This window comes from Afipia sp. GAS231 (assembly GCF_900103365.1).
In the GTDB taxonomy this organism is placed as follows: domain Bacteria; phylum Pseudomonadota; class Alphaproteobacteria; order Rhizobiales; family Xanthobacteraceae; genus Bradyrhizobium.
The window spans coordinates 5332412-5386407 of the sequence record NZ_LT629703.1 but is presented as its reverse complement, the minus strand read 5'-3'; the positions used below and the strand labels follow the sequence as shown (position 1 = coordinate 5386407).

Annotated in this window: 62 protein-coding genes, 1 pseudogene and 1 riboswitch (2 of these 64 running past the window's edge); of the genes and pseudogenes, 32 read left to right on the top strand and 31 right to left on the bottom strand. The window is 63.4% G+C overall.

Annotation, left to right across the window (positions count from 1 at the left end):
- On the top strand, positions 1-302 hold the 3' end of the coding sequence (locus tag BLS26_RS25475) for an NAD(P)-binding domain-containing protein (RefSeq protein ID WP_092518551.1). 922 nt of this gene lie to the left of the window's left edge; the window shows 302 of its 1224 coding nt (coding positions 923-1224); its start codon lies off the left edge, out of view; the stop codon is at positions 300-302.
- Positions 303-314: 12 nt separating this feature from the next.
- Here BLS26_RS25475 and BLS26_RS25470 read toward each other — a convergent pair whose 3' ends face one another.
- The gene (locus BLS26_RS25470; protein WP_092515331.1) at positions 315-3068 is read right to left on the bottom strand and encodes a PAS domain S-box protein; all 2754 of its coding nucleotides are present in this window, start codon (positions 3066-3068) and stop codon (positions 315-317) included.
- 225 nt (positions 3069-3293) lie between these two features.
- Between BLS26_RS25470 and BLS26_RS25465 the strand changes: the two genes are divergently transcribed.
- From BLS26_RS25465 to BLS26_RS25450, 4 genes are all read left to right on the top strand, one after another.
- On the top strand, positions 3294-3509 hold the full coding sequence (locus tag BLS26_RS25465; RefSeq protein WP_092518549.1) for a hypothetical protein: 216 nt from the start codon (positions 3294-3296) through the stop codon (positions 3507-3509).
- Positions 3510-3972: 463 nt separating this feature from the next.
- Complete coding sequence (uvrB, locus tag BLS26_RS25460) at positions 3973-6936, top strand: excinuclease ABC subunit UvrB (RefSeq protein WP_092515330.1); 2964 nt, start codon at positions 3973-3975, stop codon at positions 6934-6936.
- A gap of 48 nt (positions 6937-6984) precedes the next feature.
- Positions 6985-7752 carry a DpnI domain-containing protein gene (locus BLS26_RS25455; RefSeq protein WP_092515329.1) on the top strand — a complete coding sequence of 256 codons (768 nt, stop codon included), beginning with the start codon at positions 6985-6987 and terminating at the stop codon, positions 7750-7752.
- 11 nt (positions 7753-7763) lie between these two features.
- Positions 7764-8039 carry a hypothetical protein gene (locus tag BLS26_RS25450; protein WP_092515328.1) on the top strand — a complete coding sequence of 92 codons (276 nt, stop codon included), beginning with the start codon at positions 7764-7766 and terminating at the stop codon, positions 8037-8039.
- Between the two features lie 898 nt (positions 8040-8937).
- Here the strand turns inward: BLS26_RS25450 and BLS26_RS25445 are convergent.
- Positions 8938-9129, bottom strand: coding sequence for a hypothetical protein (locus BLS26_RS25445; RefSeq protein WP_092515327.1), 192 nt, complete (start codon positions 9127-9129; stop codon positions 8938-8940).
- A gap of 201 nt (positions 9130-9330) precedes the next feature.
- Positions 9331-9576: a hypothetical protein gene (locus tag BLS26_RS25440; RefSeq protein ID WP_092515326.1), complete on the bottom strand. Its 246-nt coding sequence runs from the start codon at positions 9574-9576 to the stop codon at positions 9331-9333.
- Between the two features lie 385 nt (positions 9577-9961).
- Here BLS26_RS25440 and BLS26_RS25435 point away from each other — a divergent pair, with 385 nt between their 5' ends.
- The 6 genes from BLS26_RS25435 to BLS26_RS36375 all read left to right on the top strand — a co-directional run bounded on the left by BLS26_RS25435 (position 9962) and on the right by BLS26_RS36375 (position 13621).
- On the top strand, positions 9962-10408 hold the full coding sequence (locus tag BLS26_RS25435) for a nuclear transport factor 2 family protein (protein ID WP_092515325.1): 447 nt from the start codon (positions 9962-9964) through the stop codon (positions 10406-10408).
- Between the two features lie 239 nt (positions 10409-10647).
- Positions 10648-10914 carry a hypothetical protein gene (locus BLS26_RS25430; RefSeq protein WP_092515324.1) on the top strand — a complete coding sequence of 89 codons (267 nt, stop codon included), beginning with the start codon at positions 10648-10650 and terminating at the stop codon, positions 10912-10914.
- Positions 10915-11112: 198 nt separating this feature from the next.
- On the top strand, positions 11113-11547 hold the full coding sequence (locus BLS26_RS25425; protein WP_092515323.1) for a nuclear transport factor 2 family protein: 435 nt from the start codon (positions 11113-11115) through the stop codon (positions 11545-11547).
- Positions 11548-11755: 208 nt separating this feature from the next.
- Entirely contained in the window at positions 11756-12667 is a 912-nt protein-coding gene (locus BLS26_RS25420) for a hypothetical protein (RefSeq protein ID WP_092515322.1), read from the top strand.
- Positions 12668-12840: 173 nt separating this feature from the next.
- On the top strand, positions 12841-13260 hold the full coding sequence (locus BLS26_RS25415; RefSeq protein WP_092515321.1) for a hypothetical protein: 420 nt from the start codon (positions 12841-12843) through the stop codon (positions 13258-13260).
- Between the two features lie 223 nt (positions 13261-13483).
- Positions 13484-13621 carry a hypothetical protein gene (locus BLS26_RS36375; protein WP_172804691.1) on the top strand — a complete coding sequence of 46 codons (138 nt, stop codon included), beginning with the start codon at positions 13484-13486 and terminating at the stop codon, positions 13619-13621.
- A 67-nt stretch (positions 13622-13688) separates the two neighbouring features.
- On the opposite strand, the gene BLS26_RS36370 is transcribed toward BLS26_RS36375, so the two are convergent.
- The 3 genes from BLS26_RS36370 to BLS26_RS25405 all read right to left on the bottom strand — a co-directional run bounded on the left by BLS26_RS36370 (position 13689) and on the right by BLS26_RS25405 (position 14941).
- Positions 13689-13832, bottom strand: a complete 144-nt coding sequence (locus BLS26_RS36370; RefSeq protein WP_172804690.1) for a hypothetical protein — start codon at positions 13830-13832, stop codon at positions 13689-13691.
- A 162-nt stretch (positions 13833-13994) separates the two neighbouring features.
- Positions 13995-14474, bottom strand: a complete 480-nt coding sequence (locus tag BLS26_RS25410; RefSeq protein WP_092515320.1) for a MaoC family dehydratase — start codon at positions 14472-14474, stop codon at positions 13995-13997.
- Positions 14475-14479: 5 nt separating this feature from the next.
- The gene (locus BLS26_RS25405) at positions 14480-14941 is read right to left on the bottom strand and encodes a MaoC family dehydratase (protein ID WP_092515319.1); all 462 of its coding nucleotides are present in this window, start codon (positions 14939-14941) and stop codon (positions 14480-14482) included.
- 203 nt (positions 14942-15144) lie between these two features.
- On the opposite strand from BLS26_RS25405, the gene BLS26_RS25400 reads away from it, so the two are divergent.
- The gene (locus BLS26_RS25400; protein ID WP_092515318.1) at positions 15145-15438 is read left to right on the top strand and encodes a DUF4282 domain-containing protein; all 294 of its coding nucleotides are present in this window, start codon (positions 15145-15147) and stop codon (positions 15436-15438) included.
- Positions 15439-15549: 111 nt separating this feature from the next.
- On the opposite strand, the gene ychF is transcribed toward BLS26_RS25400, so the two are convergent.
- From ychF to BLS26_RS25375, 5 genes are all read right to left on the bottom strand, one after another.
- Positions 15550-16647 (bottom strand): redox-regulated ATPase YchF, encoded by a 1098-nt coding sequence (ychF, locus tag BLS26_RS25395; protein ID WP_092515317.1) that lies wholly within the window; start codon positions 16645-16647, stop codon positions 15550-15552.
- 39 nt (positions 16648-16686) lie between these two features.
- A complete protein-coding gene (pth, locus tag BLS26_RS25390) occupies positions 16687-17292 on the bottom strand; it encodes an aminoacyl-tRNA hydrolase (RefSeq protein WP_092515316.1) in 606 nt (201 codons plus the stop codon).
- A gap of 20 nt (positions 17293-17312) precedes the next feature.
- Positions 17313-18074, bottom strand: coding sequence for a 50S ribosomal protein L25/general stress protein Ctc (locus BLS26_RS25385; RefSeq protein WP_092515315.1), 762 nt, complete (start codon positions 18072-18074; stop codon positions 17313-17315).
- A gap of 211 nt (positions 18075-18285) precedes the next feature.
- Positions 18286-18891, bottom strand: coding sequence for a YdeI family protein (locus tag BLS26_RS25380; RefSeq protein ID WP_092515314.1), 606 nt, complete (start codon positions 18889-18891; stop codon positions 18286-18288).
- Positions 18892-18908: 17 nt separating this feature from the next.
- Positions 18909-19160, bottom strand: coding sequence for an accessory factor UbiK family protein (locus tag BLS26_RS25375; RefSeq protein ID WP_092515313.1), 252 nt, complete (start codon positions 19158-19160; stop codon positions 18909-18911).
- A gap of 225 nt (positions 19161-19385) precedes the next feature.
- Here BLS26_RS25375 and BLS26_RS25370 point away from each other — a divergent pair, with 225 nt between their 5' ends.
- From BLS26_RS25370 to BLS26_RS25345, 6 genes are all read left to right on the top strand, one after another.
- A complete protein-coding gene (locus BLS26_RS25370) occupies positions 19386-20120 on the top strand; it encodes a dienelactone hydrolase family protein (RefSeq protein ID WP_092515312.1) in 735 nt (244 codons plus the stop codon).
- A gap of 13 nt (positions 20121-20133) precedes the next feature.
- Positions 20134-20964 (top strand): prolipoprotein diacylglyceryl transferase, encoded by an 831-nt coding sequence (lgt, locus tag BLS26_RS25365; protein WP_092515311.1) that lies wholly within the window; start codon positions 20134-20136, stop codon positions 20962-20964.
- 20 nt (positions 20965-20984) lie between these two features.
- Positions 20985-22109 carry a class I SAM-dependent methyltransferase gene (locus BLS26_RS25360; protein ID WP_092515310.1) on the top strand — a complete coding sequence of 375 codons (1125 nt, stop codon included), beginning with the start codon at positions 20985-20987 and terminating at the stop codon, positions 22107-22109.
- Positions 22106-22873 carry a peptidoglycan editing factor PgeF gene (pgeF, locus tag BLS26_RS25355; protein WP_092515309.1) on the top strand — a complete coding sequence of 256 codons (768 nt, stop codon included), beginning with the start codon at positions 22106-22108 and terminating at the stop codon, positions 22871-22873. The genes BLS26_RS25360 and pgeF overlap by 4 nt, the downstream gene beginning before the upstream one ends.
- Positions 22874-23001: 128 nt before the next feature.
- Positions 23002-23628 carry a hypothetical protein gene (locus tag BLS26_RS25350; RefSeq protein WP_092515308.1) on the top strand — a complete coding sequence of 209 codons (627 nt, stop codon included), beginning with the start codon at positions 23002-23004 and terminating at the stop codon, positions 23626-23628.
- 172 nt (positions 23629-23800) lie between these two features.
- Positions 23801-24754, top strand: a complete 954-nt coding sequence (locus BLS26_RS25345) for a ribose-phosphate pyrophosphokinase (protein ID WP_172804689.1) — start codon at positions 23801-23803, stop codon at positions 24752-24754.
- A 1189-nt stretch (positions 24755-25943) separates the two neighbouring features.
- Here the strand turns inward: BLS26_RS25345 and BLS26_RS25340 are convergent.
- Entirely contained in the window at positions 25944-26132 is a 189-nt protein-coding gene (locus tag BLS26_RS25340; RefSeq protein ID WP_157676587.1) for a hypothetical protein, read from the bottom strand.
- A gap of 48 nt (positions 26133-26180) precedes the next feature.
- The gene (locus tag BLS26_RS36365; protein ID WP_172804688.1) at positions 26181-26336 is read right to left on the bottom strand and encodes a hypothetical protein; all 156 of its coding nucleotides are present in this window, start codon (positions 26334-26336) and stop codon (positions 26181-26183) included.
- Positions 26337-26710: 374 nt separating this feature from the next.
- Between BLS26_RS36365 and BLS26_RS25330 the strand changes: the two genes are divergently transcribed.
- Together BLS26_RS25330 and BLS26_RS25325 are read left to right on the top strand one after the other, a co-directional pair.
- Positions 26711-27202: a ferritin-like domain-containing protein gene (locus BLS26_RS25330; RefSeq protein ID WP_092515305.1), complete on the top strand. Its 492-nt coding sequence runs from the start codon at positions 26711-26713 to the stop codon at positions 27200-27202.
- A gap of 3 nt (positions 27203-27205) precedes the next feature.
- A pseudogene (locus BLS26_RS25325) lies at positions 27206-27352 on the top strand (DUF4142 domain-containing protein); the annotation flags it as partial.
- Between the two features lie 50 nt (positions 27353-27402).
- On the opposite strand, the gene BLS26_RS25320 reads toward BLS26_RS25325, so the two are convergent.
- Positions 27403-27951: a phosphatase PAP2 family protein gene (locus tag BLS26_RS25320; RefSeq protein ID WP_092515303.1), complete on the bottom strand. Its 549-nt coding sequence runs from the start codon at positions 27949-27951 to the stop codon at positions 27403-27405.
- Positions 27952-28045: 94 nt separating this feature from the next.
- Here BLS26_RS25320 and BLS26_RS25315 point away from each other — a divergent pair, with 94 nt between their 5' ends.
- Both BLS26_RS25315 and BLS26_RS25310 read left to right on the top strand, forming a co-directional pair.
- Positions 28046-28363 carry a DUF3147 family protein gene (locus BLS26_RS25315; RefSeq protein WP_244542033.1) on the top strand — a complete coding sequence of 106 codons (318 nt, stop codon included), beginning with the start codon at positions 28046-28048 and terminating at the stop codon, positions 28361-28363.
- Positions 28364-28367: 4 nt separating this feature from the next.
- Positions 28368-28784 (top strand): DUF3147 family protein, encoded by a 417-nt coding sequence (locus tag BLS26_RS25310; protein ID WP_092515301.1) that lies wholly within the window; start codon positions 28368-28370, stop codon positions 28782-28784.
- A gap of 32 nt (positions 28785-28816) precedes the next feature.
- On the opposite strand, the gene BLS26_RS25305 is transcribed toward BLS26_RS25310, so the two are convergent.
- The 10 genes from BLS26_RS25305 to BLS26_RS25260 all read right to left on the bottom strand — a co-directional run bounded on the left by BLS26_RS25305 (position 28817) and on the right by BLS26_RS25260 (position 39469).
- Entirely contained in the window at positions 28817-29626 is an 810-nt protein-coding gene (locus tag BLS26_RS25305) for an SDR family NAD(P)-dependent oxidoreductase (protein ID WP_092515300.1), read from the bottom strand.
- A gap of 66 nt (positions 29627-29692) precedes the next feature.
- On the bottom strand, positions 29693-30151 hold the full coding sequence (locus tag BLS26_RS25300) for a carbon monoxide dehydrogenase subunit G (RefSeq protein WP_092515299.1): 459 nt from the start codon (positions 30149-30151) through the stop codon (positions 29693-29695).
- Positions 30152-30160: 9 nt separating this feature from the next.
- On the bottom strand, positions 30161-30997 hold the full coding sequence (locus BLS26_RS25295; RefSeq protein WP_092515298.1) for an XdhC family protein: 837 nt from the start codon (positions 30995-30997) through the stop codon (positions 30161-30163).
- 217 nt (positions 30998-31214) lie between these two features.
- Positions 31215-32429, bottom strand: a complete 1215-nt coding sequence (locus BLS26_RS25290; RefSeq protein WP_092515297.1) for a VWA domain-containing protein — start codon at positions 32427-32429, stop codon at positions 31215-31217.
- Positions 32426-33298 carry a MoxR family ATPase gene (locus BLS26_RS25285; RefSeq protein WP_092515296.1) on the bottom strand — a complete coding sequence of 291 codons (873 nt, stop codon included), beginning with the start codon at positions 33296-33298 and terminating at the stop codon, positions 32426-32428. The genes BLS26_RS25290 and BLS26_RS25285 overlap by 4 nt, the downstream gene beginning before the upstream one ends.
- 126 nt (positions 33299-33424) lie before the next feature.
- Complete coding sequence (locus BLS26_RS25280) at positions 33425-35845, bottom strand: aerobic carbon-monoxide dehydrogenase large subunit (RefSeq protein WP_092515295.1); 2421 nt, start codon at positions 35843-35845, stop codon at positions 33425-33427.
- A complete protein-coding gene (locus BLS26_RS25275; RefSeq protein WP_092515294.1) occupies positions 35842-36342 on the bottom strand; it encodes a (2Fe-2S)-binding protein in 501 nt (166 codons plus the stop codon). The genes BLS26_RS25280 and BLS26_RS25275 overlap by 4 nt, the downstream gene beginning before the upstream one ends.
- Before the next feature lie 10 nt (positions 36343-36352).
- A complete protein-coding gene (locus tag BLS26_RS25270; protein ID WP_092515293.1) occupies positions 36353-37216 on the bottom strand; it encodes a xanthine dehydrogenase family protein subunit M in 864 nt (287 codons plus the stop codon).
- A gap of 287 nt (positions 37217-37503) precedes the next feature.
- Positions 37504-38709 (bottom strand): MHYT domain-containing protein, encoded by a 1206-nt coding sequence (locus tag BLS26_RS25265; RefSeq protein WP_092515292.1) that lies wholly within the window; start codon positions 38707-38709, stop codon positions 37504-37506.
- A 178-nt stretch (positions 38710-38887) separates the two neighbouring features.
- Positions 38888-39469 (bottom strand): 6,7-dimethyl-8-ribityllumazine synthase, encoded by a 582-nt coding sequence (locus BLS26_RS25260; RefSeq protein WP_092515291.1) that lies wholly within the window; start codon positions 39467-39469, stop codon positions 38888-38890.
- A 77-nt stretch (positions 39470-39546) separates the two neighbouring features.
- Positions 39547-39714: riboswitch (FMN riboswitch) on the bottom strand.
- A 173-nt stretch (positions 39715-39887) separates the two neighbouring features.
- Between BLS26_RS25260 and BLS26_RS25255 the strand changes: the two genes are divergently transcribed.
- The 3 genes from BLS26_RS25255 to proC all read left to right on the top strand — a co-directional run bounded on the left by BLS26_RS25255 (position 39888) and on the right by proC (position 42711).
- The gene (locus BLS26_RS25255; RefSeq protein WP_092515290.1) at positions 39888-40865 is read left to right on the top strand and encodes a tripartite tricarboxylate transporter substrate binding protein; all 978 of its coding nucleotides are present in this window, start codon (positions 39888-39890) and stop codon (positions 40863-40865) included.
- A gap of 343 nt (positions 40866-41208) precedes the next feature.
- Positions 41209-41709: a YbjN domain-containing protein gene (locus tag BLS26_RS25250; protein WP_092515289.1), complete on the top strand. Its 501-nt coding sequence runs from the start codon at positions 41209-41211 to the stop codon at positions 41707-41709.
- A gap of 222 nt (positions 41710-41931) precedes the next feature.
- Positions 41932-42711, top strand: coding sequence for a pyrroline-5-carboxylate reductase (proC, locus tag BLS26_RS25245; RefSeq protein ID WP_371361022.1), 780 nt, complete (start codon positions 41932-41934; stop codon positions 42709-42711).
- A 109-nt stretch (positions 42712-42820) separates the two neighbouring features.
- Here the strand turns inward: proC and BLS26_RS25240 are convergent, their stop codons facing one another.
- The 4 genes from BLS26_RS25240 to BLS26_RS25225 form a co-directional block, all read right to left on the bottom strand.
- Entirely contained in the window at positions 42821-43216 is a 396-nt protein-coding gene (locus BLS26_RS25240) for a thioesterase family protein (protein ID WP_092515288.1), read from the bottom strand.
- Positions 43217-43322: 106 nt separating this feature from the next.
- On the bottom strand, positions 43323-43526 hold the full coding sequence (locus BLS26_RS25235) for a tautomerase family protein (protein WP_025590867.1): 204 nt from the start codon (positions 43524-43526) through the stop codon (positions 43323-43325).
- A 124-nt stretch (positions 43527-43650) separates the two neighbouring features.
- Positions 43651-45165: a histidine--tRNA ligase gene (gene hisS, locus BLS26_RS25230; protein ID WP_092515287.1), complete on the bottom strand. Its 1515-nt coding sequence runs from the start codon at positions 45163-45165 to the stop codon at positions 43651-43653.
- A 164-nt stretch (positions 45166-45329) separates the two neighbouring features.
- On the bottom strand, positions 45330-46409 hold the full coding sequence (locus BLS26_RS25225; RefSeq protein ID WP_092518546.1) for a branched-chain amino acid aminotransferase: 1080 nt from the start codon (positions 46407-46409) through the stop codon (positions 45330-45332).
- Between the two features lie 456 nt (positions 46410-46865).
- Between BLS26_RS25225 and BLS26_RS25220 the strand changes: the two genes are divergently transcribed.
- The 3 genes from BLS26_RS25220 to BLS26_RS25210 are packed head-to-tail and all read left to right on the top strand — an operon-like array spanning position 46866 to position 49559.
- Entirely contained in the window at positions 46866-47411 is a 546-nt protein-coding gene (locus tag BLS26_RS25220; protein ID WP_092515286.1) for a MarR family winged helix-turn-helix transcriptional regulator, read from the top strand.
- Between the two features lie 12 nt (positions 47412-47423).
- The gene (locus tag BLS26_RS25215) at positions 47424-48155 is read left to right on the top strand and encodes a response regulator (protein WP_172804686.1); all 732 of its coding nucleotides are present in this window, start codon (positions 47424-47426) and stop codon (positions 48153-48155) included.
- Positions 48156-48173: 18 nt separating this feature from the next.
- A complete protein-coding gene (locus tag BLS26_RS25210; protein WP_092515285.1) occupies positions 48174-49559 on the top strand; it encodes an ATP-binding protein in 1386 nt (461 codons plus the stop codon).
- A gap of 15 nt (positions 49560-49574) precedes the next feature.
- Here BLS26_RS25210 and BLS26_RS25205 read toward each other — a convergent pair whose 3' ends face one another.
- The 3 genes from BLS26_RS25205 to BLS26_RS25195 form a co-directional block, all read right to left on the bottom strand.
- Positions 49575-50087 carry a DUF3617 family protein gene (locus tag BLS26_RS25205; protein ID WP_092515284.1) on the bottom strand — a complete coding sequence of 171 codons (513 nt, stop codon included), beginning with the start codon at positions 50085-50087 and terminating at the stop codon, positions 49575-49577.
- Between the two features lie 71 nt (positions 50088-50158).
- Positions 50159-50704 carry a DUF3617 family protein gene (locus BLS26_RS25200; RefSeq protein WP_092515283.1) on the bottom strand — a complete coding sequence of 182 codons (546 nt, stop codon included), beginning with the start codon at positions 50702-50704 and terminating at the stop codon, positions 50159-50161.
- 72 nt (positions 50705-50776) lie between these two features.
- Entirely contained in the window at positions 50777-51076 is a 300-nt protein-coding gene (locus BLS26_RS25195) for a hypothetical protein (RefSeq protein WP_092515282.1), read from the bottom strand.
- Between the two features lie 167 nt (positions 51077-51243).
- On the opposite strand from BLS26_RS25195, the gene BLS26_RS25190 reads away from it, so the two are divergent.
- The 4 genes from BLS26_RS25190 to BLS26_RS25175 all read left to right on the top strand — a co-directional run.
- Positions 51244-51720, top strand: a complete 477-nt coding sequence (locus BLS26_RS25190; RefSeq protein WP_092515281.1) for a hypothetical protein — start codon at positions 51244-51246, stop codon at positions 51718-51720.
- Between the two features lie 220 nt (positions 51721-51940).
- Positions 51941-52576 (top strand): ribonuclease T, encoded by a 636-nt coding sequence (locus BLS26_RS25185; protein ID WP_371361019.1) that lies wholly within the window; start codon positions 51941-51943, stop codon positions 52574-52576.
- A 150-nt stretch (positions 52577-52726) separates the two neighbouring features.
- A complete protein-coding gene (locus BLS26_RS25180) occupies positions 52727-53587 on the top strand; it encodes a 23S rRNA (adenine(2030)-N(6))-methyltransferase RlmJ (RefSeq protein ID WP_092515279.1) in 861 nt (286 codons plus the stop codon).
- A gap of 251 nt (positions 53588-53838) precedes the next feature.
- A protein-coding gene (locus BLS26_RS25175) for a cold-shock protein (protein ID WP_074823868.1) crosses the window boundary here: on the top strand, positions 53839-53996 show its 5' portion. Its footprint extends 58 nt past the window's final position; 158 of the gene's 216 nt are visible here — the first part of the coding sequence; its start codon is at positions 53839-53841; the stop codon falls past the right edge of the window.

The window sequence follows — 53996 nt, the reverse complement described above, 5'->3', positions numbered from 1 at the left end:
CCGAGGCACGGACAAAGCTGCCGGACCCGCCTTGCGTCACCGACCCCTTGCAGCGCCTCGATCTCGGCGCATCAGGCATCGGCGCGGTGATCTGGGCCACCGGTTACGGCCTCGATTTCGGCTGGATCGATATTCCGGTGAAGGATGCGAACGGCGAACCGGTGCACCGCAACGGCATCACCGACGTGCCCGGACTGTATTTCCTCGGCCTGCCCTGGTTGTCGAAGATGAACTCCTCGTTTCTCTCGGGCGTCGGCGACGATGCCGCCGTGCTCGCCGATCATATCGCCGCGCGGCGCTGAAGGACCCGAGTTTCAGGCCGGCGCGGAATGGCTGTCGGCGAGGATTCCGGCATCCGTCAAGGCGGTGCGCACCATCCGCGCCAGGTCCAGCTTGCGATACGGTTTGGCCAGCAGCAGCACCCCGGAATCCAGCCGGCCATGGTGGATGATGGCATTTTCGGTGTAGCCCGACGTAAACAGCACTTTCAGGCCCGGGCGGCGCCGCGCCATTTCGGCGGCGAGCTGCCGGCCGTTCAAACGGCCGGGCATGATGACGTCGGTGAACAGAAGATCGAAGGCGGCGCCGCCATCGGCGATATCAAGCGCTTCGACGCCGTTTGCCGCCGACAGCGTCTTGTAGCCGAGGCTCTGCAGTTGGGTATCGACATAGCTGCGCACCAGCGGATCGTCCTCGACGATCAGGATGGTCTCGTGACCGCCTTCCAGCTCCGCGCTCAGCGGCGCCGCCGCAAGCTGTTCCGGCGAGCCGCCCGCCTGCGGCAGATAGAGTCTGAACGTCGTGCCGAAGCCTTCCTCGCTGTAGACCTTGATGTGGCCGTCGGATTGCTTGACGAAGCCGTAGACCATGCTCAGTCCGAGTCCGGTTCCTCGTCCGACCTCCTTGGTCGAAAAGAACGGATCGAACACCCGGTCGCGGATCGATTCCGGGATGCCGACGCCGGTATCGCTCACCGCGATCATCACGTAATTGCCGGCGCGGACGTCGCTGTGGGCGGCGGCATAGCTTTCGTCGAGGATGACGTTCCGGGTTTCCAGCGTCAGCTTGCCGCCGTCGGGCATGGCGTCGCGGGCGTTGATCGCCAGATTGAGCAGCGCGGAACTGAGCTGGCCCGGATCGACCAGCGCCGGCCAGACCGAATCCGCCAGCATCGATTCGATTTCGACGTGCTCGCCCAATGTCGGACGCATCAGTTTCGCCGACTCGACGATCAGGCGGTTGACGTCGGTGTCGCGCGGCTGCAGCGGCTGCTTGCGCGCGAAGGCGAGCAGATGCGCGGTGAGTTCGGCGCCGCGATCGGCCGCCTCGCCGATCAGCCGGGTGATGGCCGCGAGATCGGGCCGGTCGGAAACCTCCGCCGCCAGAATCTCGATGGTGCCGGTGATGACCGTCAGCACATTGTTGAAGTCGTGCGCGACGCCGCCGGTCAACTGGCCGACGGCCTCCATCTTCTGCGCCTGCCGCAACTGCTCGTCCGCGGCGATCTTTTGCGTCATATCCCTGATGAAGGCGTTGACGACGTAGCCGCCGCGGCGGCGAAGCGCCTTCAGCGACACCTCGATCTTGAACGGATGGCCATCCTTGCGGATCGCATCGATCTCGAAACGTTCGCCGGCCGCCGCACTCGCTTCGCTGCGCAGCAGTTGTTCCCGCATCCGCCTGCGGTGCGATTGAAGCGCTTCCGGCAACACCAGGCTGATCAGTTGCTTGCCCAGCGCTTCCTGCTGCGACCATCCGAAGATGGCTTCGGCTGCCGGATTCCATTCCAGAATGTTACCGGCCTCGTCGGTCTGGACGAAGGCGTCGAGCGCATTGGCGACGACGTCGCGCGCCATCTGCTCGCTCTCGAGCAGGGATGCGGTCTTGGCGCGCGACTCGGCGGCCATGTCCGCGAACGCCGTGGCCAGCACGCCGATCTCGTGGCCGCCTCCGGCCGGCAGTGCGACAGTTTCGCCGCGGGAAAATCCCTCGACCACTTTGGTCATCTGCACCAGCGGCCGCGTCAGCGAGCGGGCGACGACGATGGCCAGGAGGAATGCGCAAAGCGCCGCAACAAGACCGACGATCAGGGTGGAATCGCGTGCCGCGATCGTGGTCGCCATCAGCTCGGCATAGGGCAGCGTCTCGATCACGGCAATGCGCGGACCCTCCGCCAGCCGCAGGCTCACCACCCCTGCCCCGAAGCGATGGCCGGTCCGGTCCAGCACGACGCCGGACGCCGTACCGCCCGCGGCAAGCAGTTCGGTCAGCTCCGGAAAATCGTCCTGGACGCGCCTCGGCTTGGCAAATTCGAAACCGAATTCGCGATCCGGATCGGGATGCAGCAGATAGTCGCCGTGATCATTGACGACGTAACGTCGGCGACCGTCGGCCGCGGCGTTGCGAATGCGCGCGAACGCCGGCCGCATATCGACATTGATGATGACGATGCCGAATGGCCGTCCATCGGGCGCGTGCAGCGCCGTGGCGACGCGGAGCACCGGGACATGCGGCGTTTCGATGACGCCGTTTTCCTGGTTGAGCTCGACCGGTGAGACATAGACCTCGCCTGCCGGCAAGCGAATGGTTTCTGCGAAGGCGGGGCGATCGCCCTTGCGCTGCAATTCGCCGTCCGGAACGGTGCGCGGCGAACCGCCGGGACCGGAACGGTCGGCCCGCACCAGTTCACGCCCGCCGTCCTCGACCCCGATGTAGCGGAACTCATGGTAGTTCGGCTTGGAAACCAGCTCGGCCTCGAAACGCCGTCCGAGACGCCTCCGCAGCTCCGTCTCGGAGGCGGCCGCCGCCGGATCGGTGCTCCGGTTGAGATGCGCGTTCATGATGTCGATGGCGGCAACCGCGGAGCGAAAGCCGATCACATCGGCGCGGGCGCCACGAACCGAGGCGGCAAGCTCGCTGCCGAGCAGTTCGGCATGTGTCTGCAGCCGGTCCAGCGCCCTCGGCAGGGCAACCGCGGCGATATTGCGATAGGACAGCACCCCGACCGCCGTCGTCGCCAGCAGCACCAGCGCGACCATCGCGATCGTCAAACGCGTCGACAACCTCATGGATTGCCCTCTGGCGTGCCGAATCCGCCGTTCGCACACACCGCGGTCGATGTCAGCCGCAACATAAGACTCGGTCAACCCCAAATCGGGCGAACTCGGCCGATTTCCGGCGCGGTCGCGCCCAGCCACCGCCGGAAATAGTGCTGACGATGTGAACTCGTTCACACCGGCTTTTGCCGCGCCGTGCTGTTCTATCTGCGAGCAAAAGTTCGGGGGAGAATCGCCATGATCTATGGCGGCTTTGAAATTCAGTCGTTCGAGGCGGGGAGAGGTCTATGGCACGCCAGGATTCAACGGGCAGATCTGGAGCCGGTCGTGATCGATGGCCTGTCGTTTCCGACGCTCGAAGTCGGCTTCGCCTGGTCGGATCCGGAAGCGGCGATCGCGGATGCGATAGCCCATATCGACCGGTTCAAGCCGCGGTTCGCGACGGCCTTCTAGCACGTCCGACGACGCAGGCATCCCAAGCTGCGGTACAGCCTTCCAGACTGACCAACTGCCCGGATTGCCAGGCTGACCTTGCAGTACTGCGCATTATCCCCGGCCGCGCCGGCGCCGAATACTGGACCATGCGCTGCACCCGATGCGGCGGGATTCATCTCGACATCGTCGCGGCCAGCGCGGTGACGCAGGGTTCGGACGACCTGCGAGCTTAGGGTCTTCGGATTCCGTGTCTTTGAGCGATTCCGTCATGCGCGGCCTTGTGCCGGGCATCCACGTCTTTACGGCCCCACAGCAAGCAAAGACGTGGATGGCCGGGACAAGCCCGGCCATGACGGAGTGAACGATTCGAGTTCCCCCTTGCCGTACTGACAGCTGCTGACAGCCAAAACACGTCAGCAGCCTTCCCTCCCCACACCCCTTTGCCCTTTTCTCGTCGCCTGACTCGCCCCATATTCGGGCTATGGCGAAGATATCAGGCACTCCCAAAAAACCCGCGAAAACCCCGAAATCCAAAGCGCCAAATTCTAAGGCGTCTCGGCCCGACGTGCAGCCGATCGGGCCGGCGCTGGCGGAATTGCTCAATCCCGCGCTGAACCGCGGCGATGCCGGCATGGGCTCGGGCACTGGGCTGCAGCCGCCGCCGGACAATTCCTGGGACCGCCGCGCCGGCGGTGAGGCTGCCGCGCATCGCGCGCGGGCCTCGACGCGCGCGACCGGCGACGATGTTGCCAAGCGCGACGCGCAAGGTTTCGACGAAGCGCCGCAAAGCGAATTCAAGTCTCCCAACTACGGCACCTCGGCAACGATCCCGACCCTCGACCCCGAACTGGCGCGGCAGCTCGGCCTGCCGACCGCCGAGGACGATGACGAGGCGCTGGCACGGCCGCCGCGCAGCAAGATGGAAGCGTTCGGCGTCAAGGCCACGGCCGACGCGCTGGAAAACCTGATCCGCGACGGCCGCCCCGAGTTCAAAGGCGACGACGGCCAGGTGCGAATCTGGACGCCGCATCGGCCGCCGCGCCCGGAGAAATCCGAAGGCGGCGTGCCCTTTGTGATCAAATCCGAATACGAGCCGAAGGGCGACCAGCCGACCGCGATCAAGGAACTGGTCGAAGGCATCGAGCGTAACGACCGCACGCAAGTTTTGCTCGGCGTCACCGGCAGCGGCAAGACCTACACCATGGCCAAGGTGATCGAAGCGACGCAGCGCCCAGCCATCATTCTGGCGCCGAACAAGACGCTGGCGGCGCAGCTCTATGGCGAGTTCAAGAGTTTCTTCCCCGACAACGCCGTCGAGTATTTTGTCAGCTATTACGACTACTACCAGCCCGAGGCCTATGTGCCGCGGACCGACACCTATATCGAGAAGGATTCGTCGATCAACGAGCAGATCGACCGCATGCGCCACTCGGCGACGCGTGCTCTGCTGGAGCGCGACGACGTCATCATTGTCGCCTCGGTGTCGTGCATCTACGGTATCGGCTCGGTCGAGACCTATACCGCGATGACGTTCGCGCTGAAGAAGGGCGAGCGCATCGACCAGCGCCAACTGATCGCCGACCTCGTCGCGCTGCAGTACAAGCGGACCCAGGCCGATTTCACCCGCGGCACGTTTCGCGTCCGCGGCGACGTCATCGACATTTTTCCGGCGCATTATGAAGACCGCGCCTGGCGCGTGAACCTGTTCGGCGACACCGTGGAGAATATCGAGGAGTTCGATCCGCTCACCGGCCACCGCCAGGACGATCTCGAATTCATCAAGATCTACGCCAATTCGCACTATGTGACGCCGCGCCCGACGCTGGTGCAGGCGATCAAGTCGATCAAGGGCGAGTTGAAACTGCGGCTCGACGAACTCAACAACCACGGCCGCCTCTTGGAAGCGCAGCGGCTGGAGCAGCGCACCACCTTCGATCTCGAAATGATGGAAGCCACGGGAAGCTGCGCCGGCATCGAAAACTATTCGCGCTACCTCACGGGACGCCGACCCGGCGAACCGCCGCCGACGCTGTTCGAATATGTCCCCGACAACGCGCTGGTCTTCGCCGACGAAAGCCACGTTACGGTCCCCCAAATTGGCGGCATGTTCAAAGGCGATTTTCGTCGCAAGGCGACTCTCGCTGAATATGGCTTCCGGCTGCCCTCCTGCATGGACAACCGTCCGCTGCGCTTTGAAGAGTGGGACATGATGCGCCCGCAATCGGTCGCGGTCTCCGCCACACCCAGCGGCTGGGAGCTGAACGAGAGCGGCGGCGTATTCGTCGAGCAGGTGATCCGCCCCACCGGCCTGATCGATCCGCCCGTCAACATTCGCCCCGCGCGCACCCAGGTCGACGATCTCGTCGGCGAAGTCCGCGCCACCGCGCAGGCCGGCTACCGCTCGCTGATCACGGTGCTGACCAAACGAATGGCGGAAGACCTGACCGAATACCTGCATGAGCAGGGCATTCGCGTCCGCTACATGCACTCTGATATCGACACCATCGAGCGCATCGAGATCATCAGGGATCTCCGCCTCGGCGCGTTCGACGCGCTGGTCGGCATCAACCTGCTGCGCGAGGGCCTCGACATTCCCGAATGCGCGCTGGTCGCGATCCTCGACGCCGACAAGGAAGGTTTTCTGCGCAGCGAGACCTCGCTGATCCAGACCATCGGCCGCGCCGCGCGCAACGTCGACGGCAAGGTGATCCTCTATGCCGACCAGATGACCGGCTCGATGGAACGCGCCATCGCCGAAACCGACCGCCGCCGCGAGAAGCAGGTCGAATACAACACCGCGCATAACATCACGCCGGAGAGCATCAAGAAGTCGATCGGCGACATCATGAACTCCGTCTACGAGCGCGACCACGTGCTGGTCGAGATCGGCGACGGCGGCATGGCCGACGACGTCATCTCCATCGGCCACAATTTCGAGGCGGTGCTGGGCGATCTCGAAACCCGAATGCGCGAAGCCGCCGCCGATTTGAACTTCGAGGAAGCCGCCCGCCTGCGCGACGAGGTCAAACGCCTGCGTGCGACCGAGCTCGCCGTGGTCGACGACCCCACCGCCAAACAGCGCGTGGTGCAGAACAAGGCCGGCGCCTATGCCGGGACGAAGAAGTACGGCGACGCGGCCAACCTGCCCGCCAGCGCGATGAAGAAGAAGGGTGGAATGCGCGGCGCTGCTTCTTCCCCCTCGCCCCGATCCACGGGCGGTGCCGGCGGCGCCTCCAAAGTCCACAAACCCCATCTCGACGAAATGCACGGCCCAGAGTCCCTGCCCTTCCGCCCCGACGGCGCCAAGCCGCGCAAGCCGGAGATCGCCGGCGGCAGCAAAATCTTCCAGCCCACCGACTCGCGGCAATCCGGCCCAGAGTTCGGCCCGACGCCACGCTCCAGCGGCGGCGCGCCGGGGCATCGCGGTGGGTGGAAGAAGAGGTAGCGAAGCGCAGAACTGGCAATTTTGGCGAGTTTGGTTACGCTGGGCGCTATGAAACTTGCCTTTGAGGAATCCCAATCCGCCTACACCAGCGGTTCGCAGAAGGCCAAGGCATGGACCGAGGCATGGGTCGGCGCCTGGGCCTACTGCCCGCACTGCGGCAACGCGAAGATTTCTGCGTTTCCCAACAACAGCCCGCTAGCCGATTTCTTCTGTACATCCTGCAACGAGGAATTCGAACTCAAAAGCCAGAAGGGCAAATTCGGAACGCGCGTCGTCGATGGTGCCTTCAAGACCAAGTGCGAACGTCTGGCCGCCAGCAATAATCCAAACCTTCTCCTGATGAACTACGATCTCAAATCGCTTGCGGTCGTCAACCTGCTCATCGTGCCGAAGCATTTTTTCGTCCGGGGGATCATCGAGGAGCGAAAGCCGCTGGCTGCTACCGCGCGTCGCGCCGGCTGGATTGGGTCCAATATCCTCCTCAGCCGGGTCCCGGAATCGGGCAAAATTCATATCGTTCAGAACAGTGTGGTTCGCGCCAAGGACGCCGTGCTGGCGGAATGGCAGAAGACGCTCTTCCTGAGAGACGAGTCTCCGGAGACGCGGGGCTGGTTGCTCGACGTCATGAAATGCGTGGAGTCGCTCGGGAAGCGCGACTTCACGCTCGACGAGGTCTATGCCTTCGAACGTCACCTCGGTGAGCTCTACCCGGGCAACCAGAACGTCAAACCGAAGATACGCCAGCAGCTTCAATATTTGCGCGACCGGGGATTTATCGATTTCATTTCGCGCGGCAATTATCGTCTACGCCACTAGGGAGGTCGGGCATGGCCTGGTTTCTGAACTTCTATCGATGCGCACGCTGCAGGCGGCGCTGGACAGACGAATGGTCCTGCATGTGCGACGATACTTGTCCGAGTTGCGGCGCACGGGACATGACGCCCTTTGACAGTCATAATCTGACGGACATCGTTGAACAGGATGGCAACGAATTTATCGCAATCCGCTCGCCCAACTCAGCGGAACACGATCCCAACTATCGCGAACTTGGTCGTTTTCCTACACACGAAGCGGCGGTCGAGTATCTGACCGAGCGAGATTGATGTTTCTGTTGTCATTCCGGGATGGTCCGCAGGACCAGACCCGGAAGTTCGAGATTCCGGGTTCGATGCTGCGCATCGCCCCGGAATGACGAGGCCGAATCACCGCAAACTTAGCCCATCACCCCCAACCCCTTGTGTTGCCCGACGGGCAAATCACGCTTGGTCTCGGTCGAGTCCTCCGCGCGAAAATATTCCGCTTCGCGATTCCCCCAAATCAAGCGTAGAAATCCGCCATCCTGTCCCACACGAGGGGCGTATCCGGATCGTCAGAAACGCGGGGCGGGATGCGGTGGACGCGGCAGCGTCGGCGTGAACGGGAATTGCAGGGCGGGCTTTGCCTGTGAGCGATGACCACATGCAGACGAACGGCGCCATAACCTGGCGGAGCCTTTCGGCGAAGACAGGTTGCTGCGTACGGCAAAACCGTGTGGGCCCGGCATCCGTTGCTGATGTCAAGCTGCCGGAGGTTGTCGAACCCGACCGGGTTTCGATCGGCCTTAATCCGTCAGCGACGGTGACAAAAAGGAATTCGTCGCCGGGGCGAGCGCGGCATAAGCCGTCAAACCATTGCGCAGGGAAAGTCGGAGTGCCTCCGCTGAACCTGTATGCTCATGTGCAGCATTTTTTGATGCACATCGCACATGAGACCGCGGGTACAGCGTGTACCCGGCTTTCCCTGCGCCCCTCCATTTTCGAGGGACGAGATTTTCAGCCATAGCTCGGGCGCATCGCGCCGCGAGGATATTGGCGCATTTGCTTCATCGTCATTGCGAGCGCAGCGAAGCAATCCATCTTGCCGCGAAAAGAAAGAATGGATTGCTTCGCTTCGCTCGCAATGACGGAACGGGCTGTTTGAAATGTGAATCGGAAAAGCGTTTTCTGTCGGACGCTGCCGCCCTCACCCGGAGCGGCGGTGGCTGGTGTTCTGCACGAGATTGCCGTGCGCGGCCTGCTCGCGAATGTTGTGCTTCTCGTCGTCGCGATGGCCCTTGGTGGTGTCGAGGGGAACGTCGGGCGCGCTGCCCGGGCCCTTGTGGCTCTGGTTGTCATGGGGAACGGGCGTGAGGGCTGATGTCGCCGGTTTCGTCATGCGGTTCTCCGTTGTTCACGGAGAAGGACAACGCGGATGGCGGGCGGCTGGTTCCGCCGGGAGCCATCGGCCGTCATTGCGAGGAGCGAAGCGACGACGCAATCCATCTTTCTTGCTGCGGCAAGATGGATTGCTTCCGCGCTCCCTCTTTGAGCTTCAGCGGACAAGTCGCTTCGCTCGCAATGACGCGGACAGAGGCTCTTACAGCTTCTCCTGCCCCGCCGGCGCCTGGGTCTGGCGATGCTGGTCCTGCTGGCGGCCTTGCTCGTTGGCGCGATGGCGCCCATAGGCGCAGCCGGCGACGGCGCCGAGCACGCCGTGGTGTCCGGCATAGTGACCGGCGACGCCGCCGACCACGGCGCCCTTCAGGCAGCCCTTGGCATCCGCCGGCGAAGCGGCAACGATCGCGAGTGCGGCGATGGCGAAAATGGCGGCGGGGGTTTTCATGATGCGATGTCTCCGGGATGGATGTCGCATCGATAACGGCAGTTGCGGAATGAAGTTCCCTGCAGTTGCCTGTGATTGCCCGTGATTGCCCGTGATTGCCCGCAACGCTCAACTCGTGATACGCGGGCTTGACCCGCATATCCATCCGCTTCGCAATGATTCAGTCGAAGGCGATGGATTGCCGGGTCAAGCCCGGCAATGACGAAAGCAACCGGCCGAGCCGGCCAAGACGTTATCAAAAAAGTACTCCTAACCGCCGTTAACCGTTCTTGAGCCAGCAGTGACGGTGCGATGATTACCTTTGCGGAATAATCGCCGTGCTATTGCGCGGGCCCTGAAACCGGCCGCAAGAGCCGGGCCCACTACCGGCGGAGAAAAAAAGCGGATGACCGCGGAGCTCAACCGTCAGCGCGTGCTGAACCACCTCCATATATTCTATTCCGGCGATATCGAAGGCGCGCTGGCACGCTGCACCGACGACATCGCGTTCACCGCCAACGCGCCGGTCGACCTGCTGCCGCATATGGGCCATCGCCAGGGCAAGGCCGCGATGCGCGAGATGTGGACCGCCGTGCACCGCCGCTATACCGACATGCGCTGTGAGGTGCCGATCATCGTCGCCGAGGGCGACAAGGTCGCCGCGCATCTTCGCGTGTTCTTCCGCAAGCGCAGCAACCGGCGGGTGGTGCAGTTCGACATCGCCACGTTCTTCACGCTGCGCGACGGACTGATCGCCGAGATCCGCGAGGTCATCGACACGTTTGATCTCGTCGAGCAGGTGCTGGAGCGCGACGTCAGCGCGGTGCTGACCGGGAAGCCGGAAGAGATTTAGCTCCGCCGTCGTTCCGGGATGGTCCGAAGGACCAGACCTCAGATGCGCGATTGCGCATCGGGGAAGTTCGAGATTCCCCGATGCGCAATTGCGCATCTGAGGTTCTCGCTTCGCGAGCCCCGGAATGACGATGACGGTTCGGCGCGCGACAGAGCACCTCACATATTCTCCCCTCCGCATTGAACCTCTCCGCCCCCTCCGTGACACACCACAAGGCTGTTTCCGGACAAGAAGAACATATGAAGATCGCGTTGCTGGCTCTGTTGGGTTTGGCGCTGGGCGCCCTGGGGGGCGCGGCGCTCGGTATCGGGGCGGGTCTCGCCTGGGTTGAAATCTTTAAAACCACGAGTTTTGAAGGCTATAGCGGGATGCTGGTGTTCTTCACCTTCATGCCGCTCGGCGCCGCCATCGGCGGAATCGGGGGCGCTTTGCTGTTCGGCGTGATCGCCATCCGCGATGCCGAAATCGCCATCGAGCGTGAGCCGGTGGCCCGCCGGGACCGTTAAACAAGCGCTTAACGCCGCTAAATCACGCGTAAATGACTGAAATCGCCGCATTTGTGCAATGCAGAAACGTCAATTGTACTTTAACAAAGAACACCTATTGTTAGTACACTAACGAATTAGGCCAACCCGCCCGGCGTCGATGAAGACGCTCATTTGGGCGCGTCGCTGTTTTTGAAATCCAGTTCAGGGACCACCCAAATGACAGAGCACAGTCTCTGGCGTTTTTCGCGCGCGTTGCATCGCGCGATCAATGAACGCCAGCCCGCCGACCTCGAAGCCCTGCTCGACGACGACGTCGACTGGGCGATCTATGGGCCGATCGACATGTTTCCATTCTTCGGATCACGTCGCGGCAAAGCGGCCGTGATCGAGGTGATCAGGCAGATCGCCGAGAACGTCCGCGTCCATCGCTTCGACCGCGAATCGATCATGCTGGGGGTGGATTCCGCCTCCTCGATGATGCGCTATTCGCTGACAGCGCTGGATTCCAACAAGCCGATCAGCCTGCGGATCGCGCATTTCGCGCAGTTCAGGGCCGGCAAGCTGACCAATTTCCGCGTTCTGGTCGACACGTTTGATCTCGTCGAGCAGACCATCGGCTACCCGATCCACCTGCCGCGCATGGCGGTCTAGGGAATCTCGCCTTCGACTTGCCCGGGTCACCGCTGCCTGCCTTGTGCACGCGGCGTGGACCTGTCGGCGACGCCGGACATCCACGTCTCGTCTTTTCCAGCCCCAAGACAGACGTGGATGGCCTGGCTATTCGCCCGTCACGCGGCCTCGCCATAATTTCGCAACAGAGCGAACGCATTCTTGGCGAGACTTGGAATGCAGGCGGGCAATGAATCCCACGACAATATATCGCCGAACGAGGCTGCTGACGCTGGTGGCCGGCTTCAGCGTGTTTTCAGTGCTGGCGGCAGCGGCGCAGACGCCGCCGGCCGAGAAAGATGCGGAAATGCCCGCGGCGGAAGAGGCTGCTGCCGCTCCCGATGTCAACGACACCGACATCCTGAAGGACATCGACGTCAGCAAGCTCGACTGGAGCCAGCTCAATGTCGACGCCTCGACCTTGACCGGGCCGGCCCTGAAGGGCCGCGCCGCGCCGAAGGGCGCGAACGCAGACGCCACCTGGTCGAATAACGCCAAGCCGAACGGCGCTGCGGCGGTGTCGGTCAAGCAATCCGTCACGCCGTTCTGGGACGCGCGCGTCGGCGCCGACATGACGGTCGCGCGCCAGGGCACGCTGACGACGTCCGAAGCGCTGTCGGAAAAGCTTTCCAATGGCGGCAACCTGCAGCAATCCTCCGGCACCGCCTGGGCCGCCATTACCGCTCCCGGCGTGGCCTCGATCTGGGACAAGACCGCGGTGGAAGCCCGCGTCGATCCCGGCCAGGAGCAGTCCAAGCTCGGCACCTCCCTGAGCAAATCGGTGCCGCTCAGCGAGCAATATTCGCTGACATTGAAGAACGACTACAATGTGATCCAGCAGGGCATCGTGCCGGTGCCCGGCATCGTCAGCCGCCCGGCCCGCTCCTACGAAACCGACCAGTCGGCAAAGCTGAGCGTCACCGACACCGGCACCAGCTTTGTGGCGGGACAGACGCTGTCCAGCAACGACGACAAGTGGCTGCGCAAGGTCGGCGCCGAGCAGAAGCTGTTCGACGGCGTCACCATTTCGGGCTCGGTCGGCGAGACCTCGACGGGCGCCATCAACAAGAGCCTCAGCGCCGGCTTCAAGCGCAGCTGGTAGGCGCAGTTCTTCCTGCTGAATCGCTTCCTTTTCCGGCCATCTCCCAGGAATGATCCAGCATTGCCGCATATTGGCCCAGATGCGGTCAAAATCGGCAGTCCAGATGGCCCCGTACCACTTCGTCGTGCGGGGGACGTCCGCGCTCGCTTAGATGCGAAACAGAGGAATAGCCGATGAACGCTACCATTCGTTCCGAAGAGATTGAGCCAAACACGGAAGTCGACAGCAATCTCGCCGCCGTATCCGAGGTCGAGGCCGGCATTCGGGATTTCGTCCGTAACGACATTGCCTATCTGCGCCGTCCGCCGGCGACGGCAGCGGAAACCGTGCCGCTCGATGCAACCGCCGAGGCCACCGTCAACAGTGTCAACTCGCTGATCCAGCGCGTCGCCGGAACCTCGCTGGCGGAAATCGAGAAGCTGATTTCGGAACTCGAAAGCCTGCGCGACCTGCTGCATGCCGAAGGCCAGCGCGTCCAGCGCGAGATCTCGGGCTACGCACAGCTCAGCCAGGCCGCGATGAAGTCGACGCGCATGATCGCCGACAACGTCACGCAGTGGAAGCGCGCCGCCGACGGTTTGCGCAACAGCTAAACGCCGCGTCGTCAAGACTTGACCTGCCGCCGCCTCCTGCTAATGGAGCGCGGCGGTTTCGTTTGCAGCGTATTCCAGTGATGTGGACACAGGTTCACATCAACAAGCGCGCCAAACAAAAGACTAGAGCCAAATCGATTTGAACTTGCCGGCTGTGAACTGCGACCAACAGCAGGCGCCCTCGCCTCGGATGGGGATGGGCTGGAATTTTGGGGATATATTGATGGAAAGCGTCCGGCCGGACAACGCAGATCCGATTCCGTTGCAGCATTCACAGCACAACATGGCCAGCATCATGGTCCGGTTCGTCGGACTGCTGCTGATATTCGTGGTGGTGATGGGATTGCTCTGGAGCCGCTGATGGCCCGGCGGAATTTTCGCCGAACCCAAGCCTGCGAATCCACGCCTGTGGTTGGCGAATTCTCGGACTATTCGCTGGCGACCGTGGTGCTCTCGAGCGAATAGCCGCCGTCGGCATAGGTTTTCACCACCGTGGCGGCGGTCAGCATCACCGCAACGGTGATGGTTGCGAAGATAAAGCCGACGAATTTCAGGCCGCTGCGATCTGCCATGGTCATCCCCCCGATGCTTTCCCTGGGACCGATATGGCAGAGATAAAGTTCACAATGCGTTAGCGAATAAACCGTTCCACGGATTCATCAATACCAATCGATTAACGGCGCATTCGGTAACCATGTTGGCGCCATACAAGCCGACATACCCGGCAAATATTTTCAACCCTGATTCCTTCGCGGCACGAAGGCGGTCGCCAGGAATGAGTAGACCAACTCGCCGCGCTGGTTGGTGCCGGTATTGCGGGCCTGCAGGATGCCCCATTCCGGCCGCTTCTCCGATGTGCGCTTGGATTCGATGACGCTGCTGAAGCTGATCGTGTCGCCGGCCAATACCGGCTTGATCCAGCGCAGCTCGCGAAAACCCGGCGACGGCCCCCAGACCGCGATCTGCTCGCCGCGCGCGGCCGCCTCCCTGATCATGCGTTGACCGTCGGCCACCATCAGCTTCATGCACACCGAACCGACGTGCCAGCCTGACGCGGCCAACCCGCCGAACAGGGATTTGCGGCCCGCCTCCTCGTCGAGGTGAAAGGCCTGCGGATCGAATTGCGCGGCGAATTTCTTGATCAGTTCGGCCGTGAAGGTGAACGAGCCGATCTCGCGCCGCGCTCCGATCTCCATGTCCTCAAAGAAACGCATCGGGCCTACTCCGCCGCCGCGTCGGTGCGACGGCGCACCATGATCGGCGACACCATCTCGCACAGCGTCACCCCGGCCGCGTTGCGGACCACACTCTTGAACGTCACGATGCCGGTATCCGGCCGGCTGCGCGAAATCCTGGCTTCCTCGACCTCGACGTCGGCCGTCAGGTCGTCGCCGGGCCGCAGCGGCGCCAGCCAGCGCATCTCGTTGACGCCGGGCGAGCCCATCGATGCGGTGCGGCCGATGAAGCCGTCGAACATCATCCGCATCAAGAGCGAGCAAAGGTGCCAGCCCGAGCCGGACAGGCCCTTCAGCATCGAGGCCTTCGCTGCCTCTTCGTCCAGATGCATCGGCTGCGGGTCGTATTCGGCGGCGAAAGCCAAAATCTCCTCGCGCGTGACATGGCGCGGGCCATAGGTGCCGAAATGGCCGGGCTTGAAATCTTCGAAGGTGAGCGTTGTCATGACTGGAGGTTTTGGGCCGCGAATTCGGATTGAGGATTTATGGCGGAGAAGCCCGATTGTGGCCGTTATTTGCAGCAATCTCAACCCGTCCACTTGCATGGCTCGTTCGCTGGCTTGCTCAAGGCCCTGTTCGGGGCTAGGCCCTGTGCTGCAACGAACCAGGCTGGACACGAATCATTTTTGCATCGCCGGGAGAACCACCGATGTTCGATTTTCAGGATCTGTTTCAGTGGGACCGCTTCATCACGCCCACGATCATCAAGACGTTCTACTGGCTGGTGATCGGCTTGATCATCCTGTTCGGCATCTCCGGGATCTTTTCAGGCCTGGCCGCGATGGCGATCAGTCCGTTCGGCGGATTCATCCTGCTGTTGTCCTCGATCGCCGGCGTCGTCGTCGGCATCGTGTTCTCGCGCATCGTCGCGGAATTCATCCTGATCGTGTTCCGCATCAACGAGCATCTCGGCGCGATCCGGGATCAGGGGCAGATGCGGTAAGCCCAAGTTCGTCATGGCCGGGCTTGACCCGGCCATCCACGTCTTCCTTGCCGCAAGACGTGGATGCCCGGCACAAGGCCGGGCATGACGGACAGAGTGAACGAAATTACCCTAGGTATTAAATCTAAAATGCATCACGTCGCCGTCGGCGACGACGTATTCCTTGCCTTCCAGCCGCAACTTGCCGCCGTCGCGGGCGCCGGCTTCGCCGCCGAGCGCGATATAGTCGGCATAGGCGATGGTTTCGGCGCGGATAAAGCCCTTTTCGAAATCGGTATGGATCACACCGGCCGCCGCCGGGCCCTTGGTGCCGCGGTGGATGGTCCAGGCGCGCGCTTCTTTCGGGCCAACAGTGAAATAGGTGATGAGGTCGAGCAACTGGTAGCCGGCGCGGATCAAGCGGTCGAGGCCGGCTTCTTCGAGGCCGAGCGTCTCGAGGAAATCAGCGCGTTCCTCGCGTGACAGGGTCGCGATTTCGGATTCGATCTTGGCCGAGATCACCACCGCCACCGCCCCCTCTTTTTTGGCGTGTTCGAATACCTGCTTCGAAAAATTGTTGCCGTCCTTGGCCGAACCTTCCTCGACGTTGCAGACGTAGAGCACCGGCTTGGACGTCAGCAGGCCGAGCATGCCGAAGGCGCGCTCTTCTTCCGGCTTGCGTTCGAGAAACCGCGCCGGCTTGCCTTCGCGCAGCAGCACCAGCGCGCGGTTGACGAGATCGAGCTGTTCCTTGGCGTCCTTGTCGTTGCCCTTGGCCTTCTTGGCGAGGTTGTCGACCCGCTTCTCGAGGCTGTCGAGATCGGCCAGCATCAGCTCGGTTTCGATGGTCTCGATATCGGCCAAGGGCGCAATCTTGCCTTCGACATGGGTGATGTCGGAATCCTCGAAGCAACGCACCACATGCGCGACCGCATCGACCTCGCGGATGGTGGCGAGGAACTGGTTGCCGAGGCCTTCGCCCTTGGAGGCGCCGCGCACCAGGCCTGCGATATCGACGAAGGTCAGCCGCGTCGGGATGATCTGGGCCGACTTGGCGATATCAGATAGCTTGTCGAGCCTGACATCCGGCACCGCGACTTCGCCGACATTCGGCTCGATGGTGCAGAACGGATAATTCGCCGCCTGCGCGGCAGCCGTCTCGGTCAGCGCGTTGAACAGCGTCGACTTGCCGACATTGGGCAGTCCGACGATACCGCATTTGAATCCCATAATGTGTCCTGAAGTCGGTTGCGGGCGATCGGCGGCGCGTTACGCGGCGCCGTCATCGCCCTTCTCGAAAAATCCTCTGGCCTGCAGCGCCAGATGCACCTTGTTCTGAAACGTCGAGTCGCGGCCGGTGGTCAGCAACGCGGCAGCATCGGCGACCGCCTCGCACAGCGCCTCGACCCAGGGCCGATCGCTCTTGGCGAAATCCGACAGCACGTGGCTGTGCACCAGTTCCTTGACGCCGGGATGACCGATCCCGAGCCGCACCCGGCGATACTCGTTGCCGATATGTGAGGAGATCGAGCGCAGCCCGTTGTGGCCGGCAATGCCGCCGCCGATCTTGACGCGCACTTTCGCCGGCGGCAGTTCGAGTTCGTCCTGAAACACGGTGATGTCGCCCGCGGAGAGCTTGAAGAAGTTCGCGGCTTCCTGAACCGCGTTGCCGGATTCATTCATGAAGGTGGTCGGCTTGAGCAGCACGACCTTCTCGCCGTCGAGCGTGCCGTCGGACGTCTCGCCGTGAAAACGGCGGCGCCATGGTCCGAAACCATGACGCCGCGCAATTTCATCGACGGCCATGAACCCGATGTTGTGGCGGTTGTTTGCGTACTTGCCGCCGGGATTACCGAGACCAACAAACAGGCGCATGACGCGGCATCCCGCGTCGCTTACTTCTTCTTGTCGCCGCCAGGCGCCTTGGCAGCAGCCGCGGGCGCCTTCGCACCAGCCGCAGGGGCCTTCGCACCCGCTGCCGGAGCAGCACCCGCTGCGGGCGCAGCCGCAGCACCGGCCGCCGGAGCAGCACCAGCCGCCGGAGCAGCACCACCTGCCGCGGCAGCCGCAGCCGCCTTGATTTCTTCGGCGTAACCGGACGGCGGCACGATGGTCACCAGCGTCGCGTCTTCACGCGACAGCGACTTGACGCCGGTCGGCAGCTTGATGTCGGACAAATGCAGCGAGTGGCTGATTTCCAGCGTGCTGGCATCGGCCTCGATGTACTGCGGAATGTTGTCGACCGAGCATTCCACGTCGATGGTGTGGGTGACGACGTTGACGGTGCCGCCGCGCTTGACGCCCGGCGAAGCTTCGCCGTTCACGACGTGCAGGGGAATGCTGACGCGGATGGTCGCGCCTTCACCGAGCCGCATGAAATCGACATGGATCGGGAAATCGCGCACCGGATCGAGATGGAAGTCGCGCGGAATCACGCGATGCTTCTTGCCCTCGAGATCGATGTCGTAAATCGTGGTGAGGAACCGGCCGGCCAGAATGCGCTGGCGCAATTCGGCATCGTCGACCGAGATCGGCGTGGGGGGCTGGTTGTTACCATAGATCACTCCGGGCACTCTCCCGGCGCGACGCTCTGCCCGGGCGGCCCCCTTGCCGCTCTTCGGACGCGCGGTCGCCTTCAATTCCTTGACGGTCGCCATTGTCGTAAGTCCTTGTTTTCTAAAAAGTTAAAGGCCGCATCGCGGCCCATGGGCGTCCTACAGCAAGCCTCCAGGGGTGCGGGGGCTGCGGACGTGGCGGGCTTTTAGCCTCAAAGGGGCAAAATGACAAGGAAATGAAGGGATTTTTCTGCCTCCCTTCCCCCTGAATCCGGGGTGCCAAACGGGACCTCGAGCCGCCGAATCCGGTCGGCTAGGCCGGTTTTCGGGCCTTCAATGGATGGATCGTCTTACCCTCGGCCAGCATCGCGACGAACTTTTCGATCCGTGCCGTCCGGGTCTCCGGCTTTTTGGCGCTGTGGACCCGGTAAAGGATCGCGTAACGGTTGGCGCCGTCGAGCGTTTCGAAGAAGCTTTTTGCTCCCTTGTCCTTCGAAAGCGCGGCGCGGAGATCGTCGGGCACCTCGGCCGTGCTCTGCGGCGCATAGGCGGCGTCCCAGCGGCCGTCCTTTTTCGCGCGGTCAATCTCTCGCAATCCCGCAGGGCGCATTCGCTTCAGTTTGACGAGTTCAAGTGCCCGCGCGCGGTTCTTTTCGGACCACTTGCTGGCGGATTGACGGGGCGTGAAGCGGATCAGCCAGAACTCGCCGTCGAAGGCGTCAAGTTGGCCATCGATCCAGCCATGGCACAGCGCCGTATCGACCGCTTCCTGTCTCGAAACGCTGGCAATTCCAGACGATTTCTTGGCCAGCTTGAGCCACGACCCCTTGGAATCCGCAGGCTGCGACGCCAGCCATACTTCCCAGGCCTGTTGCGATTTGAACGCAATGACCGGCAGATCGCGCTTGGCTTTTGCCATCTGGGGGCCCGCAGCCGTCACCCGCCGAGCTTGGCTTCCAGGGCCGCGATACGGGCCTTCAGCGCCTCGTTTTCCTCACGCGCCAGGCGCGCCATGTCCTTGACCACGTCGAACTCCTCGCGCTTGACGAGGTCGAGGTCACGCAGGATGCGCTCGGCCTGGTTGCGGACCACGGCATCGACCTCGCGCTTGACGCCCTGGGCAGCGCCGGCAGCGTCGTTCATCAAGCGGCCAATCTCATCGAAAAACCGATTGCTGGTCTGGGTCATCTGGAACGCTCCGGTCGCTGCACGTTTTCGCTGGGCAATACTTCAGCCAAGATACTTTCTGACAAGACAATGGTGATGCCAAGGCAAAGGTCAAGGTGGCGGCAAAGGTCAAGGTTGCGGTTCAAGGCCGATGTGATGGCCGTTTGCCTTGTCATGCTGCGGTTTCCTTGCAATCGTATTTAGCGCCCAATCAGAAACCAGAATCATAACAGGCAAGAAACGCCCATGATCGACCAGCAAATCGACATTGCGACCAAGGATGGCAAGACCACCACGTTCATCACCCACCCCGAACGCGGCGGGCCGTTTCCGGTCGTCATTTTCTACATGGACGCACCGGCGATCCGCGAGGAGCTGCGCGACATGGCGCGGCGTCTCGGCACGGCGGGCTATTACGTGATGCTGCCAAACATGTACTACCGCGCCGGCGTCATGGAGCTCGGGCCGATCAACCCCGATCCGGAATCGCCCGAGCGCAAGAAGATGTTCGAACTGATGCACTCGCTCACCATTCCGCTCGTCATGGACGACACCAAGGCCCTGCTCGCTTTTGCCGAAACCCAGCAGGCCGCGAACACCAGGATTATCGGCACCGTCGGCTACTGCATGAGCGGGCGTTATGCGGTCAACGCAGCGACCCACTTCCCCGACCGCGTCAAGGCGGCGGCGTCGATCTACGGCGTGCAACTGGCGACCGACCAGCCCGACAGTCCGCATCTTGCCGCCGGCAAGACCAAGGCCGAGCTCTATTTCGGCTGCGCCGAAACCGACGTCTATGCGCCGCCGGAGATCATCGCGAAGGTGCAGGAAGGCATGAAGGGCACCAAGAACGAGGTCGAGCTCTATCCCGGCACCCATCACGGATTCGCGTTCCCGAAGCGCCCGATCTACGACCGCGACGCCGCCGAGCGGCATTGGGAGCGGCTGCTGGCGCTCTATCGCCGCAACCTCCACGCCTAGACGTCGACGCACGATGCCGTTCCTCACCATCGCCTTTCCCGTCTTCAATCCGATCGCGCTGCAGATCGGGCCGATCGCAATCCGCTGGTACGCGCTGGCCTATATCTGCGGCATCGTGCTCGGCTGGATCTACGCGCGCTCACTGGTGAAGAAGGAGAGGCTGTGGGGCGGGCCGGCGCCGATCACGCTGCTGCAGCTCGACGATTTCATCCTGTGGGTGACGATCGGCATCATCGTCGGCGGCCGCACCGGTTACGTGCTGTTCTACAATCCGGCTTTCTTCGTGCAGCACCCGGCCGAGATTTTGCAATTGTGGAACGGCGGCATGTCATTCCATGGCGGCTTCCTCGGCTGCGTTGCCGCGGTGATGCTGTTTGCGCGCAACAACGGAATCTCGATCCTGTCGCTCGGCGACATCACCACCGCGGTCGGCCCGATCGGGCTGTTCCTCGGACGGCTCGCCAACTTCATCAACAGCGAGCTGTGGGGCCGGCCGGCGGACGACAGCGTACCCTGGGCAATGGTATTCCCGAACGGCGGCCCGCTGCCGCGCCACCCCAGCCAGCTCTATGAAGCGGGGCTCGAAGGCATCCTGCTGTTCACGATTCTGGCGGTCATGATTCGGATGGGCGCCCTCAAACGGCCCGGCCTGATCCTCGGCAGCTTCATCGCGATCTACGCTTTTGCCCGCATTACGGGCGAATTCTTCCGCGAGCCCGACCCCCAGCTCGGATTTTTGTGGGGCGGCCTGACTATGGGTATGCTGTTGTCGGTGCCAATGATCATTGCCGGAGCCATCCTGATTGTGATGGCATGGCGCCGAAAGACGCCGGAACATATTTAGAATTCAATTTAAGGCAGGCCGTGACAGAATTTTCGCCGCTGCAGTCGGACATCAAGCAGTTGATCAAATCGTCGGGACCGATGCCGGTCTGGCGATACATGGAACTGTGCCTGCTGCATCCCGAGCACGGCTATTACGTGTCGCGCGATCCGCTCGGCCGCGAGGGCGATTTCACCACCGCGCCCGAGGTGAGCCAGATGTTCGGCGAACTGCTCGGGCTGTGGGCGGCGTCGGTCTGGAAGGCGATCGGTTCGCCGCCGATGCTGCGGCTGATCGAGCTCGGCCCCGGCCGCGGCACCATGATGGCGGATGCGTTGCGCGCGCTTCGGGTGCTGCCGCCGCTGTACCAGGCGCTCAGCGTTCATCTGGTCGAGATCAATCCGGTGCTGCGCGAAAAGCAGCGGGCGACATTGTCGGGCGTTCGCAATATCTCCTGGCATGACAGCATCGACGAGGTGCCCGAGGGCCCGGCGGTGATCCTCGCCAACGAATATTTCGACGTGCTGCCGATCCATCAGGCGATCAGGCGTGAGACCGGCTGGCACGAACGCGTGGTCAACCTCGACGCCAACGGCAGGCTGGTATTCGGCGCCAGCGCCGAGCCGATCCCGCGCTTCGAGGTGTTGCTGCCGCCGCTGGTGCGCGCCGCACCGGTCGGCGCCGTGTTCGAATGGCGGCCCGATTCCGAGATCATGAAGATCGCGACACGGGTTCGCGACCAGGACGGCGCGGCGCTGATCATCGATTACGGCCATATGCGTAGCGACGCCGGCGACACCTTCCAGGCCATCGCCCGTCACAGTTTTGCCGATCCGCTGAAGAATCCCGGACAGGCCGACGTCACCGCCCATGTCGATTTCCAGGCGCTGACGCGGGCGGCGGAAGACCTCGGCGCGAAGGTCCACGGCCCGGCGACGCAGGGCGATTTCCTCAAGCGGCTCGGCATCGAGACCCGCGCCGTCACCCTGATGGGCAAGACCACGCCGGAGGTGTCCGCCGACATTTCCAGCGCGCTGAAGCGGCTCACCGACAGTGGCCGCGGCGGCATGGGCTCGATGTTCAAGGTGATGGCCGTCACCGAGCCACATCTGACCTCGGTCGCAGGCCTCAGCGACGACGGGGCGCCCGGGGCCGACACGCCATGACCTTCGGCTCGTCCTTGCTCGCGGCCATTCCCGGCCTGCGCCACGCCTTCTTCAGCCGCGAGGGTGGGGTCTCCGGCGGAGTCTACCATGGTCTCAACGGCGGCCTCGGTTCGAACGACGATCCGGCCCATGTCATCGAAAATCGCCGCCGGATGGCCGAGCAGATGGGGGTCGCCCCGGAACACTTTCTCAGCGTGCACCAGGTCCATTCGCCGGACGCCGTGGTCGCGACCGGCCCGTGGCCAGGCGAGACGCGGCCGCGCGCCGACGCCATCGTCACCCGCACCGAAGGAATCGCGATCGGCGTCACCACGGCCGATTGCGGACCGATATTGTTTGCCGACCCTGCGGCGCGGGTGATCGGCGCCGCCCATGCCGGCTGGAAGGGCGCGCTGACCGGTGTGCTGGAATCCACCATCGACGCGATGGAAAAACTCGGCGCCGACCGCAGCGCGACGGTCGCGGCGATCGGGCCGCTGATCCGCCAGCACTCCTATGAAGTCGGCAGCGAATTCGTCGAACGCTTCCTGGATGCCGACGCCGAACACGGCGCGTTCTTCATTCCTTCCGAACGATCCGGCCATTCGATGTTCGATCTCGCCGGCTTCATCCGGATGCGGCTGGAAAACGCCGGCGTGCTGATGATCGACGACATCGGCGTCGACACCTATTCCGACGAGCGCTTCTACAGCTACCGCCGCTCGGTCCACCGCAAGGAGCCGGACTATGGCCGGCTGGTCCATGCGATCGTGCTGGAACCGTGATCGGCCAGATCTTGTTTGCGGAAGTGCTTCAACTTTCACGAAAATTTTCAAATCCCAATATCGGCCGCACTTCGTTGCGGTTTCGTTGCCCTAGACCTTAATGGATTTTAACGATATCGCAGGGGACGATGAGGGACGTCATCACAGCCCTGTGCCTGCGAATTCCGCGCGCGATGATCGCCGCGGTGCTGCTGGTCGTGTCCTCCGCGCTCGGCGGCTGCGCCGGCGGGGGTGCCGCCAGCGGCTCGTTCGCAATGGCGCCCGGTCCCGGCAGCGGCCCCACCGTGGCCTTCGAATCGATCGACGGCCCGCCGCCGCAAGTGTTCGACCGCATGGTCGGCGTTCTCGACTCCGAGTCGAAGCTTCGCAACCTCTCGATCGTCTCGCGCGAGGGCGGCGCGTCCTACCGCGTGCGCAGCTATCTCTCGGCGCAGGTGGTTCGCGGCAAGGCCGTGATCGCCTGGGTCTGGGACGTCTATGACAACAACCAGCAGCGCGCGTTGCGGCTCTCCGGCGAGGAGCCGGCCGGCAAGGCCGGACGCGACGCCTGGGCGGCGGCCGACGACCTGCTGTTGCGGAAAATCGCGCAAGCCGGCCTGAGCGGGCTGAGCAACATGATCAGCGGCACGCCTGACGCGACGCCGGCGCCCGCCCCTGCCCCGGGCCGCCGCGGGCCGGCGGTCGCGAGCACGGAGCCGGCGGCACCCGCGGAGGGTGCATTTGGCGTCGCGGCGCTGAGCTATACCGGCCAGTAATAATACCCCCGAATTGTCCCGTAACGGCCTATTTTTGCCCGGGAAAACCGGGGCAATGGGTTGCCAGCCGAGCCGCCTGCCTGATATCTCCTCGCTCGTCGAAACGCGCCGGTTCCGAGGAATTCTCGATATGCTGAACGTCGTATCCAGCAAGGCGCGAGGAGAAGCGTCAATGTCGGCCAAGAACGGCTCGATCAAGCTGGTCGCCGGCAACTCCAATCCGGCGCTCGCCCAGGAAATCGCCAACGGGCTCGGCCTGTCCCTGACCAAGGCGGTCGTCCGCCGGTTTGCGGACATGGAAATTTTCGTCGAGATCCAGGAAAACGTCCGCGGCTCCGACGTCTTCATCATCCAGTCGACGTCGTTCCCGGCCAACGACCACCTGATGGAACTCCTGATCATCACCGACGCGCTGCGCCGGGCTTCCGCGCGCCGCATCACCGCTGTCATCCCCTACTTCGGCTACGCCAGGCAGGACCGCAAGGTCGGCTCGCGCGCGCCGATTTCGGCCAAGCTGGTCGCCAACCTGATCACGCATGCCGGCGTCGACCGCGTCATGACGCTCGACCTGCATGCCAACCAAATCCAGGGCTTTTTCGATATTCCGGTCGACAATCTTTTCGCCTCGCCGGTCATGGTGCGCGATATCAAGGAACGCTTCGACCTCGCCAATGTCATGGTGGTATCGCCTGACGTCGGCGGCGTGGTCCGCGCACGCGGCCTCGCCAAGCGCATCAACACCCCGCTCGCCATCATCGACAAGCGCCGCGAACGCGCCGGCGAATCCGAAGTGATGAACGTGATCGGCGAGGTCGCGGGCTATACCTGCATCCTGGTCGACGACATCGTCGATTCCGGCGGCACGCTGGTGAACGCGGCCGACGCGCTGATCAACAACGGCGCCAAGGAAGTCTACGCCTACATCTCGCACGGCGTGCTGTCCGGCGGCGCTGCGGCCCGCATCGCCTCTTCCAAGATGAAAGAGCTCGTCATCACCGACTCGATCTTGCCGACGGAAGCGGTCAACAAGGCCGCCAACATCCGCACGCTGCCGATCGCGCCCCTGATCGGCGAAGCCATCAGCCGCACCGCGTCGGAAGAGTCGGTGTCGAGCCTGTTCGACTGAGGTTCTGGTTGTCATCCCCCGCGGAGGCGGGGGATCCAGTACGCCGCGGCTTATCGATTCCATCATCAAATTCTCTGGAATACTGGATCACCCGCCTTCGCGGGTGATGACTGCTGTGGGAATGCTCGGCCTCTCCCCGTCATTGCGAGCCAACGGGTCGCGCGAATGCGCGCCCGATGACAGGCTCCGCGAAGCAATCCAGCCTTACTTTGTGCCGCAAGCTGGATTGCCGCGTCGCTTCGCTCCCTTGCACAAACGCTTTGCGTTTGTTGCAGGCAATGACGTTGATAGGTCTGAATACGACTTCGCGATCTCGCGGCATGTTCTGCCCGAAGTTTTGCTCGTAACCTCGCCCTCTCCAATAAGAGGGCGCAGGGAAGACCGGGTGCGCGCCGCACCCGCGGTCTTGCGTGCGATAGTTGCAACAGAATGGTGCACGCAAGCATACAGGTTTGGCGGAGGCATCCGGCCTTCCCTGCGCAATGGCTTTACGGCTTATACGAGATCGTCCTGGTGACCCTGCTTTTCGTGACACCATCGCCCTCGGGCAGCGTTGGCCGCCCTCGAACTTGACGCCTGCATCGGGGCGTCGAACCCAAACGACTTCGCCGTACGCAAAAGCCGCGCTCGTCAGTCGCAGCCCCGCGTCCACCGCATCCCACCGCACGTCGTGACGATCGCGATCGCCCCTCTTGTTGCCGCGAGACGGGCGAAGTTAAACGACTGATTTGCCCGACGGCGCCACAACTTTATTTTTATGCGAAGGGCTGGACTGACTTTTTCTGATTTGCCCGTCGGGTTACTTTGTCGCAGGCATTGCCGCCATTTTGTCATTGCGAGGCGACCCGACTCGTGCACCGAGGGCGCCGCGCTTTTGCCGGCGCTTTACGGAATCGCCTCGACGACCAACGGCGCTTTGGACTTCACCCGCCCGGTTCAATTGCCGCGCGCCGTTCTAACTGGTGGCGAGGATCTGACCGACGCCACCCGTCCTTCCCGCAAATGAACTCAAGTACGAGGCCGCGCTCGCCGAGACCGTATAACCACGAATTGACATCTTAACTTTCGATTAACCATCCGGCCGCAGTATCAGTGCGGAATTGCGACAGAACCGGACGCCGGGCCGGCAGTCGCAAGGAAAAGCCGACGGCGTCACGCCCGTCGGCTTTTTCTCGGATACCGCGTCTGGCTAGCGCCGCACCGCCATCGCGCCAAGAATGAAGGCTACCGCAAGGGCCTGAAGCGGCGCCTCCCGCGTTCTCGCACGCAGCGCGTCGAGCAGCTTGTCGAGGGGCCGCGCCCCCGGGATCAATTCGCCTTCCAATTCCCTGTAGTTTTGATCAGCGGCCTCCCGGATTTTCACTTCCTCGGTCGACAAGGGCTGCCCAACTCGAGCATCTGTCATTTCATTCTCCTCCAGCGTTGCTCAGTGCGTGTTGGTTTCCTGCCATTTGTCCGGGTCCGACTTCTTCGTGCCGGAGCGCTGTTCCTTTTCCGGATTACCCTTCCAAGGCTCGTTTGTCTGTGAGTGAGAGCCACCGCTCTGCCGTCGGGAATCGTCTTTCGTCGCTTCCTTGCTCATGTTGCACCTCCAAGATGAGCAAAAGCGATCACGATCAAATGGTTCCTCGGCAGAAACGGGGGCAGAGAAAGATACGGCCCCAGCTTCGGGGGAGGAGCCAGGGCCGTCACGGGGTGCGGCAGGTCGGCTGCCGCAACGGTCAACCGCCACCGGTCATTGCAGGTTCCCGCGAATGTGAAAATTTTGGGCTCGAATCCTCGGACGAGGGCCACGACGGGCTGATGACCATGTACCGGCTTCGCTATACCGAGCAGATCGACCTCACTACGGCCGACACACTTCCCGAAATCTGGGAAGACCTCACCGCATAGGAACGAATGCATTCAATAACCGTTGATCGGCCGCAACATCAACTCCCGCGAAGGATTCCTGCGATGACCGAAGCCAACCTCAACGACCTGTTCCTCGATACCCTGAAAGACATCTACTACGCTGAAAAGCAGATCCTCAAGGCGCTGCCGAAAATGGCGAAGGCGGCTCAGTCCGACAAGCTGCGGTCCGCTTTCGAAAAGCACCACGACGAGACCGAAGGCCAGATCGAGCGGTTGGAACAGATCTTCGAGCTGTTGGGCAAGGCGGCGCGCGGCAAGAAATGCGATGCGATCGAAGGCATTCTCGATGAAGGTAAGGAAGTCATGGAAGAATATGCCGGCACCCCGGCACTGGACGCCGGCCTGCTGGCAGCCGCGCAAGCCGTCGAACATTACGAAATCTCGCGTTATGGCACGCTGAAGGCCTGGGCTGGAAAACTGAACATGCCGCAAGCAGCCAAGCTGCTCGACCAGACCTTGGCCGAGGAGAGGAAAACGGACGATACCCTGACGAAGATCGCGGAAACCGCGGTCAACTACGAAGCCGCCGCTTGAAGGAGCATCGAACATGATGCGGTGTCGCTGTTCGAACGCTACGCCAAGGGCGGCAACAACAACGCCCTGAAGGATTGGGCCGGCAAAACGCTGCCAGCGCTCCAGCATCATCTCGAAATGGCCGAGGCGCTCGACAAGAACCGCAAGTAACGAGAACCGAATGTAATAGAGCCGCTCCCGCTGACGCGCGGGAGCGGTTTCTACTTTTTGCCGAAGCCCGTGAACTTTCGCAGCGACCGTTCGAGCAGGACTCCGATCGCAAGACCGCATGCGACGTCGCTGGTCCAATGGGCGAGCATCACGATGCGTGTAAGCAGCAGTCCACCGCTCAGGCCCCACACGGCGAGATGCTGCCGGCGCGGCAATTCGCTGGCGGCCGACGCGATGGCGCCGACGTGAATGGCGTGACCTGAAGGAAAAGCGTCCAGCGGCTTGCCGGAGATTGGAATGCCGTGCAGATGGCCGAGCACGGTCAGCCGGTCGGGTCGCCGCTGATCGAAGATGCCCTTCAGGAGATGCGGCAACGCGGTCGCGGCCAGGGTGGTCAGCAGGACGTGATTGGCGGCCTCGCGTTGACGCGGCTGCATGCGCGCGTAAAGCCACCAGAGCCCGGCGGCGGCGCACAGGACGTGCTCGTCGGCTCCCCAGGTTAGCGCTTCTGATACTCGCTCGGTTTGCCGGTCGGTGTGACGCGCGACCGCATGCGCAATCTTTACGTCCGCCGAGGTTGGCCGGATGGTCACAGGCATAGATCAGGAACGCCGCATCCGAACGCCGGTTCCCGGCACCGGGCGGAGGAACCCAGGACCGAGAGTTCGTTTAACTGGACATCTATTGCGCTTCATGGCCGGCGGGCTGGCGGTTTCGATCTTTGCGCTGCTGGGCGATGTGTTGCGGCCCAAGAGCTTTGCCGGGCTGTTCGGCGCAGCGCCATCGGTCGCCCTGGCAACGCTCGCCCTCGCCTTTTCCGAGCATGGCTTCGGCTATGTGGCGACGGAAGCCCGATCCATGGCGATCGGCGCCATTGCGTTTGCGCTGTTCAGCGTGACGACGTGCCAGCTTCTGATGCGCCTGCAATCGCGTGCATGGGCGGCCAGCTCGACAGCCATTCTCGTCTGGCTTGGAGCCTCGTTCGGCCTCCTGCACCTGATCGCCGGGTAGGCCCATGATCGGTTTCAAATGGTCGGCGCTGAAGGAAAGCCGCTGGTACGAATTCGTCGCCCGCTTCGCGTTGGGCGGCTTGGCCACGTGTTTCGCGGGTGTTGTGGCGAACGCGTACGGTCCCGATGTCGGCGGACTGTTTCTGGCATTCCCGGCGGTGTTCTGCGCCGGCGCCACCATGATCGAAACCCATGAACGCCGGCGAAAGCGTGAGAAGGGCATGCAAGGCGAGCGCCGCGGCCGCGAGGCAGCCGCGCTGGACGCCGCCGGCGCCGCATGGGGAAGCGCTGGGCTGCTGGTTTTTGCCCTTGTCGTATCGATCCGCCCTATCGGCATGTCATTCGGGATCACGATCGCCACGGCCTCGGTGGGCTGGGCCGTCGTCGCGATCCTGATGTGGCGGCTCCGAAAGGCATTTTGAAACGCCGCCCACAAGCGGGCGCCGCCGGCGTCTCATTCGAATCCCGGTCGCGGCACCAGGTTCATCAGCATTCGCACAAAGCCGCCGTCGACGGTGATCTCGTCGCCGCTGACATAGGACGCGCGGTCGCTGGCGAGGAACAGGATGGCGTTAGCCATGTCCTGCGGCATGCCGATCCGCCGCATCGGCACCACAGCCTTGCGCCGCTCGGTAACCCCCGGCGTATCGTAGAACGACTGGCTCATCGGCGTGATGACGAGGCCGGGGCTGACGACGTTGCTGCGGATGCCGTGCGGGCCCCATTCGTTGGCCAGTTGCTGCGACAGCATGATCACGCCGGCCTTGCTGACGCTGTAGGCGCCGCTGTGGCCCTGCGCATTGCTGCCGGCGATCGACGACACATGAACCAGACTGCCACGGCCCTGCGCGCGCATCTGCCGGCCGAAAATCTGCGCGCAGAGGAAATAGCCGGTCAGGTTGACCGCAAGCACCGCGTTCCACTCAGCCAGAGACAGAGTATCGAGCCCGCCGGGACGCAGCACCGCGGCGGTGTTGACCAGCACGTGGCACGGCCCCAGCGCTTTCTCGATCTGCTCCGCCGCTGATATGACGCTGTCGGCGCTCGACGTGTCGCAGGGCGACACGACATGGTCGCGGCCCAGTTTGAGCAGTTCGGTGTGCGTGACCTCGAGGCCGCGTTCGTCGCGATCGATCGCGGCGACCCTGGCACCTGCCTGAGCAAAGCTCAGCGCTGTGGCGCGACCGATGCCGCCACCGCCGCCCGTCACCACGCAGACGCGGCCGGACAGGCCGAGCCAATCTGAAGAGTCTTGCCCGGCCATCACGTTTCTCCCTGTTTGTTTTGCGGCCAGCATAGCCGAAACCCAAACCGGGGCAATTGCGGCAGATCAGGCGGCCGGGACCGTGCCTCCGACCACCTCGCCGAACGAGGCAAAGAACTGCCCGGCGAGTTTCTTCGCGGTGGAATCGATCAGCCGCGAACCCAGTTGCGCGAGCTTGCCGCCGATCTGGGCGTCGACGTCGTAATGCAGCACGGTGGTGTCGGGACCGTCGGACTCCAGACGCACGGTGGCGCCGCCCTTGGCGAAGCCGGCGACGCCACCGGAACCCTCGCCCGAAATGCGATAGCTGTTGGGCGGATCGAGATCGGACAAGGTCACCTTGCCGCCGAAGGTCGCCTTCACCGGGCCAACCCTGAACACGACGGTCGCCGTCATCTCGGTTGGCGACGACATGTCGAGCGCCTCGCAGCCGGGAATGCACTGTTTGAGGATCGCGGGATCGTTGAGCGCGGCCCAGACCTTTTCCTTCGAGGCCGGGATGCGCTGGCTGTCACTCATCTGCATGATCTGTCTTCAACTCCCTTGAGAAACATTGGCGGCACGCTGGCCTCTGCGCCGTTCGACGGTGATTTCGGCCAGGATCGACATCGCGATCTCTTCCGGCGTGATGGCGCCGAGATCGAGCCCGGCCGGGGCCTTGACGCGGTCGAGCGCTTGCGGCGACACCCCGGCAGCGACCAGCTTTTCGCGCAGCGCCGTCATCTTGCGACGGCTGCCGACGAAGGCGTGATAGGCGGCGTCGGTCGCAACCGCCGCGCGCAACGCGGCTTCGTCGCCCTTGCCTTGCGTCGAGACCACGATGAAGCGCTTGGCGTGATGCAGTTCGCCGAGCGCAAAGCCGTCGATCAATGTATCGGCATCGGGCACCACAGACAGATCATTCGCGGGCGCCGCCAGCGTGACGTGATAGCCGAGTTGCCGCGCCTGCGCCGCCAGCGACATCGCCACGGGGCTGGCGCCAAACACCACCAGCGACGGATGCGGCAGCACCGGCTCGACAAAGATATCCATGGTTCCCTTGCTCGGACACATGTTGCTGGCAAAGCGGATGCCATCGCGGTTCTCGCCGGGCTTGACGCCGAGTTCGGCCAGCATATCGTCCGGCTGCACCGAAACCATGCGCGGCTCGCCGTCGGCCAGTGCCTCGCGCGCCGCCTTCAACACCGCGCCGCGCGCGCAGCCGCCGCCGATCCACCCCGCCACGATCGTCCCATCGGGCCGGATGATCGCCTTGGCGCCGGCCTTTGCCGCCGTCACCGACACCGTGCGGACAACCGTGGCCAGCACGAACGCCTGCTCGGCCGCTTTCATCTGCGCCACCAGGTCCATCACTTCGACATGCGCGGTCATGGGCTTGCTCCCTTCACCTCTCCCGCTTGCGGGGGTCGAGACGAGCGAAGCTCGCTCTTAGGTCGACGCGCGCGGCAGCGCAATTGCGCGCCCGAGCGCGGCGGGTGGGGGAAACTCTCTCCACACGAACAGTGGGACTCGCGGCGGCCCCCCCACCCCAACCCTCCCCCGCAAGCGGGAGAGGGGGTGCGCTGCCGTCGCTGTTGCAGGTTCGCCATCAGAGTTTCGCCAGATACGGTTCGAGCGCGGTCAGGCTCTTCAGCGTGTTGGCCGGCGCGTAGAGATCGACATGCGGCAGCGCCGCCTTGATGCCCGCGGCCTCCGGTGCGTAGCCCTCCCATGCCATCATCGGATTGAGCCAGACGATGCGACGGCAGCGGCGGCCGAGCGCCGCCATCTCGCGGCCGAGCAGCGCCGCATCGCCGGTCTCGTAACCGTCGGAAACGATCATCACCACGGTGCGCGAATGGATCACGCGCGCGGCGTGCCAGCGGTTGAAGGTCTGCAGGCTCTCGCCGATTTTGGTGCCGCCGCCGGCGCCCTGCGCCATGATCGACAGGCGATCCAGCGCGCGCGCGGCATCCTTTTCCTTCATGGCGTCGGAGACATGCGCGAGCCTTGTGTGGAACAGGAACGCCTCGGCCTCGCGAAACTCGTCCAGCACGCCGTGGATAAAACGCAGGAACACGCCGGTATACATGCTCATCGAACCTGACGCGTCGAGCAGCATGACGAGCCGCAGCGGCTTCTCCTTGCGCTGGCGTTTGACCAGCACGATCGGCACGCCGCCATGGCTGATATTGCTATGAATGGTCCGGCGCAGATCGAGCCGGGTGCCGCGCCGCCGCGCCAGATCGCGCCGCGTCAGCCGCGTGCGCATGGTTTGCGCGAGGCGAGCGGCGGCAGCATGCGCCTCTTCGATCTGCGCGGGGTCGGCCATCTTGCGGAAATCGATTTCGGCGAGCTGATCGGCCCACGAGGCGCCCTCCATGCGGCCTTCGCCGGATCGGTCAACATCGTCGGCGCCGTCAGCCGACGGAATCTGATCCATCGCGGTGTCGCCGCCGGCGCTCGGCTCCGGCCGGGTGTTCGGCAAACTCTTCAGCGACGGATTGTTGGCTGATTTCGCCGAGCCTGTGGTCGTCGAGCGGGAGCGAATCCGCTTGCCGAGCCAGAAGGCATCAAAGATGCCGTCGAACTTTTCCCAGTCGGATTTGCGTGCCGAGAACAGATGCTTGAATGCCGAGCGCAACAGGCCTGGCTTGGCGACGTACCCCGCGGTCATCAGCGAGGCCGCGTCCTGGCCTTCGGCCAGACCGACGGCAAAGCCGCTGTCGCGTAGCGTCTTCAGAAACGCCGCGAGTTTCGCCGAGACCAGGCGCGAGACCTCGTTGACTTCATGGATGTCGGGTGTGGTGCCGCAGCAGCTCATGCGACCTTCCCCAGCAACCGTTCGGTGACTTCACGGCCCATCCGCGCTCTGTCCTCGTGGGTCTTGAGCAGGCACATCAGCGTTTCATGCACGGTCTCGGGCGCATCGTGCAGGTCGCGGACGTCGAGCCCGACCAAAGCCGCCGCCCAGTCCAGCGTCTCGGCGACACCCGGCACCTTGCGCAGCTCTTCTTTCCTGATGCTTTCGACCATGCGCGCGATCTGCAGCGACAGCGACGCGCCGGCGCCTTCGATCCGCGTCATGATGATGCGCGCCTCGCGGTCGGTGTCGGGATAATCGACATAGTGATAGAGGCAGCGGCGGCGCAGCGCGTCGGAGAGTTCGCGGGTGCCGTTCGAGGTCAGCACCACATGCGGGATCGTGGTTGCCTTGATGGTGCCGAGTTCGGGGATCGAGACCTGGAAGTCGGACAGCAGTTCGAGCAGAAACGCCTCGAATTCGTCGTCGGCGCGGTCGATCTCGTCGATCAAGAGCACCGGCGGCTGGTCGCGGCGGATCGCGGCCAATAGCGGCCGCTCCAGCAGGTATTTTTCGGAGAAGATCTGGTCCTCGACCGCGTCGGGGTTGTCGCCGCGATGGGCCTGGATCGACAGCAGTTGGCGCTGGTAATTCCATTCGTACAGCGCCGCCGATTGATCCAGCCCCTCATAGCATTGCAGGCGGATCAGTTCGGTCGCGTGCACGGATGCCAGTGCCTTGGCGACTTCGGTCTTGCCGACACCCGCCTCGCCTTCCAGCAGCAGTGGACGCCGGAGCAGTTGCATCAGCGAGATCGCGGTCGCGAGCTCGCCGTCGGCGATATAGCCGGCAGTGGCGAGGGCTTGCGCGATTTCGTCGCGGGTTTTCATTTAATGCCTCTTACTTTCGTCATTGCGAGGAGCGTAGCGACGAAGCAATCCAGTTTCTCTTGCTTTGTAAGAAAGCTGGATTGCTTCGCTTCGCTCGCAATGACGGTTCAGGCACCTTCCTTCGCATCACGCAAACACTCCTAGATTCTTCGCCGCCTTCCAGTTGCGCCAGAAGTCATGCGGCATCTGGATATGGGTACTGCCCAGGAACGAAAACGCGTCATTGACCGCATTGGAGAACGCCGGCACGCCGCCGACATTCGGGCTTTCGCCGACGCCCTTGGCGCCGATCGGATGGTGCGGCGACGGGGTGACGGTGAAGTCGGTTTCCCAATGCGGGGTCTCGACCGCGGTCGGCATGAAGAAGTCCATGAACGATCCGGTCACGACGTTGCCTTCGTCGTCGTAGCGGATCTCCTGGCCCATCGCGATCGCGAAGGCTTCGGTCAGTCCGCCATGCACCTGGCCTTCGATGATCATCGGGTTGATCCGGGTGCCGCAATCGTCGAGCGCGTAAAAGCGCCTGACCTTGTAGACCCCGGTATCGACGTCGATGTTCATGACGCAGATATAGGCGCCAAAGGGATAGGTCATGTTGGGCGGATCGTAATAGCTCACCGCTTCAAGGCCGGGCTCCATGCCGGGGGGTACCGAGTTGTAGGCCGCCCAGCAGATGTCCTTCATCGACATCGACTTCTCCGGCAGGCCCTTGACGCGAAAACCGTCGATATCCCACTCAAGATCACCCTCGTGGACTTCGAGCTTGTAGGCCGCGATCATCTGCGCCTTGGCCTTGATTTTTCGCGCGGCCATGGCGATCGCAGCACCCGCCACCGGCGTCGAGCGCGATCCGTAGGTGCCGAGTCCGTAAGGCGCGGTGTCGGTATTGCCTTCCTCGACCATGATGTCGTCGGCGGGAATGCCGATTTCGGTGGCGATGATTTGCGCCCAGGTGGTCTCGTGACCCTGGCCCTGGCTCTTGGTGCCGACGCGGGCGATGCCCGCCCCGGTCGGGTGCATGCGGATCTCACAGGAGTCGAACATCGCAATGCCGAGGATGTCGCAATTCTTCGAGGGGCCGGCGCCGACGATCTCGGTGAAGAACGACACGCCGAGCCCCATGATCTCGCGGGTCTCGCCGCGCTTGAACGCCGCGCGCTGTTCCGCCTGCTCCTTGCGCAGGCCGGCATAGTCGACCGCCTGCATCATCTTGCGCATGGCGGTGTGGTAATCGCCGGAATCGTATTCCCACCCCAGGGCCGAGTGATACGGAAACTGCTCCGGCTTGATGAAATTCTTCAGCCGCAGCTCGGCCGGATCCATTCCCAGTTTCTGCGCCAGGATATCCATGCCGCGCTCGATGCAATACGCGGCCTCGGTGACGCGGAACGAACAGCGATAGGCGACGCCGCCCGGCGCCTTGTTGGTGTAGATGCCGTCGACCGACAGATGCGCGGTCGGGAAATCATACGAACCGGTGACGATGTTGAAGAAGCCGGCCGGCCATTTCGACGGATCGGCGCAGGCGTCGAACGCACCGTGATCGGCCAGCACATGGACGCGCAGGCCGGTGACCTTGCCTTCCCTGGTCGACGCGATTTCAGTCGTCATGTGGTAGTCGCGCGCGAACGAGGTCGCGGTCAGGTTCTCGATGCGGTCCTCGACCCATTTCACCGGCTTGCCGGTCACGATGGAAGCGACCGCCGCGCAGATATAGCCGGGATAGGCGCCGACCTTGTTGCCGAAACCGCCGCCGATATCGGGGGCGATGACGTGGATCTTGTGTTCGGGAATTTTTGCGATCAGCGCCACCACGGTGCGGATCACATGCGGCGCCTGAAACGTGCCCCAGATCGTCAGCTCACCCTTGATCTTGTCGAACGAGCAGACGCACTGGCAGGTCTCCAGCGGCGACGGATGGGTGCGATGATAGGAGATCATCTCCTTGATCGTCACCTCGGCCTTGCGGAACGCGGCATCGGTGAGATCCTTGTCGCCGACGGTCCATTCGAAGATGTGGTTGTGATGCTTGCGCGGCCCGTGCGCGCCGGTCATCTTGCCGGCGAGATCCTCGCGCAGCACCGGCGCATCCGCATCCATCGCCTTGAACGGATCGATCAGCGGGGTGAGCTGCTCATATTCGACCACCACCTTGTTGATGCCGTCGTCGGCGGCATAGCGATCGGTGGCGACCACGAAGGCGACTTCCTGATTCTGGAACAGCACCTTGCCGTCGGCCAGCACCATCTGGACGTCGCCGGCCAAGGTCGGCATCCAGGCGAGGTTGACGGTCTTCAGCGTCTCGGCGGTGATGACCGCGAGCACGCCCGGCACCTTCAGCGCCTCTTCCGAATTGATCGATTTGACGCGCGCATGGGCATGCGGCGAGCGGACGAAATCGCCGTGCAGCATGCCCGGCAGCTTGACGTCGTCGACGTAATTGCCCTTGCCCTGGGTGAAGCGGATGTCCTCGACCCGCTTGCGCTTGCAGCCCATGCCTTCGAGCTTGGCTTCGCGTTGTTCCCGCGTGGGAGTCATGTCGTTCATTCCGCAGCCTCCTGGAATTCAACGCCATTGATCTTGGCGGCGGCGTACTGGATCGCCTTGACGATGTTCTGGTAGCCGGTACAGCGGCAGATATTGCCCGATATGCCCATCCGGATTTCGGCTTCGGTCGGTGACGGATTTTCCTTCAGCAGCCGTTGCGCGCGCAAAATCATGCCGGGCGTGCAGAAGCCGCATTGCAGGCCGTGCATCATGCGGAAACCTTCCTGCAGCGCCGACAGCGACCCGTCGGCGTTGGCAACGCCTTCGATGGTCATGATGTCGGAGCCTTGCGCCTGTACTGCGAACATGGTGCAGGATTTCACCGACATGCCGTCGATATCGATCGTGCAGGCGCCGCAATGGGTGGTTTCGCAGCCGATATGGGTGCCGGTCAAAGCGAGATTTTCGCGGATGAAATGCACCAGCAGCGTGCGCGGTTCGACGAGGCCTTCGACCTCGGCGCCGTTCACCTTCATGGTGACGTGAGTCTTTGCCATCGTTCCCCCCTTACCTGGCGCCGGCAGCGGCGCGCGACAGCGCCCGCATCACCATGATGCCGCCGACATGTTTGCGGTATTCGACCGGGCCGCGCGCATCCGCGGCCGGCGACATGATCGCGACCGCCGCAGCCGCCGCCTTTTTCAAGGTGGCCGGATCGAGGCTGGTGCCGATCACAGCTTTCGCGGCATCGGCGGCCAGCAGCGGCGTCTCGGAGAGGTTGGTGAGGCCGATCGCGCAGGTGGCGACCTTGCCGCCCGCCATCGTGAGCACGACGGCTGCGGCCGCGGTGGCGTAATCGCCGACCTTGCGCTTGAGTTTCTCGTAGGCGTAGCCGTGACCGGCGGCGGGGACCGGAATGGAAATCGAGGTCAGGAGTTCGCCGGGCTCGAGCGACGTGAAATAGGCGCCCTGGTAGAATTCGCTGGCCGCGACATTGCGGGCGCCGGACGCGCCTTCGAGGCGGTAGCTCGCGCCGAGCGTCATCATCAGCGCCGGCATGTCGTTGCCGGGATCGCCATTGGCGACGTTGCCGCCGATGGTGCCGCGGTAGCGCACCTGCGGATCGGCGATCAGGACGGCGGTTTCGTGCAGGATCGGCAACGACTTTCCGATCTCGTCGGATGCCAGCAATTCGTGCTGGGTGGTCATGGCGCCGATCACGATGGTGTTGCCGCTGCGAGAGATGCCCTTGAGCCCGGCCACACCATGCAGGTCGACCAGATGCTCTGGTGTCGCGAGCCTGAGCTTCATCATCGGCACCAGGCTGTGGCCGCCGGCCAGCGGCCGGGCCTCGTCGCCCAGGGTCGAGAGCAGTTTGACCGCGTCGGCGACCGTCGCCGGGCGGTGATAATTGAATGGTCCTGGGATCATTCGTCTCCTCCATTCGTCCGTTGCTGGCCCTTACGGGGCGGATGGACGTTGGAGCGGAGGCTCACTCTCGGCGTTTTGAGCCGCAAGCCGAGGGGCACAAGTTCGGGGAATTCGCACGAGATGCGGAGTTTCGCGCACGAATTGCGTCAGACTAGGCGACCTAATGGGTTCGTCATCCTGAGGTGCGAGCGCAAGCGAGCCTCGATGGATGAAACAGTCGGGCTGTCGTCCTTCGAGACGCCGCTTCGCAGCTCCTCAGGATGACGGTCGTAGACTGGAAGCCGGTTTTACGCGTGCCGCCGGGCCAAACCCAGCCTTGCCTTGACCTCGGCGATCTTGGCGCGGCTGACCGGGACCCGGTGCGGCGACGGGCCGTCGAGTTCCACGATCGCGCCGTCGCCTTCCTTGCGCACCAGCGTGACATGCGGGATCGCGACGATGTGGCTGCGGTGCACCCGGACGAACAGGCCGGGGTCGAGTTGGGCTTCGGCCTCCGAGATCGACCACGGGCACATCCGCTCCCGGGTGCCGTCATGCACCTTGGTGTAATGAGCGTCGGCTCGCACGCTGCGGACATCGGCAGAGTCGATGAAATGGGTGCCGTCGGCGCCTTCGACCGGCAGCCGTGGCGCCGGCGCCGCGCGCGGCGGCTGGCCGATGCCGCCGAGCGGCGTCGGCCGCAGTCGCGGACTGGTGGGAACAGCATTGGCATCCGTCGGCGGGATTTCCGCGACAAGACCGACCGCCTGCGGCGTTGCGGCGGCCGTCATCGCAACCTTGTTGCGCGGATCCGGCACCAGCGACAGCAGAAAGCCGGCGGCAATGACGAAACAGAGCAGCGCCACCACCAGCGACAGCATCTGCGACGATGCCGCCAATCCCTCGATATGGTGGTGCATCCCTTCCGATGGCGGAACCAGATGCATGCCGTCCATTGCCGTGTAGTGCATGCCGGACACCGCGACGCCGAACGCAACCGCGCTCAGCGCCAGTTGCACACCACCCTGCCGCGCAAGGAACGCGCGCAGGCCGCCATAGGCGGCGGCAATCGCGATCACCACCGACAGCACCACCATGGCGGTGTCGTGCGTCATGGCGAAATCGCCGGATAATCCGTGCATGCCGACATAGTGCATGCTGGCGATCCCGACCCCGAGCAACACCGCCGAGGACACGACGCGGGAAACCGGGGGATCACCGACGCTGACAAAGAACAGGGAAATGCCGACGACGAGCGCGCAGATCAGGAACGAGACGATGGTCGGCAGCACCAGATAGACGGTGCCCGGCGGCAAGGGCGCTGCTAGCATGCCGACGAAGTGCATGGTCCAGATGCCGATGGCGAGAAAGAACGCGGCGCCGGCCAACAGCAGGCGATGACTGGCGTCCGGCGTCCCGCGGATGCGCGCGGTGAGGCCGAAGCCGGTGTAACCACCCAGAATCGCGATCGCCACCGAGAGCGCGACGAGATAGGGATCGTGTCCTTCGAACATGATCGTCTCGGCCGCCCGTCATCACGGGCCGGCCTCCTCCCGCGCCGACTTTACAGGTGCGGCATCGGAAATGACAATCAGTCGATTGCCGTCTCTTATTAATAGATCGTGTTTTCCCGGCACGAACGGACGCCTGCCCCGCTATCGCGGTGCGGGGCAGGCTCTCGTTTGAAAACGCTTACACTATCCCCGCCGCGACCTGGCCCTTCAGCCGCTCCAGGCTGTGCAGCGTGTTGGCGCAGGCTTCCGCGACTTCGATGCCCTTGATGACGAAATGTTTGCGGAAGAAGTCGTGATGCACTGCGCTCTCGTGGAACTGCTGCGGCGTCAGCACCGCCGAGAACACCGGCACTTCGGTCTTCAACTGCACATCCATCAGCGCCTTGATCACGGTGTCGGCGACGAATTCGTGGCGATAGATCCCGCCGTCGACCACCAGGCCGGCCGCGACGATCGCGGTGTAGCGCCGGGTCTTGGCGAGCAGTTGCGCATGCAGCGGGATTTCGAACGAGCCGGGCACCTCGAACAGATCGACCTGTGCGCGCGAGATATGGCGCGCCTCGATCTCCTCGAGGAAGGCGATGCGGCATTCCTCGACCACGTCGCGGTGCCAGGACGCCTGCACGAAGGCGACCCGCTGCGGCTTGACGAAACGCGGATGGCTGGGCGCCAGCGGACGCACCGGCGTATCCGGCGGGTGGCCGATTTCAGAAGTTTCGGTTTGGGATTTGACTTCAGGCTCTTGCAACATCTGATTCATGGCTTTCCTCTTTCAGGACCAGAATCAGGGCACACGGAACGACTTTGACCCACGCGCAAACGCGCGAAGGCCGCCGCAACCGTTCTCTTTCATCCGGACTATAACCGTCGGCTTCGGAGTCACACCGAATCTGCTGACCCTCCTTCGCGCCCCAAGAAAGTCTGGACGAGAAGAAGGCGCTCGCGGGCTTGGGCTACGTCACCCTTACCGCCGGTGGGGATTTTCACCCCGCCCTGAGAACATCGGCCGCCCGGAATGGACGACCTAAAGCCAAATATGACGAAACGCCGAGACAGGGGCAAGCACCTTTGGCATCGGGAATTGGCATGTCCCCATGCCCCCGGAACAGGGCAGGTCCACGCCTTTACTCAGGTCGCGGCAACTGGGATAGCCTTGTCGTCAACAGGGGCGCAACAGCATGAAACTTCTCCGCCGCAATTTCCTTAAACTCGCAGCAACCGCCGCCATCACGCCGGCCCTGCCGCGGCTTGCCTTTGCGCTCGATTATCCGACCCGGCCGACGCGCATCATCGCCGGCTTTGCCGCAGGCGGCGGCGTCGACATCACCGCGCGCCTGATCGGCCAGTGGCTCGCCGACCATCTCGGCCAGCCCTTCGTGGTGGAAAACCGGACCGGCGCCGGCGGCAACATCGGAACCGAAGCGGTCGTCAATTCGGCCGCCGACGGCTACACGCTGCTGCTCGCCACGGTGCCGAACGCGGTCAACGCCTCGCTCTACGACAATCTCAAATTCAATTTCGTGCGCGACATCGCACCCGTCGCGGCCGTCATCCGCGTGCCCATGGTGGTGCTGGTGCACCCCTCGGTGCCGGCGCAGACGATTCCGGAATTCATCGCCTACGCGAAAGCCAATCCGGGCAAGATCAACATGGCCTCGGCCGGCAGCGGCAGCGCGCCGCATATGGCCGGCGAGCTGTTCAAGATGATGACCGGCGTCGACATGGTGCACGTGCCCTATCGCGGCCAGGGCCCGGCGATGACGGACCTGCTCGGCGGCCAGGTGCAGATCCTGTTTGCGGCAGCCCCCGGAACCGCCGAATACGTCAGAACAAACAAGCTGCGCGCGCTCGCGGTGACGACAGCCGCGCGTATGCCCGACCTGCCGGAGGTGCCAAGCGTCGGCGATTTCGTGGCGGGCTATGAAGCCAGCCAGTGGTACGGCTTCGCCGCACCGAAAAACACGCCGGCCGAGATCGTCGACAAGCTCAACAAGGAAATCAATGTCGCGATGGCCGATCCCGGCATGAAGGCCAAGCTCGCCGCGATCGGCGGCGAGACCATGCCGGGCTCGCCGGCCGAGTTCGGCAAGTTGATCGCGGACGAAACCGAGAAGTGGGGCAAGGTGGTCCGCACCGCCGGCATCAAGCCGGAATAGGATTCGCAAGCAGCACGCGTTTACAAAAAATTAACCATTAGGGCAGCACGCTGGCGCATCGACGCGTCGCCGGCGGGCCCGATTCACGCTTCCGTGAATCCGATTCCGGTTTGTTCCAAAAGTTAACGTGTATGACGGTCATGAGCTGTGGACGACGGCGCTTTGGCCTGTGGACGGACTCTTGGGTGAGTTGCGCGGATTCCGCAAATCACATCACTTGAGCCCGGCAGCCCCCGGCACGATCAAGGCGATCAGGGGACTGCAGCCGGCCGCGACGTAGCAGTTCAGCGCGTGCCGTTTCCCGTTGCGTATCAAAAGACTTCAAGAACAAGGTCGAGACGGAATGTCCCTCCTCGAAGGCACTATCGATTCCCGGATCAATCCGCTCGCGGTGGTCGAGGATATCGCCGCCGATAACAACTGGGCGTTCGAGCGCTCCGGCGAAGACGAAGTCACGATCGTCTCCAAGGGAAGCTGGACCGACTACCAGCTCTCCTTCACCTGGATGCCCGAGATCGAAGCGCTGCATCTGGCCTGCGCCTTCGACATGAAGATTCCCGCCGCACGGCGCGGCGAGGTGCAGCGGCTGATCGCCGCGATCAACGAGCAACTATGGGTCGGCCATTTCGACATCTGGAACCACACCGGCATGATCATGCACCGGCAGGCGCTGGTGCTGCCGGGCGGGCTGACCGCCTCGGCCGCGCAATGCGAGGCCATGCTGGTCGGCGCCATCCATGGCTGCGAGCGCTATTACCCCGCGTTCCAGTTCGTGGTCTGGGCCGGCAAGACCGCCGCGGAAGCGATGAGCGCGGCGATGTTCGATACCGAGGGCGAGGCGTAACTGTCGTCCCGGCCAAGCGAAGCGCGAGCCGGGACCCATACGCCGTGACCTCTGGGCCCAAGCAAACTGCTTGTGGCCTCTGTCCCGCTTTACTAGAACCACCTGTGGTTATGGGTCCCTGCTTTCGCAGGGACGACAGCGGTATATGTGGTGACGGCTTTGAATACGACCAACGCTTTGAAAAACGTCCACGGCACCATCGCCCTTGCCGGCGCCGGCAAGATGGGCGGCGCGATGCTGAGCGGGTGGCTGGCGCAGGGGCTCGACGCCAAACGCGTCGTGGTGATCGAGCCGCATCCGTCCCCTGAGATCACAGCGCTCGTCGCAAAAGGCATCCGCCTCAATCCACAGGCCAAGGAAGCCGGCGAGGTCGATACGCTGGTGGTCGCGGTGAAGCCACAATCGTTCCGCGAAGCCGGCGCTGCGTTGAAGGCTTTCGTCGGCCCGTCGACCTTGGTGGTCTCGATCATGGCGGGCACCACGATCGCCGTGCTTGAATCAGTCATGTTTGAAGCAGGCTCGGGCGGCAGCGTGGTCCGCGCCATGCCGAACACGCCGGCGGCGATCGGCCGCGGCATCACGGTCGCGGTGGCGGCGAAAAAAGTCAGCCCCGCGCAGCGCGCGGTCGCGGACGCGCTGCTGCGCGCCACCGGCTCGGTCGAATGGGTCGACAAGGAAAGCCTGATGGATGCGGTCACCGCGGTGTCCGGCTCGGGACCGGCCTACGTGTTCCTGCTCGCCGAAGAACTCGCCCGCGCCGGCGTCGCGGCCGGCCTGCCAGCAGAGCTGGCAACGAAACTGGCGCGCGAAACCGTCGCCGGCTCCGGTGAGCTGCTGCATCGCTCGGAGCTGACGTCGACCACCCTGCGCCAGAACGTCACCTCCCCTGGAGGCACCACCGCCGCCGCGCTCGAAGTCTTGATGGGTACCGGCGGCATGCAGACGCTGCTGACGCGCGCGGTCGCCGCGGCGACGCAAAGATCGAAGGATCTGGCGAAGTAGCTCCGATCCTCATCCTGAGGAGCATCGCAAAGCGATGCGTCTCGAAGGATGGATATCGCCCGTGGCCCATCCTTCGAGACGCGCTTCGCGCTCCTCAGGATGAGGACTGTCACTTCGGCTGCAACCGCCTGGTAAAAGTCTCAACATTGACAAGCCCACGGGCATGGCGGCCGTCGCCGATCTTGCGCTCGCCCTCGAAGGCTTCGACCTCGAAGCGGATCACGCGGCGTTCCACCGCAAAGACTTTGGCCGTCACCCGCACCGTCGAGCCGACCAGCGACGCGCCGAGATGGCGGATATCGACCTCGGTGCCAACGGTGACCCAGCCCGGCTGCAGATGGCCGCGGATCGCATCGCCCGACGCCAGCTCCATTTCCAGGATCATCATCGGTGTCGCGTAGACCATCGGCATGCCGGGCACGAAATGCCCGACCGTGCGCTCCGTCGGCACGACGAGAAAACGCTCGGCGCTCATGCCGATCTTGATGACGTCGCGTGCGTCCATGGGGATTCCGATGATCAGCCGTCGTTCCGGGGCGTCGCAAAGCGACGAACCCGGAACCTCGAGATTCCGGGTTCGCGCTGCGCGCGCCCCGGAATGACGGAGAAAACTACTTCTTCGCGGCTGCCGCGCGCTCGACGAAGGTCTTGCCGCCCTTCATCTTGTGGGCCAGCGGCGCTTCGTTGATCTGGATCACGACCGCATCGGCATCGACGCCGAGGTTCTTGACCAGTGCCTGGGTGATGTCGCGCATCATGCCGGCCTTCTGTTCGTCGGTGCGGCCGGCGGCCATGCTCACGGTAATCTCAGGCATTTTGGTCTCCTCGTTGTTTTTCTTTTCGCAATAGTCGGGTTTATCCCGGCCATCCACGATCTCGTCCATCAAACAAGACGTGGATGCCCGGCACAAGGCCGGGCATGACGGCTTGAATGAATAGCTATCCCCACTTCACGTCATGGCGGGCTAGGACTTTTCGGACCTCATCGACCAGATCGGCCTCATCGACCATGTACTGGGCCTCGGTCTGCTTTTTCAGATATTCCTCGCGGTCCTTGATCTCGGTGAGCCCTGCCCCGAGGATCAGATCCTTGATCTGGACCTTGCCGTTGGCCTTCTCGTCGCTGCCCTGAATGATCGCGCAAGGGCTGTTGCGCCGGTCGGCATATTTCATCTGCTGGCCGAGGCTGTGCTTGGGATTGCCGAGATAAAGCTCGGCGCGAATGCCGGCGTTGCGCAGCTTCGCCACCATCTGCTGATAGCCCGCGATCTCGCCGCCGAACACGGTGACCACGACCGGCCCGAACGCCGGCTTGGTGTCGAGCTTGCCGAGCATCGTCAGCGCGGCCTGCAGCCGCGACACGCCGATCGAAAATCCCGTCGCCGGCACTGGCTCGCCGCGAAAGCGCGAGACCAGGCCATCGTAACGCCCGCCGCCGCCGACCGAACCGAAGCGCACGGGGCGGCCTTTTTCGTCTTTGGTCTCTAACGTGAGTTCGACCTCGTAGACCGGGCCGGTGTAATACTCGAGACCGCGGACGACGGAGGGATCGATGCTGATGCGATCCGCGCCATAGCCGGATGCGGTGACCAGTTTGGCGATCTCTTCGAGTTCGCTCACGCCAGCCTGGCCGACTTCGCTCTTGCTGAGATATGTATCAGCCGCAGCAATCGCCTGTTTCCAGTCGTCGCGTTTTGCGGTGACGGCCAGAACGACATCGGCTTCCGCCGCGCTCAAGTTCGCGCCCTTGGTGAAGTCGCCCTTGCCCTCTTCGCCACCGTCCCAACGACCGGGACCGAGCAGTTTGCGAACTTCATCGGCGGAAAATTTGTCGAGCTTGTCGATCGCGCGCAGCACGGTCAGCCGACGCCCGGCATTGTCCTCGCCGCCAAGGCCAATCGCCTCCAGCACGCCATCGAGCACCTTGCGGTTGTTCACCTTCACGACATAGCTGCCGCGGGGGATGCCGAGCGCTTCCATCGTGTCGGCGGCCATCATGCACATCTCGGCATCGGCAGCCGCCGTTGGCGCACCTACCGAGTCGGCATCGAACTGCATGAACTGGCGAAAACGTCCGGGGCCGGGCTTCTCGTTGCGATAGACGTAGCCGACGCGGTAGCTGCGGTAGGGTTTCGGGAGCGAATCGAAATTCTCGGCGACATAGCGCGCCAGCGGCGCGGTCAGGTCGTAGCGCAGCGAGATCCACTGCTCGTCATCGTCCTGGAACGAAAACACGCCCTCGTTCGGCCGGTCCTGGTCAGGCAAGAATTTTCCGAGCGCGTCGGTGTATTCCATCGCCGGCGTCTCGACCGGCTCGAAGCCGTAGCGCTCATAGACGTCGCGGATTTTCTCGACCATCTGGCGCGTGGCCGCGATCGCGGCCGGGCCACGATCTTCCAGCCCGCGCGGCAGCCGAGCGCGTAGTTTCTGCGGTTTTTTGGGTTTTTCAGCCATGCGGGCGTTTACCAGCCGACGCGGAAGGCGGCAACTGTGCTGACTTCGCTCCCTCTCCCGCTCTTGCGGGGGAGGGCTGGGGTGGGGGCGACGCGGGCGACAGTGCGTGTGGCTGGCACCCCCACCCCGCCCCTCCCCCGCAAGCGGGAGAGGGAGAAGAAAAATCAAAAAACCTTCTTGATCCAGTTGTGCGGGTCGTTGGTCCGGCCGTACTGGATGTCGACCAGTTTCTTGCGCATGCCCATGGCGATCGGACCGGCGACGCCGCCGCTGATCTGGAAGTCACCACTGCCCGAACAGACCTTGCCGATCGGCGAGATCACGGCCGCGGTGCCGCAGGCAAAGGCTTCCTTGAGCTTGCCGCTGGCGGCGTCCGCGCGCCACTGCTCGATCGAGTAGAGCTCCTCGCGGACGCGCATGCCGGCATCCTTGGCAAGCGCGATGATGGAATCGCGGGTGATGCCGGGCAGGATGGTGCCGAGCGGCGGCGTCAAGAGCGAGCCGTCGTCGAACACGAAGAACACGTTCATGCCGCCGAGTTCCTCGACATAGCGGCGCTCGACCGCATCGAGGAACACGACTTGGTCGCAGCCGTGATCGATCGCCTCGGCCTGCGCCCGCAGGCTGGCGGCGTAGTTGCCGCCGCATTTGACGGCGCCGGTGCCGCCGATCGCGGCGCGGGTGTAGTTCTCCGACACCCAGATCGACACCGGCGCGGGTCCGCCCTTGAAATAGGAGCCGACCGGCGAGGCAATGACGGCAAAGATGTATTCCGCCGAAGGCTTGACGCCGAGGAAGATCTCGCTCGCGACCATGAACGGCCGCAGATAGAGACTGCCCTCGCCGCCAGGGATCCAGGCACGGTCGATCCGCACGAGCTGCTCGACCGCCTCGATGAACACGGACTCCGGCACCTGCGCCATCGCCATGCGATCGGCCGAATTGTGGAAGCGTTTGGCATTGGCGTCGGGGCGGAACAGGTTCACGCCGCCGTCGTCGCGCTTGTAGGCCTTGAGGCCTTCGAAAATTTCCTGCGCATAGTGCAGCACCGCGGCCGCCGGATCGAGCGGGAAATTGGCGCGGGATTCGACCCGCGCGCCATGCCAGCCCTTGGCCTGGTTGTAGCGGACGATCGACATGTGATCGGTGAAAACCCGGCCGAAGCCGGGGTCCACCAGCTTGGCCGCGCGGTCCTTCTCGGAGGTCGGGGTCGCCGTCGGCTGGATGTCGAATGTCACGCTCATGGCCTTGCTTCCTGCTGCCGGTGCGATCTCTGGCGCCGGCCTTTCCTTGAGGGCCTGCTGGGCCGACTTGTTGAACGACATGGGCTCTCTCCCGGATTGGCGCGGATCGCGCGCCTGGCGTCTTGGCGCCGTTGAAGGTGCCTGGACCTCACCTGCACCGGCAGTTCTAACCCTCAAGAGCCAAGACCTTTTCGAGCCGTGACCTTTAAGGGCCTTGCCACCGGTGTCCATCGCCATCATGTCCATTGAGGACATGCTTTTGCGGAATGCCGAAGTCCAGTATGTTTGCCGAAATGCCGCTCGACAATCGCACGGTAGTCAAATTCGCGGCCGTTGCCGCCATTGCTGGCTTTTTCCGGCTGCTTGAAACGTCGCCAAGGTCGAAACAAGATCGAAACGACTTAAAGTTTCGCCGTGGCTGGCAGTTTTGTAACATTGAACCCAAGATATGTCAACATGACTGACATAAATTTCTCAAGGCCATCCGGCGAGCCCGATTCGAAGGGCACCGAGGGCGTGTCCCCCACCCCACGGACGGGCGAATTGCGCTGGGACATCATCGAATTGTTGTTCTTTGCCTATCGCGACTTCGTCGGCGACGCCGACCACGAGCTCGAGGCTTTCGGCTTCGGCCGCGCCCATCACCGGGTGATGCATTTTGTCCACCGTTATCCCGGCCTCAAGGTCGCCGATCTCCTGGATGTCCTGCGCATCACCAAGCAATCGCTCGGACGTGTCCTGAAACAACTGCTGGACGAGGGCTACATCATCCAGAAGACCGGCAACAACGATCGCCGGCAGCGCCTGCTTTACGCCACACCAAAGGGCGAGGCATTGGTCGCAAAACTGGCCGGCCTGCAGACCGACCGCATCACCCGCGCGCTCGGCGCGGTCGATCCATCGGGCATCGCGGCCATCAGCCAGTTCCTGCGCGCGATGATCGATCGCGACGATCCGGATAAAGTGCTGGAAGCGATCTTCGGTACCGGCAAGAAATCTTAGGGAGTGACCCTGGTGCAAGCAGCAACCATCGCCTCAGCCACCGCGCGCGCGCCGCTGAAGCCGGCCGACGACGCCCCGCATCTTTTGCTGGTCGACGACGACCGCCGCATCCGCGATCTGCTGTCGCGCTTTCTGTCCGGCGAGGGCTATCGCGTCACCACGGCGGCGAGCGCCGGCGATGCGCGCGCCAAGCTGCTCGGCCTTCACTTTGATCTGTTGATCCTCGACGTCATGATGCCCGGCGAAACCGGTTTCGATCTGGCGCGCTTCATTCGCACCTCCTCCTCGGTGCCGATCATCATGCTGACGGCGCGCCACGAAGCCGAAGCCCGGATCGAGGGCCTTCAAATTGGCGCCGACGATTACGTCGCAAAACCGTTCGAGCCGCGCGAGCTGGTGTTACGGATCGGCAATATTCTCAAGCGCACCGCGCCGCCGCCGGTGGAAACGCTGGAGCAGATCGCCTTCGGGCCCTACGTCTATCATCTGGAGCGCGGCGAATTGCGCCAGGGCGAGGAGATCATTCACCTGACCGACCGCGAGCGCGAAATGCTGCGCATTCTCGCCGTCAGCCCCGGCGAGACCGTGCCGCGCGCGGCGCTGACCGGCGGCGGCACCGTCAACGAGCGCGCGGTCGACGTGCAGATCAACCGTCTGCGGCGCAAGATCGAAAAGGATCCCGCCAATCCTCTGTTCCTGCAAGCGGTGCGCGGCATCGGCTATCGCCTGGTGGCGTCGCCGTAATGTGTCTGTAAACCCGACATGAGCACGCTCGACACCGGCCTGACCCTGATCCGCAACGCGTCGCAGCGCGTGTCCGCGGCCAATGGCTGGATGGGCAACGCGTTCAAGAGCTGGATGCCGACCGGCCTCTACGCCCGCGCGCTCCTGATCATGATCGTGCCGATGGTGATCCTGCAGACCGTGGTCGCCTTCGTGTTCATGGAGCGGCACTGGAATACGGTGACGCGGCGGTTGTCGGCCGCGGTGGTGCAGGACATCGCCAGCCTGATCGACGTCTACAAATCCTACCCGCAGGACAAGGATCGCGCGCAACTGAAGCGGATCGGGCAGCGGCTGCAACTGGTGGTCGACTTTCTGCCCGGCGGCGACATGCCGCCGCCCGGCCCGAAACCGTTCTTCTCGCTGCTCGACCAGACGCTGTCGGTGCAGCTCGGCCGCCAGATCGGCCGACCGTTCTGGATCGATACCGTCGGCAATTCCAACCTGGTTGAAATCCGCATCCAGCTCGACGATTCCGTGATGCGCGTATTCGCCCAGCGCAGCGCCGCCTACGCCTCCAATTCGGAGATCTTCATCTTCTGGATGCTCGGGACCTCCTCGATCCTGCTGATCGTCGCGGTGCTGTTCCTGCGCAACCAGATCAAGCCGATCCTGCGGCTGGCGGACGCCGCCGAAAGCTTCGGCAAGGGCCGCGAGGCGCCGAACTTCCGTCCCCGCGGCGCGCGCGAAGTGCGGCGCGCCGCGCAGGCGTTCCTGGAAATGAAGGCGCGCATCGAGCGCACGATCGAACAGCGCACCGCGATGCTGGCCGGGGTGTCGCACGATTTGCGCACCATCCTGACCCGCTTCAAGCTCGAACTGGCGCTGATCGGCGACAGCCCCGAAGTCGACGGCATGCGCAAGGATGTCGACGAGATGTCGGCGATGCTGGAGGCCTATCTCTCGTTTGCGCGCGGCGACTCCGGCGAGATCGCCCAGCCCACCGACATGACGATGGCGCTGGAGGAATTGCGCAGCGACGCCGAGCGCAACGGCCATGCCACCACAGTGACGTTCCACGGCCTGCCGGTCGTGATCGTCAAGCCGGCCTCGTTCAAGCGCTGCCTCGCCAACCTCGTCTCCAACGCCGCGCGGCACGCCAAGACCATTTCGATCACCGGCCACCGCGATCACCGCTATCTGACCGTCACCGTCGACGACGATGGGCCTGGCATTCCCGTCAACATGCGCGAGGAAGTGTTCAAGCCGTTCCTGCGGCTCGACGACGCCCGCAACCAGGACGAAGGCGGGACAGGTTTGGGTCTCGCCATCGCCCGCGACATCGCCCGTTCGCACGGCGGCGACATCACACTCGGCGACAGCCCGATGGGCGGATTGCGGGCGGCGGTCAGGGTGCCGGTGTAGCTGACAACGACGCCGTTATTTCAGCCGCAGAATCAATTTTCCATCGTGTTCGCGGGCGTCATTGATGTTCATCTTCAACCCGCTGGGCATCATGATGATATCGCCAGGCTTCTGATCGGGTTTGCAGTCACCCAGCCATTTCGCTTCCGTCGTCATGGTCAGCTCAATCGGCACACCGGACGAACCGCGTTGGCGACGCGTCGTGGACGTTGCGATGTATTGGGAGTTCGTATCGCCGACAATTTCGGAATGCCGTGTGGTCGACAGATCGCCGGAACTGCACACGCTATCGACGATGTAGCCGGTCGCGGTCTTCCTGATATCGTTTCTGGAGCAGACTTCCTTGGTCGAGGGCAAGGCTTCGCCGATGCATTGGTGCGTCATGGTCTCCGGCACCGGCGGATCGCCTAGCCGTTCCTTCATCTCCCACAACCCCGCCTTGCGAATCGAAATCTCGTCTGCATGAACGTCGAAGGCCGACAGCAGCGCGACGGTCGCCAGACAGGAAGAGAAGGTGTTTTTTATCATGCTTCGCGCGCTGCGAAAATCCGGTGGTCAGGCGGTAGGTTCGTTCCGTCAGGACAGGCGACGAGCGAAGATCACTTCGGCAGTTGCTTGGGGATCAGGTCCTTCAGCTTCTGCATATCCTTGATGTTCATCTTCATGCCGCCGGGCATCATGATGTCGCCGGCCTTCTGGTCGGCCTTGCAGGCGCCCAGCCACTTCGCCTCGATCGTCGTGGTCGAATCGCGCGCCACGCCGGTCGGGCCACGCTCCGAATGCGAGGTCGACTTCACGGTATAGGCCGAATTGAAGTCGCCGGTGATCTCGGAATGCGAGGTGATCGACATCCCGGCGATGCCGCAGACGGAATCGCTGACGTAACCGGTCGCGGTCTTCTGGACGTCCTGCTTCGAGCACATCTCCTTGGCCATCGGCGAGAACGAGGTGCTCATCTCCTTGTCGGTGGTCTCGTCGGTGCAATGCTGCATCGTCATGTCGGGCACCGCCGAGCCGGTGTGCAGCACCTTCATTTCCCACAGGCCGGCCTTGCGCACCGGCAACTCGACCGCGCTGGCCGCATTCGCCGGCGATAGCGCCAGCAGGCAAAGTGCCGAACCAAATGCGAGAAGCTGTCGCGTCATGCTCGCGCTCCCGGCCAATTGAGATGTGCCTGTTGAGGTTGAGGTGGGACTTAAGTGGCCAAGTGTTGCCGCTCAGTAGGCGGCGCGCAACGGCCGCTCGTTGGCGCCGTAGGGCACCCAGCGGCAGGCGAACGAGATATAGCCGCCGTCATGAGGCTCGACCGAGAGGAATTTCACCACCTTGCCGTAACCAGCACAATGATCGACCGCGAGTTGGCGGACATCGACAGTGGTCGCCGTCGAATAAGCGATAATGCCGCCGGTGTCGTTGCCCTTGAACGGCGGCACCCAGTTAAGCCAGTCGGCCTGCGCCGGTACGCTCACCAGCATCCCGGAGATGGCAACCAGGCACGCGGCCCCAATCATTCGCATCGCAGACTCCATTTCGCTCTGGCCCCACCATAGAGGGCGTAGACGACCGTGAAAAGAATGCCGTGCGGCCAAAAACCGACTTGTCCGCCAAGTGTTGCCGCGTTGCACTTGACCTTGTCCGGGCTTCACGGCACCGTCCCACACACTGGATGACCGGCGGAATCCCCATGCGAAACCTGTACCCCTTCCTGAAATCGCTCGGCCTGGTGGCCGCGTTGGCCGTTTTGGCCTCCGGCGCCCTCTTGGTATCTGAATTGCCGGCCCGGGCCGCCAATCCGCTCGAATTGAACTTCGGGCTGTTCGGACCGAAATATGACGGACGCGTCGCCGAGTGCGAACGGGCGCTCTCGACCATCACCTCGCAGTTCCAGGACAAGGAAAGCACCTACTGGAATTCGTCGCTGACGATCACCGCCTATGGCCGGGTCCACGAGACCGCCTTTCGGCCCTGGCAATCCGACAACATTCCGCGCCGTTATTGCACCGCCGACGTCATGACGAGCGACGGCAAGTTGCGCCAGGTGCACTTCGCCATTGTCGAGGACGGCGGCTTTGCCGGCTACGGCCAGGGCGTCGAATGGTGCGTGACCGGGCTCGATCGCAACTGGGCCTACAATCCGAGCTGCAAGGCCGGCCGCCCCTGATTTCCGTCCGATTCTCAGGCCTGATCGCTGGCTGAGTTCGCCTGATAGCGGCTGCCGGCGCGGATGTTTTGACTTATCGCATTTTGTTCTTGAAATGTTCTCGCGCCCTGCTAGGCTCGGATCGCCTCGTCAAAAGGGGCGCGCGTAACAGGGGCGTTTGATGTTTCGATCAGTCGTTATTTCCCGCACGATTTCCCGACTTCTCATTTCGCTGGTTCTCATGGTCGCTGCCGCCGGGATGGCGTCCGCCCAGGACCGCCGGCAAAATACCCCGGGTGAATTCGATTTCTATGTGCTGTCGCTGTCCTGGTCGCCCTCGTTCTGCGAGCAGGCTTCCGAACGCGGCAATAACGGCCGGTCCGGCGCCCAGTGCGCCGGCCGGCCCTTCTCGTTCGTGGTGCACGGCCTGTGGCCGCAATATGAGCGCGGCTTTCCCGAATATTGCCAGCGGTCGGCGGAATGGCTCGATCGCAACATCATGACCTCGATGCTGGACCTGATGCCGGCGCCCGGCCTGATCTTCAATGAATGGAAGAAGCACGGCACCTGTTCGGGTCTCGGCGGCCGGGCCTATTTCGAGACCATCCGCAAAGCCCGCGCGGCGGTGAAAATCCCCGAGGAATTCCTGCAATTGTCGGAACCGAAAACCATCGCCCCTGACGACATCGAGGCGGCCTTCATCAAGGTCAATCCCGGCCTGAGCCCTTCGGCGGTTTCGGTGACCTGTGACTCCAAGCGCCTCGGCGAAGTCCGGATCTGCCTCAGCAAGGATCTCCAGTTCCGCTCCTGCGAGGAAATCGACCGCCGCGCCTGCCGGCGCGACCAGGTGCTGATGCCGCCGGTACGGGGCGGGTAATACATTCACCGTCATTCCGGGGCGATGCGCAGCATCGAACCCGGAATCTCGAGATTCCCCGGGGTGCAATTGCACCCCTGAGGTTCGCGCTATCGTGCGCCCCGGAATGACGGGCGTTACTTTCGCCGCACGATGTCGTAACCCCTCCCCATGAACTACCGACACGCCTTTCACGCCGGCGGCTTTGCCGACGTCATCAAGCACATCGTGCTGGTGCGCATGCTGACCTATCTGCAGGAGAAGCCGGCCGCCTTTCGCGTCATCGACACCCATGCCGGCGCCGGGCGCTATGATCTCACCGGGGACGAAGCCAAGCGCAGCGGCGAATGGCTGACCGGAATTGCGCGGGTGATGGCGGCACGGTTCTCGGAAGCGGCCCAGCCGCTGATCGGGCCGTATCTCGATATCATCCGGGCGTTCAACCCGCCGGGCGAACTGAAGGCCTATCCGGGATCGCCGTTGATTGCGCGTGCGCTGCTGCGGCCGCAGGATCGGCTGACGGCGTGCGAAATCGAAAAGAGTGCCCACCGGCAATTGATCGACGCGCTGCGCCGCGACACCCAGGCGCGGATCGTCGACCTCGACGGCTGGACCGCACTGCCGGCCTTCGTGCCGCCGAACGAGCGGCGCGGCTTGGTGCTGATCGACCCGTCGTTCGAACAGAAGGACGAGTTCGAAACCCTGGCCGACGGTTTTACCGAGGCCTACGCGAAATGGCCGACCGGCAGCTATCTGATCTGGTACCCGGTCAAGAGCCGGCGCATGACCGACGAACTCGCGCGCCATGTCGCCGCCGTGACGGCCGAAAGCAGGCCGGCGGGAAAATGCTTGCGGCTCGAGTTCAGCGCAGCCCCGCAGCAGGCCGGCGGCCCCCTCACCTCGACCGGTCTTCTGATGGTCAATCCGCCGTGGACGCTGGCGGGTGAACTGAAAACCATTCTACCCGAGCTGGAAAAGCCGCTCGGCCAGGGCGGCGCCGCCCGTTTCAGGCTCGAAACGCCAAAGCCTTGAGCCCTCGCTTTCTAGTGCGTTTGACGTAGGCAACTTGCTCGGAACCGTATTATGCTCGGCCCGTTGGGACTGGCTTTACGTTCCGCTTCCGCGAATGGTAGCGGCGGAGTGATCAAGGCCTAAGAAAAATCCAGGCGGATCGGTGGCGTGACCCGATCGGCTCAGGTGGCCAAGCTTCCGGCAGCGAATGTCCGGTCGGCCGATACGCAGATTGTGCGTACCGGCGGAGCAGTACGGGGGAGGAGTTCCCGATGGCCATGACTGGTACGGTCAAGTTCTTCAATGGAGAGCGCGGCTACGGCTTCATCAAGCCCGATGACGGCGGTCGCGATGTGTTCGTTCACATCACCGCCGTGGAGCGGGCCGGATTGAAGGATCTGACTGAGGGACAGCGCATTACGTTCGAGGT

Coding starts and splice junctions, on each gene's coding strand:
- BLS26_RS25470 (WP_092515331.1), bottom strand. CDS start 3,068: ATGAGGTTGTCGACGCGTTTGACGATCGCGATGGTCGCGCTGGTGCTG.
- BLS26_RS25465 (WP_092518549.1), top strand. CDS start 3,294: ATGATCTATGGCGGCTTTGAAATTCAGTCGTTCGAGGCGGGGAGAGGT.
- uvrB (WP_092515330.1), top strand. CDS start 3,973: ATGGCGAAGATATCAGGCACTCCCAAAAAACCCGCGAAAACCCCGAAA.
- BLS26_RS25455 (WP_092515329.1), top strand. CDS start 6,985: ATGAAACTTGCCTTTGAGGAATCCCAATCCGCCTACACCAGCGGTTCG.
- BLS26_RS25450 (WP_092515328.1), top strand. CDS start 7,764: ATGGCCTGGTTTCTGAACTTCTATCGATGCGCACGCTGCAGGCGGCGC.
- BLS26_RS25445 (WP_092515327.1), bottom strand. CDS start 9,129: ATGACGAAACCGGCGACATCAGCCCTCACGCCCGTTCCCCATGACAAC.
- BLS26_RS25440 (WP_092515326.1), bottom strand. CDS start 9,576: ATGAAAACCCCCGCCGCCATTTTCGCCATCGCCGCACTCGCGATCGTT.
- BLS26_RS25435 (WP_092515325.1), top strand. CDS start 9,962: ATGACCGCGGAGCTCAACCGTCAGCGCGTGCTGAACCACCTCCATATA.
- BLS26_RS25430 (WP_092515324.1), top strand. CDS start 10,648: ATGAAGATCGCGTTGCTGGCTCTGTTGGGTTTGGCGCTGGGCGCCCTG.
- BLS26_RS25425 (WP_092515323.1), top strand. CDS start 11,113: ATGACAGAGCACAGTCTCTGGCGTTTTTCGCGCGCGTTGCATCGCGCG.
- BLS26_RS25420 (WP_092515322.1), top strand. CDS start 11,756: ATGAATCCCACGACAATATATCGCCGAACGAGGCTGCTGACGCTGGTG.
- BLS26_RS25415 (WP_092515321.1), top strand. CDS start 12,841: ATGAACGCTACCATTCGTTCCGAAGAGATTGAGCCAAACACGGAAGTC.
- BLS26_RS36375 (WP_172804691.1), top strand. CDS start 13,484: ATGGAAAGCGTCCGGCCGGACAACGCAGATCCGATTCCGTTGCAGCAT.
- BLS26_RS36370 (WP_172804690.1), bottom strand. CDS start 13,832: ATGGCAGATCGCAGCGGCCTGAAATTCGTCGGCTTTATCTTCGCAACC.
- BLS26_RS25410 (WP_092515320.1), bottom strand. CDS start 14,474: ATGCGTTTCTTTGAGGACATGGAGATCGGAGCGCGGCGCGAGATCGGC.
- BLS26_RS25405 (WP_092515319.1), bottom strand. CDS start 14,941: ATGACAACGCTCACCTTCGAAGATTTCAAGCCCGGCCATTTCGGCACC.
- BLS26_RS25400 (WP_092515318.1), top strand. CDS start 15,145: ATGTTCGATTTTCAGGATCTGTTTCAGTGGGACCGCTTCATCACGCCC.
- ychF (WP_092515317.1), bottom strand. CDS start 16,647: ATGGGATTCAAATGCGGTATCGTCGGACTGCCCAATGTCGGCAAGTCG.
- pth (WP_092515316.1), bottom strand. CDS start 17,292: ATGCGCCTGTTTGTTGGTCTCGGTAATCCCGGCGGCAAGTACGCAAAC.
- BLS26_RS25385 (WP_092515315.1), bottom strand. CDS start 18,074: ATGGCGACCGTCAAGGAATTGAAGGCGACCGCGCGTCCGAAGAGCGGC.
- BLS26_RS25380 (WP_092515314.1), bottom strand. CDS start 18,891: ATGGCAAAAGCCAAGCGCGATCTGCCGGTCATTGCGTTCAAATCGCAA.
- BLS26_RS25375 (WP_092515313.1), bottom strand. CDS start 19,160: ATGACCCAGACCAGCAATCGGTTTTTCGATGAGATTGGCCGCTTGATG.
- BLS26_RS25370 (WP_092515312.1), top strand. CDS start 19,386: ATGATCGACCAGCAAATCGACATTGCGACCAAGGATGGCAAGACCACC.
- lgt (WP_092515311.1), top strand. CDS start 20,134: ATGCCGTTCCTCACCATCGCCTTTCCCGTCTTCAATCCGATCGCGCTG.
- pgeF (WP_092515309.1), top strand. CDS start 22,106: ATGACCTTCGGCTCGTCCTTGCTCGCGGCCATTCCCGGCCTGCGCCAC.
- BLS26_RS25350 (WP_092515308.1), top strand. CDS start 23,002: ATGAGGGACGTCATCACAGCCCTGTGCCTGCGAATTCCGCGCGCGATG.
- BLS26_RS25345 (WP_172804689.1), top strand. CDS start 23,801: ATGTCGGCCAAGAACGGCTCGATCAAGCTGGTCGCCGGCAACTCCAAT.
- BLS26_RS36365 (WP_172804688.1), bottom strand. CDS start 26,336: ATGAGCAAGGAAGCGACGAAAGACGATTCCCGACGGCAGAGCGGTGGC.
- BLS26_RS25330 (WP_092515305.1), top strand. CDS start 26,711: ATGACCGAAGCCAACCTCAACGACCTGTTCCTCGATACCCTGAAAGAC.
- BLS26_RS25320 (WP_092515303.1), bottom strand. CDS start 27,951: ATGCCTGTGACCATCCGGCCAACCTCGGCGGACGTAAAGATTGCGCAT.
- BLS26_RS25315 (WP_244542033.1), top strand. CDS start 28,046: ATGGCCGGCGGGCTGGCGGTTTCGATCTTTGCGCTGCTGGGCGATGTG.
- BLS26_RS25310 (WP_092515301.1), top strand. CDS start 28,368: ATGATCGGTTTCAAATGGTCGGCGCTGAAGGAAAGCCGCTGGTACGAA.
- BLS26_RS25305 (WP_092515300.1), bottom strand. CDS start 29,626: ATGGCCGGGCAAGACTCTTCAGATTGGCTCGGCCTGTCCGGCCGCGTC.
- BLS26_RS25300 (WP_092515299.1), bottom strand. CDS start 30,151: ATGCAGATGAGTGACAGCCAGCGCATCCCGGCCTCGAAGGAAAAGGTC.
- BLS26_RS25295 (WP_092515298.1), bottom strand. CDS start 30,997: ATGACCGCGCATGTCGAAGTGATGGACCTGGTGGCGCAGATGAAAGCG.
- BLS26_RS25290 (WP_092515297.1), bottom strand. CDS start 32,429: ATGAGCTGCTGCGGCACCACACCCGACATCCATGAAGTCAACGAGGTC.
- BLS26_RS25285 (WP_092515296.1), bottom strand. CDS start 33,298: ATGAAAACCCGCGACGAAATCGCGCAAGCCCTCGCCACTGCCGGCTAT.
- BLS26_RS25280 (WP_092515295.1), bottom strand. CDS start 35,845: ATGAACGACATGACTCCCACGCGGGAACAACGCGAAGCCAAGCTCGAA.
- BLS26_RS25275 (WP_092515294.1), bottom strand. CDS start 36,342: ATGGCAAAGACTCACGTCACCATGAAGGTGAACGGCGCCGAGGTCGAA.
- BLS26_RS25270 (WP_092515293.1), bottom strand. CDS start 37,216: ATGATCCCAGGACCATTCAATTATCACCGCCCGGCGACGGTCGCCGAC.
- BLS26_RS25265 (WP_092515292.1), bottom strand. CDS start 38,709: ATGTTCGAAGGACACGATCCCTATCTCGTCGCGCTCTCGGTGGCGATC.
- BLS26_RS25260 (WP_092515291.1), bottom strand. CDS start 39,469: ATGAATCAGATGTTGCAAGAGCCTGAAGTCAAATCCCAAACCGAAACT.
- BLS26_RS25255 (WP_092515290.1), top strand. CDS start 39,888: ATGAAACTTCTCCGCCGCAATTTCCTTAAACTCGCAGCAACCGCCGCC.
- BLS26_RS25250 (WP_092515289.1), top strand. CDS start 41,209: ATGTCCCTCCTCGAAGGCACTATCGATTCCCGGATCAATCCGCTCGCG.
- proC (WP_371361022.1), top strand. CDS start 41,932: ATGGGCGGCGCGATGCTGAGCGGGTGGCTGGCGCAGGGGCTCGACGCC.
- BLS26_RS25240 (WP_092515288.1), bottom strand. CDS start 43,216: ATGGACGCACGCGACGTCATCAAGATCGGCATGAGCGCCGAGCGTTTT.
- BLS26_RS25235 (WP_025590867.1), bottom strand. CDS start 43,526: ATGCCTGAGATTACCGTGAGCATGGCCGCCGGCCGCACCGACGAACAG.
- hisS (WP_092515287.1), bottom strand. CDS start 45,165: ATGGCTGAAAAACCCAAAAAACCGCAGAAACTACGCGCTCGGCTGCCG.
- BLS26_RS25225 (WP_092518546.1), bottom strand. CDS start 46,409: ATGAGCGTGACATTCGACATCCAGCCGACGGCGACCCCGACCTCCGAG.
- BLS26_RS25220 (WP_092515286.1), top strand. CDS start 46,866: ATGACTGACATAAATTTCTCAAGGCCATCCGGCGAGCCCGATTCGAAG.
- BLS26_RS25210 (WP_092515285.1), top strand. CDS start 48,174: ATGAGCACGCTCGACACCGGCCTGACCCTGATCCGCAACGCGTCGCAG.
- BLS26_RS25205 (WP_092515284.1), bottom strand. CDS start 50,087: ATGATAAAAAACACCTTCTCTTCCTGTCTGGCGACCGTCGCGCTGCTG.
- BLS26_RS25200 (WP_092515283.1), bottom strand. CDS start 50,704: ATGACGCGACAGCTTCTCGCATTTGGTTCGGCACTTTGCCTGCTGGCG.
- BLS26_RS25195 (WP_092515282.1), bottom strand. CDS start 51,076: ATGCGAATGATTGGGGCCGCGTGCCTGGTTGCCATCTCCGGGATGCTG.
- BLS26_RS25190 (WP_092515281.1), top strand. CDS start 51,244: ATGCGAAACCTGTACCCCTTCCTGAAATCGCTCGGCCTGGTGGCCGCG.
- BLS26_RS25185 (WP_371361019.1), top strand. CDS start 51,941: ATGGTCGCTGCCGCCGGGATGGCGTCCGCCCAGGACCGCCGGCAAAAT.
- BLS26_RS25180 (WP_092515279.1), top strand. CDS start 52,727: ATGAACTACCGACACGCCTTTCACGCCGGCGGCTTTGCCGACGTCATC.